This window comes from Halomonas sp. BC2, from assembly GCF_002078115.1.
Taxonomy (GTDB): domain Bacteria; phylum Pseudomonadota; class Gammaproteobacteria; order Pseudomonadales; family Halomonadaceae; genus Vreelandella; species Vreelandella stevensii.
Genome location: NZ_LFGT01000017.1, coordinates 5,019 through 50,786, shown reverse-complemented (window position 1 = coordinate 50,786; position 45,768 = coordinate 5,019). Strand labels below are relative to the sequence as shown.

Below are 45,768 nucleotides of genomic sequence, written 5' to 3'. Positions count from 1 at the left end.
TGCCCGAAGGCAACAAAAGCGGATCAAACTTGGCTCAAGGTTCAAACGAATTCACTGTGATACTCCGAAGAGTATCTTGGTGTTCGCTTGCCTTGATATTGGGTGATGATTCACCCTCATCGGCAAGCGCCCACATGAATTACCTGATCAAATTGTTAAAGAGCCATCTGTCGGCGTTGCCGTTCGATGTGGGGCGTATTCTACCCAATTCTTTTTGATCGTCAAGCTTTTTTCTCATTCACCGTTCAAGCACCTGCGGGTCACCAATGGCCGGAAAGTTGACCTGAGGCAAGCCCTGCCCTTCCCCGCTTTTTTAGACTTGTTGAAGCACCGCTGAAAAGAACGGTGCACACCAGACCGGTCAAACAGGAGGGGGAAACCATGACAACATCACGTATTGCCATCGGACTTGCGAGTGTCGCGCTATTAGGCACGACTTCACTGTGGGCAGACGACGAACTCGGTAGCTACCGCGACAGGTTCGAACCGCTGCCCCACTTACCACCTTTACCTGCCCACAATTCACAGACCGATGAAAAGGTGATGCTGGGCAACATGCTGTTTTTCGAGCCCAGGATCTCCGCCAGCGGTGTCATCAGCTGTGCCACTTGCCATAACCCGGCGCTCGGCTGGTCAGATCGCATTCCTAGAGCCGTGGGCCATAACGGTCAGGTTGGCGAACGCAACACACCCACCGTGCTCAACAGTGGTTTCCTGGGATCGCAATTCTGGGATGGACGGGAGCCGGATTTGGAGGGTCAAGCACTGGGCCCCATCGAAGCCGATGTCGAGATGGCCATGCAGTTGGAACACGCCCTGGACAGGTTGACAGAGTTCGAGCTCTACCAGGAGCGCTTCACGGAAGCGTACCCCGACCAGGATGACCCTATCAATGCCGAGAACCTGGCCAAGGCACTGGCCGCCTTCCAGAGAACGCTCAACACGCCCAACGCACCTTTCGATCGTTATTTGCGGGGTGATATGGACGCCATCAGCGATCAGGCAAAAGAGGGCATGGTAGCTTTTGTTGATAATGGCTGCATTGCCTGCCATCGCGGCGCCAACTTTACCGATAGCCAGTTCCACGCCATTCAGGTGCCGGGGTCGACAGATTTGGGTCGCTACGTGGTGACCGGCGAAGAAAGAGACAAGTACCGCTTCCGCACCCCCACCTTGCGTAATGTCGGCGTCACTTACCCGTACATGAACAATGGTGCCACCGAAACGCTCGAAGAAGCCGTGGCCATTATGGGCCAGGAAATGCTGGGACGTGAGTTTGACGAACCCACCATTGATAACATCACGGCATTTCTGCACTCCCTGACAGGTGAAATGCCCGATTTCGAGGTGCCCGCTCTACCCTGATGCACTATGCCGCCGCCCATAGGGGCGGCGGCAGGCTGTATCAAGCTGCCTCCAGGCGCTTCAGCAGTTCGGCGCGCCGCGCGTCGCTGACGAAGGCTTCTTCCATGGCATTGCGATTCAGCCATTTGAAGGTATCTTCTCCCCAGCCAAAGGCATCGGCACAGGCGATATGATTTTCGAGCAGCCCACCACCAAAATAGGCAGGATCATCAGAGCTTATAGTGACCTTCAGACCCGCTTCCAACAACGCCGGTAGCGGATGCTGATCCAATTGATCGACCACTTTCAAGCTGACATTGGAGAGCGGGCACACGGTCAGTACCGTTTGAGACGCCTTGAGGCGCTGCACGACGTCTTCGCTTTCGAGACAGCGCACGCCGTGGTCGATGCGCTGAACGTCCAACAGGTCCAGGGCTTGCGTAATGTAAGCGGCAGGCCCCTCCTCGCCCGCATGGGCCACACGCACCAGCCCAAGCTCCTTGGCGCGCGCAAACAGGGCCTGAAACTTCTCGGGCGGGTTGCCACGCTCGGCGCTGTCCAGGCCAATGGCATCCAGTATTTTCCAGTAGGGTGCCGCCTGCTCGAGAACGTGTAGCGCCTCGTCGACTGGACGATCCCTCAGGAAGGCCATGATCATACCCACTGAAAGGTCCAGCTGGCTCTCGGCCTCCTGTTTGGCCCTGAGCAGTCCCGCCATGACCACCTCCAAAGGTACACCACGCTGCAGATGCGCCTGGGGGTCGAAGTGCATATCGATATGCAGCACGCCTTCCGAACGGGCACGCTTGAAATAATCCATGGCCAGGTCATAGAAGTCCCGTTCGCTGCGCAAGACGTTCATGCCCTGGTAATAAAGATTCAGAAACCCTTGCAGGTCTTTGAAATCATATGCTGCCTTGGCCTCTTCGACCGTGGCATAGGGGAGTTCGATGCCGTTACGTTCCGCCAGTTGGAACATCAGTTCCGGCTCGAGAGAACCTTCGATATGCAAGTGAAGCTCAGCCTTGGGAAGGTGTCGTAAAAAGTCGTTCATGGTCGCCGCCTACTTGCCGATTCGGTGAATATCAAAATGAAGTATCGTGAATTAACTTACCGCCATCAAGCCGCCATTGATGAGCCAAACCCGGCACCAGAGCCGCATCATCCACTTGATGAACAAAGAAAATCGCCGTACGGCCTACCAACCATGCGTCCAGCGAGGCCGCCACGTGCCGGGCGGTTGCCGCATCCACTCCCGCGAAGGGCTCATCCAGCAATACCACCGAGGGCGAGCGTAAGAACAGCCTCGCCAACGCCACTCTGCGCGCCTGCCCGCCTGAAAGCTGCTGCCCTCTTTCTCCCACCTGAGTCGCCAACTGACGAGGCTGGCGTTTCGCCCAGTCCGAGAGAGCGACCTGGGCAAGCACCTGCCAAAGCTCTTCGTCTGTCGCGTCAGGCTTGGCGATCCGCAGGTTATCGGCCAGCGAGCCATCGAACAGGTCTATTTGCTGGGGGAGGTACCCCATATGTGCTGCACTACTTTCGAGGGTAACGGCAGAGGGTGCATGCTCGGCCACCCACACATCCCCTTCAGTGGGAGAGATACGGCCCATGATCAAATTGGCCAGCGTCGATTTGCCCGAACCCGAAATACCCATGATGGCACCACGTTGACCGGCAGGCAGCGTCAGAGAAACCTGACATATCGCCCAGCTCGCCGCATCAGGATAACGGAACATGACCTCACGCAGTTGCAGGGCATGGCCACCCTCGTCATCCGGAAACGAGCCCACACGCGTTTGCCCTTGTGTCGCCTGCAGGGCATTCAGCCGCTGAGCCGCCCCGTGGCTGGCGCCAAACCGCACAAAAGCGGCAGGCAGGCTGGCCAACACTTCATTGATACCAAACACGGCTATGACGGCCATGACCATGATGGGGCCCACCACGCGCTGCTCGGCCAGTGCCAGACTCCCCAGCCAAAGCACACCAATGATCAACAGTCCCGTTACCGCCATCAGTAGCGCATTTCCCAGCGCGGCCTTCACGGCCAACTGACGCTGGTTATCCAGCGCTTGCTGTTCGTGAGATCGTATTTTCCTGCGATAGCAGTCACTGGTTCGGTAGCTCATCAGCTCAGCGGACGCCTGTACCTGATCCAACACCAGCCGCCGAAGCTCCTCCTGATCATCCACTTGACGATGGCTGTTGGTGAAACCCAGCCTGGCAAAGCCCAGGGTGATGACCAGCCACAGCAGCGTCAATACACAGGCCACGACGGCTCCCACCAGCGGCAACCAGATAGCGATGAAACCTGCGACGATCCAGACACTCAACAAGGCCACTACTGGCGGCACCAGCAGGCGTAGATACAGGCTATCCAGGGCATCGATATCCGACGTCAGGCGACTCAACCACTCACCGACTCGCCGACGCCGCAACGATGCGTCATCCAGGCGCGTCAAGTCACCAAAGACGCGATAGCGTAAATCCGCCAGCAGCGTCAGCACGGTGTTGTGGTTGTAGAGCCGCTCGGTATATCGAGCGACGGTGCGCAGCAAGGCAAAAAAACGAATACCGCCGCCGGGCACATAAATATCCAGTGATGACGGCAACCCGGCAGCCAACGCAATGCCCGCCAGGGCACACGCCGCAATGAACCAGCCGGACAAACCCAGCAGCGCAAGGCCCGCCAGCAACGTTACCCATACCAGCAGCGCCCCCATGAGGAAGCGCTGCCTGCGCCTTAACATGAGCGCCAGCCATGGGCTCAGGTCATTGTGCAGAAACTTCATGGCGCCACCTCGTGAAGCTGGCCGTCTCGACATACCCAGTGGCGAGTGGCAACGGCCATCACCGCAGAGTGATGTGTTGCCATGACTAACGTTCGCCCTTCTGCCGACCAGGCCAGCAGTGCGTCGATCACGCTCTTTTCCGTCGCCGAATCAAGGCTCGCCGTGGGCTCATCCAACAACACCAGCGGTGCCTGGCTGAGAAATACCCGAGCCAGGGTCAAACGCTGCGCCTGACCTCCCGACAAGCCGACCCCGCGCTCCCCAACCACCGTCTCCAGGCCATGGGGCAAGGCAGCCAACAATTCACCCAGACCTGCGTTTTCCAGGGCCTCCTGCATCGCAGCCGGTGTCGCATCAGGCGCCGCCAGGCGCAGATTATCGGCCAACGAGCCATGAATGATGCAGGGTGATTGATCCAGCCACGCCACTTGCTCGCCCTGGCGGACTCGGCAAGCGCCACGCAGAGGCGCCATGAAACCGGCCATCAGCGCTAGCAAGGAAGACTTGCCACTACCTGACTCTCCGGTAATGACCACTACATCCGCCTGACGTATCGTGGCCGAGACGCCCGTCAAGACAGCAGAGTGCTGACCATAGCCCACCTCGGCATCCACCAACTCAATCAATGCATCTGGTTCGACGGGGGTGTCAAACCGGGTCGGCACCACGTCGGGCTCATTGAGGATGGTCACGATACTCTCTGCCGCCCCCAGCGCGGCAGCACGGTCGTGATAATGCTGCGAGAGGGTGCGCAAGGGCTGGAAGAACTCCGGAGCCAGTAGCAACACCGCCAGACCACTGAACAGGGTCAGCGAGGGGGAAGGACCGTAATCGATATAGCCCAACAGACCAAACCCCACGTACATGGCGACGACGGCGATGGCCACCGAGGCAAAAAACTCCAATACCGCAGACGAGAGAAATGCCAGCCTAAGCGTGCGCATGCTCAGACGGCGATACTGGTCGGTGGCATACCAGACGTCCTGCTGGGCAGCACGCGTATGACCAAATAGCTGCAACGTCGTCATACCGCGTACGCGGTCGACGAAATGCGCCGAGAGCCTGGCAACGGAAGCAAACTGCTCCTTGTTGAGACGCTCTGCCCCCATGCCGACCAGCGCCATGAACAGCGGAATCAATGGCGCAGAGAGCAACAAGAAGATGGCCACCAGATAATCGAGCCACCCCACCACCGCGGCAATCAGCAGTGGCAGCAATAGCACGATGCGCATTTGGGGTAGAAAGCGCGCAAAATAGCCATCGAGGGCTTCGATGTGCTCAACCGACTGGGTCGCCAAGGCTCCGCTCTGCTGCCGCGTCATCCAGACCGGGCCTAGCGCGGCAACCTTGTTCAAGACCTGCTCCCGAGCGTACTGACGGATGCGCAAGCTGGCAGTTGCACTCAACGACTCTTGCAGGGCAAGAAACAGTGAGCGCAACGCCACGGCCACCACCAGGCCGAGCAGCACGGGTACCAGCGTGACAGGTGAGCGGCCATGCACGACCAGTTGCTCAATCGACCACGCCAACCCGACCACCAGCAGGATCGTCTGAGCACCAGACAGCACGCCGAAGCACGCTGCCAGCGCTAGCCGAGCACGCTCACGACGAGCCAGCGTGCTCAGCCAACGGCGCGGCGTCAACGAATTCGACTGGGCCGCAGGAGAGGCCATGAATCAGTGATACCCTTCGCCAACGCGCACCTTGCCGCGGAAGACCCAGTAGGTCCAGGCGGTGTAGGTCAGGATGATCGGAATGACGAACAGCACACCGATCAGCAGGAACAGCTGAGACTCAGGGGCGGAGGCGGCATCCCACAGCGTGTAGTTCGGTGGCACGATGATGGGCCACTTGCTGACGATCAGCCCCAGGTAAGTGAACACGTAGATGCCGATGGTGGCCACGAAGGGAATGCCCTCGTTACGACGCTTCACGGAGCGATACACCATGAAGGCCGACAGCAGCGCCAGTGCCGGGAATATCCAGATCAGCTGCAAATGACCGAACCAGCGCTCCCAAACCACCGGATTCACGAACGGTGTCCAGATGCTAATGATACCGAAGACGCCCAGCACCAGCGCCAACAGCAGCGGCGTCACCTTGTAAGCCCACTCCTGAATATGCCCCTCGGATTTCAAGATCAGCCAGGTGGCTCCCAGCAACGCATAACCTGCCATCAGGCCGAAGCCGGTCAGTACCGAGAAAGGCGTAAGCCAATCGAAAGCGCCACCTGCAAAGGCAAAGTTTTCGACATGAAACCCCTGAATGTAAGCACCGACCACCGCCCCTTGAGCGAAAGCGGCCACGCCGGAGCCCCAGCAGAAGGCGCGGTTCCACCAGCGACGATTGCGCCGGGATTTGAAGCGGAACTCGAAGGCCACCCCCCGGAAAATAAGCCCCGCCAGCATCAAGAACACGCCAATATAGAGTGCGGGCAGGAAGACCGAATAGACCAGCGGGAAAGCCCCGAGCAAACCGGCACCCGCCAGCACCAGCCACGTCTCGTTGCCGTCCCAGACCGGCGCCACGGAGTTCATCATCACATCCCGGGCGTCTTCGTCCGGGGCGAAGGGATACAGAATCCCAAGCCCCAGATCGAAACCGTCCATCAACACGTACATCATCAACCCGAACCCGATGATGCCTGCCCAGATTATCGTCAGATCAAACATTTCCATGTCTCAGTTCCTCACCGGGTCGACATCGTCATCAAAGGGAGTTTCCGTGGCCGATAGCGGGCGCATGGGGCGTCTGAAGTTGTCACCTGCCGTTTCACGCTCTTCCTTGGGCAGCATGCCGTTACGCACCACGCGGGTCAGGTAGTAGATACCGGCATAGAACACCACCGCATACACCAGCACGTAGCCCACCAGCGTAAACAGCGCCATGGGGCCGGTCAGCGAAGGCGTAACGCCTTCTGCGTGGGTCATCATGCCGTATACCAGCCATGGGGCTCGTCCAGATTCGGTGACTACCCAGCCAGCCAACACGGCGACGAACGGCATGGGGATCATGTACACCAGCGTCTTGAGGAACCCGGTATGCTGATGGAACTTGCCTTTACGACGCAGGAACAGTCCTGCCAAGGCGGTGGCAATCATCAATAGTCCAATCCCCACCATCACGCGGAACGCCCAGAAGACGATCCAGACCGGTGGCTGCTCTTCAGGAGCAAATTCGTTCAGCCCCTGAATAACCCCATCCGTAGAGTGGGTCAGGATGAGGCTGGCAAGATTGGGAATGCCGATTTCAAAGCGATTGGTTTGTGCTTCCTGATCCGGGATGGCGAACAGCAGCAGCGGAACGTTGCCAGAGGTCTCCCAATGCCCTTCCATGGCCGCCACTTTGGCCGGCTGGTGCTCCAGAGTATTCAAACCATGGAAGTCCCCCACGACCGCCTGGGCTGGCGCCAAAAACAGCAGCAACCAAAGGCACATGGAAAGCGCTCGACGGTTGGCTTCCGGGTCGCGACCACGCAGCAGGAACCAGGCACTCACACCGGCCACCACGAAGCCACCGGTCAGAAAGGATGCCATAGCCATATGCGCAAAGCGGTAAGGAAAGGAGGGATTGAATATCGCTTCGGTCCAGGAAACCACGTGGAACCGATAGTCGATGAGCTCTACCCCTGCCGGCGTATGCATCCAGCTGTTGGCAGAAAGAATCCAGAACGACGAAATGAAAGTACCGGTCGCCACCATGATGGCAGCAAACAAGTGCACCCCTTGTGGCACCTTGCCTCGGCCAAAGAGCAGGACACCGAGGAATGCCGCTTCAAGGAAGAAAGCGGTAACGACCTCGTAGCTGAGCACCGGTCCGAGGAAGTTGGACGCTGCCTGGGAGAAGTTGCTCCAGTTGGTGCCAAACTGGAAGGACATGACGATCCCGGAGACTACGCCCATGCCGAAAACCACGGCAAACACCTTGGTCCAGAACAGTGCCAGGCGGTCCCAGGCGGGGTTGTTGGTCTTGAAAAACAGCCCATGAAGCAGCGCTATGTAAGACGCCAGCCCGATGGTAAAGACCGGAAAGATCGCATGAAACGATACAACGAAAGCGAACTGTATTCGCGATAGTACAAGGGGGTCGAGTTCCATCACACGCTCCTAAGACCTGGATCAATATCCCATCAATGGGTTACACAAGCTTAGTTGAGCCTTAATGGCACTGCATTTTAGTTATAAGCACTAAGCTTATTCTTTAGCTGTGTTGCATTTTAACGCTTCGACACCTGTTATACAGCGCAAGTTTGCCCAAAAAGCTGTGTCGCATTGACGCATGCCATTCAGGCAAACTGCTCATTTTCAATTAAAAAAAGTCATGTCATCACCACCAGACTGACCATGTAGCCGGTGTAGACGACAAACAGGGAAAACAGCACGCCCCCCTCCAGACGGTTGATTCGCCGCGGACGCCCGCGCCATGAGAATGCAAACAGCACCATCAGCAGCGTCATGAAAGTCATCACGCTCCAGTCACGCACCAGCACCTCACGACCCGCCTCGATTGGCGCGATCACACCCGCCAACCCGACGACGGCCAGACTATTGAACAGATTGGAACCGACCACGTTGCCCAGCACCATATCGTGCTCTTTGCGCTTCAAGGCACTAATGGAAGAGGCCAGTTCAGGAAGCGACGTGCCCACGGCCACCACCGTCAAACCGATGATCAGGTCACTGACACCAAAGCCCACGGCAATTTCTACCGCGCCCCATACCAACAAACGCGAGCTGGCTACCAATAGCACCAGCCCCACCAGCGTCCACATCAGCGCCTTGCCACGAGAAAGCGGCTTGCTGTCCAGGCTCTCCGTCACTTCATCGGTCAGTGCATCCGCCTGATCACGCCGAGAACGAATGATACTGACCGTAATGAATATCCCCAGCGCGGCCAGCAGCAACACTGCCTCACCGCGGGAAATCCAGCCATCCATCAGCATGTAGCCAGTCAGCAGCATGACCGCTACCAGCAGCGGCATCTCCTTGCGAATGACGCTGGAGTGCACCGCCAGCGGCGCTATAAGCGCCACAAAACCCAGCACCAGCCCTATGTTGGCAATATTGGATCCGTAAGCATTGCCTAGCGCCAGCCCGGGATTACCCTGCATGGCCGCCAGTACGGAGACCATCATTTCAGGGGCCGACGTTCCGAATCCGATCACCAGCATACCGATCAGCAGCGGCGACAACCCCAACCACCGCGAGGTAGCAGCAGCGCCATCGATAAATTTTTCAGCACTCCAGATCAGCAGGACGAGCCCTACCACCACTGCTACAAAGGCAAGCAACATTTCGGTTCCTTAATGTCATCGTATCAGGCACTATCGCGGCTGCATCCTTGTCGAACCGGGAGGCGGGGTCAAGCACCGAGTTCAAGAGAAGCGTGGTGACCCTGATTTGACACTCACGTCTCGGCTCTATATTGATTTAAAATGCGCCAACTATCGAGAGTTTGCTATTGCCTGATGTCTCTTTCATGAAACGACCCACCCTTTCCATGCATACGCCCGCCGTGGACTGCATGCCCCCCGAGGCACGCGTCCAGCGCAGGCGGCTGCGCGCCTGCCATGAGTGCGACTGGGTCTCGGCCCTGCCCCCTTTGGGCTCAGGTGAGAAGGCCTCCTGCCCACGATGCTCCCATGTGCTGGTCAAGCGCCACCGCTACCCCGCGCAACGTAGCATGGCACTGGCCATTGCCTCACTGGTGGCCCTTATCGTGGCCGTTTCGTTTCCCTTCGTCAGCTTCAGCGTAGGCGGTATCGGCAACCGCATCGAGCTGACCCAAACGGCCACGGCGCTGATCAATTTTCACCAACCCATCGTAGCCATTGCGGTGATCATGACCATCGTGGTACTGCCGGCGGTCTACCTGACGGGGGTCATCTGGCTGCAGTTCGGGCTACTGCGCGCCCGCCCACTGCCATTGAGCCGAGATATCGCTCGCTCGCTGGCCCACCTGACGCCCTGGATGATGGCCGATGTGTTCATCATCGGCGCGCTGGTCAGTCTGATCAAAGTGGCCGGCATGGCACAGATCGAGCTGGGCATCTCCTTTTGGGCCTTCTGTGTGTTCGCCATCCTGCTGCTGATGACCACACAATCTATCGATGCAGATTGGATGTGGTTTTCACTGGAGGGCGAGCCACTGGCCCCGGAAGGCACCTTGACGGGCGCTACGGCGGCCAGCCAACAGGTGACCGGCTGCCCCACCTGCGGGCTAGTCAACCGTTTCGACAAGGATCACCGCCGCTGCATTCGCTGCCATGAGAAGCTGCACACTCGCCTCCCGCATAGCCTGCAGCGCACCTGGGCGCTGCTCTTTGCTGCGGCGATCATGTATATTCCTGCCAATGTTTATCCCATCATGACCACCACTAGCCTGGGCCATACGGCACCTTCGACCATCATTGGCGGTGTCGTGCAGCTCCTGCAAATGGGCTCATGGCCCGTGGCTGCGGTGATCTTCATTGCCAGTGTCATCGTGCCTGTCGGCAAACTGGTCGCGCTGGTATGGTTATGCCTGATGATCAATCGCAGCGACGAGCTCAATGCCAACAGCCGCACGCGGCTTTACCGCATCACCGAGTTCATTGGCCGCTGGTCCATGGTGGATGTATTCGTGGTAGCGATTCTCGTTGCCCTGATCCGTGCCGGTTCGCTGATGTCGATCACCCCCGGCCCCGCAGCACTCGCTTTTGGCGCCGTGGTCGTGCTGACCATGCTGGCCGCCATGACGTTCGACTCTCGCTTGATTTGGGACTCGCACACTCCACGCCCTGCCCGCCGCACGACGGCCACCAAGGACGCTATTGATGGCTAATGATGTCACCCCCAACACCCCCGATACTGACAACGAACTCCACCGGGCCAAAGCCTCTCGGCAGACACGCCTGTCGCCTATCTGGATCGTGCCCCTCGTGGCCGTCGTTATCGGCCTGTGGCTGGTGTATGACAACTACACCAGCCGTGGCACCTTGATCACGCTGACCATGAGCAACGCCGAAGGCATCGAGGCAGGCAGCACATTGATACGCAGCCGCAACGTCGAGATTGGTCGCGTACAAAGCGTGCGCCTGTCGGATGACCTCTCACAAGCCGTGATGACCGCCCGAATCCAGCCTGAAGCAGAAGCCATGCTCAGAGAAGACAGCCGCTTCTGGGTCGTCAAGCCGCGCATCGGCCGCGAGGGCATCAGCGGGTTGGGAACCGTTTTGTCGGGTGCCTATCTTCAGTTGGAACCCGGCCAGTCGGACGAACCGAGAAGAGAGTTCGCCGTCAGCGACGTGCCACCCGTGGCCACGGCAGGACAGGCCGGACTTCAAATCAGTCTGGTCAGCCAACTGGGCAATTCCCTGCGCGTCGGCGACCCGGTTTCCTATCAGGGCTACACGGTTGGTCGCGTCGAAGACACCCGCTTCGAGGCGGATTCGCGCACCATGTATCACCAGGTTTTCATCGAAGAACCTTATTCCCAATTGGTGACCGACAGCACCCGGTTCTGGACGGCCAGCGGCGTTGATTTTCGCCTGGATGCCAATGGCTTTCGGGTCAATGTCGAATCGCTGGAAGCGTTACTGGGCGGCGGCGTGACCTTTGGCGTGCCCGAAGACCTGCCCATGGGGCGCCCTGTGGAGCATAATGCCCGCTTCAACCTCTACGCTGACGAAGACGATGCCCGGGAAGGCACCTTCAATCGCTACCTGGAGTACGTGCTGCTGGTCGACGACACGGTGCGGGGGCTTTCTCGCGGGGCACCGGTGGAGTTCCGCGGCGTACGCATCGGTACTGTGGCGGCGGTGCCCTGGAATTTTACCGCGCCTCAGCCTGATTCCAGAGCACGGTTTGCGATCCCCGTACTGATTCGCATCGAGCCCCAGCGGCTGGGCATCGAGAATTCAGATATCGATCTGGGAGATTGGGACAATCGCTTCACCAGGATGTTTAGTCTGGGCCTACGTGCGTCGCTGAAGAACGGCAGCCTGCTCACCGGAGCGTTGTTCGTCGATCTGAACTTCCAGCGCGACCTGGCCGATGAGTACGTAGCGGAAACTTTCTCAGAGCGGACGGTATTCCCCACCGTGGCAGGTGGCTTCGCCCAGATTCAGGCACAGATTACCGACCTGCTGGATAAGCTCAACGCACTGGAGGTCGAACCGCTTCTGGCGGGCATGGACCGCAACCTGCAAGCCTCCGAGCAGGTGCTCAACGAAGTGCGTGACATCAGCCGTTCGGTCAACGAACTGCTCAGCGACCCTGAAACTCGCGCGATTGGCGGCAACCTGAACAGCACGCTGGAAGAGCTGCGCAGTACGCTACAGGGTGTCTCGCCGTCGTCACCGGCCTATCAGGAGCTGACCACGGCCATCGAGCGGCTGGACCGCCTGATGCGAGACCTGCAGCCGCTTACGCGTACGCTGAATGAAAATCCTCGCGCCCTGCTGTTCGATAACCTCGACACCCAGGACCCGACGCCCCGCGCCCCGCGCTGACAGGAGAGATCATGATGCAACCTTTTACACGACTGCTGATCATTGCCGCTGCCTGCATGGCCCTGACCGCGTGCGCAAGCAGCGTCACTCCCCCAGCTCGCTACATGCTGCCCAGCCCCGCGGCCAGCAGCGCCCCTAGCCAACCCACGGGCACGCTGGCCATCCGCGCTCCACGCTTGGCGCACTATCTGGACGTGGATGGCATCGTCATGCAGTTGGACGACATCACGTTGAACCAGGCTCGTGAACACCAGTGGGCCGAGGGCATTGGCCGTCAGCTGGAACGTAGCCTGCGAGCGCAGTTGGCCCAGCAGCTTCCCCAGCTGCAGGTGGTGCGTTCAGAGGGCGCCCAGCCAGACGCCTTGACGCTATCCGTCGAGGTGGATCAGTTCCAGGGACGCCACGATGGCATGGCAGTGGCCAGCGGCCAGTGGCAGCTACGGCGCGAGGACAATAGCCTGGTCACACTGCAAAGCTTTACCACGGAAACGCCCCTGGAAGAGGACGGCTACCCGGCCCTGGTACGTGCACTGGGTGAAAGCTGGAACCTGCTAGGCGTGCAAATCGCCGAGCAGATTCAGCGCAATGACTATTTCACGGGCCGCTAATTCAAGACTGCATGAACGGCGCTGAGTGCGACTTTCGTGTTACACTAGGCGACAGCGCCTTTCGCAAGCGCCACCCCATCACTTCCACGCAGCCCTGCGGGCAATGGCTGCGTGGCTTTAAAACGCCCGTCGTGGCTGCCCGATCTGATTCTTAGATGCGCCTTCATGGCGCAATGACATCCTCGTATCTTGAACATGACGCCAACCCCTCACTCAGAGAGTGAGGGGTTGGCGACTGCGGAGAATGCATGAGCTTTTCTGACCTTGGTCTGCACCCTGATCTACTCAGCGCCGTTGGCGCACAGGGCTATCATCAGCCCACCCCGATTCAACGCCAGGCCATTCCCGTCGTTCTGGAAGGACGAGACCTGCTGGCCAGCGCACAGACGGGCACCGGCAAAACCGCTGGCTTTACCCTGCCCATGCTGCAACGCCTGGTGCAAGGCAAACGCCCGGGCAAACGCCAGGTACGTGCGCTGGTCCTGACCCCTACCCGCGAGCTGGCCGCCCAGGTGGGTGAAAGCGTCACCGCTTATGGGCAGCACTTGTCACTGCGCTCGCACATCATTTTTGGCGGCGTTGGCCAGCAACCCCAGGTAGATGCCCTGAAAGCTGGTCTGGACGTGCTGGTGGCCACGCCGGGACGCCTGCTGGACCTTCACCAGCAGGGGCACGTAGACCTGTCTGCCGTGGAAATACTGGTACTCGATGAAGCCGACCGCATGCTCGACATGGGCTTCATCCACGACATCAAACGTCTGCTGCGCCTGGTACCCAAACAGCGTCAGAACCTGCTGTTCTCGGCCACCTTCTCCAACGAGATCCAGGCCCTGGCCCAGCAGCTGCTGAACAATCCGGCGATGATCGAAGTGGCGCCGCGCAACACCACGGCCGAAAAAATCGAGCAGGCCATCTACCGCGTGGATCGCGACAAGAAACGCGACCTGCTGGCCCATTTGATTCAGCGCCATGGCTGGTTCCAGGTGCTGGTCTTCACGCGCACCAAGCACGGCGCCAATCGCCTGGCGGAGCAGCTGACCAAGCAGGACATTCCGGCCATGGCGATCCATGGCAACAAGAGCCAAGGAGCGCGCACTCGAGCACTTGGAGCCTTCAAGAGCGGTGACTTGCAGGTCCTGGTTGCCACCGATATCGCCGCACGCGGTCTGGATATCAGCGAACTTCCCCACGTGGTCAACTTCGACCTGCCCAACGTCGCCGAAGATTACGTCCACCGCATCGGGCGCACAGGCCGTGCGGGCAGCAATGGTGAAGCGGTGTCACTGGTGTGCGTCGATGAGCATGGCCTGCTCAAGAACATCGAGCGGCTGATCAATCAAACGTTGCCCAAGCACGTTGAGCCCGGCTTCGAACCTGACCCCAACGCCAAGCCCGAACCTATCGAAAACGGCCGCCGCAGCCAGCGTCAACCGCGTGCCCGCCGCTCCTCCGAGAGCACTCAAGCGAATAACGGTGGCGAACGTCGCCGCCGCGCTCGCCGCTAGCCCAAAGGACCGGAATGTGCGAAGGTATCGCCTCGCATATTCCGGCGTTTCGCTGAACCAATTCATGGAGTGACTATGGCGTCTTCACAACTGATGGCGGACTATCGCCAGTGGCTGACTTTTCAGCGTCAGGAGCAGCTGAGCCGCGAACATCAGGGTATTTCACAGCGTCTGGAAGATGCCCGCGCCTCCTCTGGCCAGGTCGTGCAGGCTTACCGCAGCATGGCCGAAAAAGCATCCCAGGAAGGCGCCTGCTATCGGACGCTGTTCCTACGCGAGTGCGATGACAACGCCTCCTTGCCTTGTGAAGGCTGGCTGTTCGTGCGCCGCGTGCTGAGTGAAGGCAACAGTACGCGCATCAGAGCCACCCTGCTGGAAACCTTCAATTTAGCCGAGGGCGCCATTGCGTTAGGCGACAAACCGGCACGCAAGCTGACCCTGGAAATCTACGACAAGCTGGACATCAACAAGGGCATGCGAACCCAGGTACGTGTGGACGCCATCGACACCCCACAGGACTATCACTTCATCACCCTGCTGGATGCCGTACGCGGCGACCTGCGCCCTTACATGCAATAAGTTCGCGTCATGGTGACACGCCGCGCCGTCAGCTTCATCCTGTTGATGTTCGTGGTTGGGCTCAATCTGCGCCCGGCCATGTCCTCGGTGGCCCCTCTACTGCACAGACTACAGGAAAGCGCGGGGCTGTCGGCCACTGCTGCCGGCCTTTTGACCACCTTACCCGTACTGTGCCTGGGCCTTGCCGCACCGCTGGCCCCCTGGCTCAGCAAACGCCTGGGCAGTGAGCGGGCGTTGAGTGCCGCACTGCTGCTGTTGGCGACCGGCCTGCTGGTACGGGGAGCTCCCTGGCCAGGGTTGCTGTACCTGGGGTCGGCCATGGCAGGTGGTGCTATCGGGATAGCGGGCACACTGCTTCCCGCCCTGGTCAAACGCGAACTGCCGCACAGCGCCGACCTGCTGACCGGGCTGTACACCATGGCACTCTGCTTTGGTGGCGCCCTGGGGGCAGGGCTGAGCGTCCCACTACTGGTTTGGCTGGGCAGTTGGCAGCTTAGCCTGATGAGCTGGTCACTGCTGGCCCTGGCAGCCTGGCTGCTATGGTCGGGCTTTGCGCCACGCCCCGTCGCAGCACCATCGCTTCAGCCCACCTTCCGAGTGCCGCTTGCCGCTTTGCTACGCCAACCCTTGACCTGGCATGTGATGCTCTTCATGGGCATTCAATCCTCCATGGCTTACATCGTGTTTGGCTGGCTGCCCACCCTGCTCATCGACCGGGGCTACAGCGAAGCAGACGCTGGCTGGACCATGGCGGTCTCCATCATGAGCCAACTGGCCTCGGCACTGGCCGCCCCATGGGTTGCCCGCTTGCATAAGGACCAGCGGCCTGCTCTCCTCATGGTACTGGCCGCCACGGCCATCGGCCTGGCGCTACTGTTGATTGCCCCATTGGCTTGGCGATGGCCTGGCGCCACCCTGCTGGGCCTCGGTCAGGGCGGTAGTTTCAGCCTGGCGTTGGCCCTGCTGGTGCTGCGCACGGCCAACGCCCCCTTGGCTGGACAGCTTTCCGGGCTGGTGCAGGGAGGCGGCTACACCCTGGCCGCGCTGGGCCCCTTCGGCGTGGGTGTGATGCTGCAAATGGGCGCCTCGACCGCGCATATTGCCTGGCTGCTCATCGGCTTGATACTGGTGTGCTGCGGTTTTGCCTGCCTTGCGGGCCGCAATCGGCAGCTGGATGACCAAAGCGGCCAGCTACGCGTCACCCTTCCATAATCCTTCCTTGTCTTTACCAGGACATGACCATGCGTAACGCTCCTCGTCTGACAGAGACCACCTGCTCACATGAGCGGATACTGATCATCTACACCGGTGGCACGATCGGCATGCAGCCAACCGCCACCGGACTGATGCCAGCAGGCAACTTTGCCGACAGATTACACAATGCTCTACAGCAGTTGCCTATCCCGCAACAGCAGGCACTACCCGCCTACGACATCATCAGCCATGACCCACTGATCGACTCCAGCGCCGCCACGCCTGCCACGTGGCAAACGCTGGCAGGCGATATCGCCGCCCGTTTTTCCGCCTACCGGGGCTTTGTCATCCTGCACGGCACCGATACGCTCAGTTGGAGCGCCTCGAGCCTGGCCTATCAGCTACAAGGACTGGACAAGGCGGTCGTATTGACGGGGGCCATGCAACCGCTGGAGGCAGCCAATAGCGATGCTCTGGACAACGTATGCGGCGCCCTGCAATTCGCCGCCATGAGCGCCCTTCAGGAAGTGGCGATCTACTTTGCGGGACGCCTGATGCGGGGTGTCAGGGCGGTGAAGCAGCACTGTGAAGCGATGACCGCGTTTGCCTCCCCCAACTACCCCCTGCTGGGCGAACGGGTAGGCGATGACTGCGTACTTTACCCCAGCCGGGGGCTGGCGCTTCACCAGCGTGGCGCGCCCCGCTTCGAACTCCCGGACTATGGGTGCCTTGCTCAGGGGCAAGTGGTGCGCATCGCGCTGTGGCCAGGCATAGCCGCCTGGCAACTTTCCAGTTGGCTGGCTAATGACAGCGTCAAGGGGGCACTGCTGGAGCTCTGGGGAGCGGGCAACTTGCCTGACGACCCGGACCTGTTAGCCGTACTGGCGCGTGCCAGCGGAGAAGGAAAGCTGGTGGCCGCGGTCAGCCAGTGCCCGCAAGGCACCCTTCACCTGGGCGCTTATTCCGCTGGCCACGGCCTGACGGATGCTGGCGTGCTGTCCGGGGGCTCCATGACCCCCGAGGCAGCTTACACCAAGCTGGTGCATTTGCTGGCGCAGCCGCTTACCCACGACGACCGAGCAACGCGCTTCGTCACTCCGTTAGTGGGCGAGCGGTAGCCAGACTGGCATCCCGGAGCAGACAGGCTATGGTTAAACAGGACACATGGAGTGCAACATAACCTTCTGAAAACAGGTGAAAACGTATGGATCAACCAGTGCATCATTTTAGTGAACTGTTTGAACAGCTGGGGCTGCGCTCGGACGCGGCTTCTATCGAACGCTTTATTGAGCGACATTCACCGTTACCCAAGGAGATGCCGCTGGCCGACGCCCCCTGCTGGAACGAGGGCCAGGCGGATTTTCTACGCGAAGCAGTGGAAGAAGATGCCGACTGGGCCGAGGTGGTCGATCATCTGGATGCCTCGATGCACAAGGCGGAATGATCGCCTGAATTCAAGTCTGATCCCGCGCCGCTTCCAGGCGGCGCCGGTACCAGGCCCCTGCCAGCAGCAGGGCCGTCAGGGCCAACAGGGGCAGCAGCACGTCCATCTGTAGCGGGTCCTCTTCCTCGATGGCTTCCAGCGCCCCGTAAATGGCGCTGCTGTAGACGGCCCATTTCACCGCCAGTCCCAGCGTGGCAGCCAATAGATAGCGCCCCAGCGCAATATGCCCCAGGCCTGCCGCAAAATTGATCACTGAGTGTGGAAACCCCGGCAGCACTCGCATGGCACATTGGGTCAGCAGGTCACTTCGCGCTTTCAGGGTATCCATGACCTTGAGCGTCAGCCCCTTGGGCTGCCACCGCTGCCCGACTCGCGCCGCCAGCAAATAAGCCCCCCAGGCGCCCGCCACACTGCTGACGGTCAACATGAGCGTTGCGATCAAAGGCGGATAAAAAGGCGCGATCAACCACAGCCCAATACTGCCGGGCAGGCCAATCGCAAGTGTCACCGCCATGGTCAGCATGACGGTCACCACGACTACCGGATGGTGCGACATGGTGGCGGCCCAGCGCTTCACCGCCATCAGGTCCGGGGAGTACCAAAGCCATACGTAGGCCAGCATGGCAGCCACCGCAAACGCGGCCGCCCATCGCCAGGAGTAGAGAGATAATTTACGCATGGAGGCGTGCTTCAACCCGCTCGAGAATTTGTCGACTGACCTTTCCGACCAATGGTCTGGCCGCCTTGTTCACCGCTTTTTCCATTAGACGATTGTGAATGTCATAACTCAGGGTCAGTGACACCTCCGTCCCTTCCGGTACGGCGCGCAGCTGGTAGCGCCCCTGATTCTTGACGCCATCCAGAGATTCCCAAGCCAATACCTCCGGGGGCTCGATCTCGGTCACCTCCACGTCAAACGACCAGTCCATGCCCACTGCCCGCACGTGCCAGCGGTAGCGGTTTTCGCCAAGACGATCGATCGAGCGTATCAAGTCCGAATACTCCGCAAAATCTTCCACTCGGCGTAACAAGTCAAATACGCGCTCCGGGGAGGCTCGAACGATTTCACTATGTTCTATGGTGGCCATGCGTCCATCTCTAGCGGCTTTAGAGGGGTAGCTTATCACGCCAATTCCATTGACACACCGGATGCCGCCACCCGTGGCACTGGTCAGCAAGAGCGGCATTGCGTAAACTGCCCGCCTTCCGGACCGGACCCCGGAACACCGCCCTGCGGTTCAGGCAGGCACGACATAAATTCTCCGACCATGAGTACCCAGCATGTCATCCACTGCATCACCCGGCGCCCAGGCGCCATCCACCGTCGTCATCTATTCCGGCGGCATGGACTCTTATACCGTCCTGCATCGTGCGCTGCGCGAAGGCCTCACTGTCCATGCGCTGTCCTTCGACTACGGCCAACGCCACCGTCGTGAACTGGACGTTGCGCGCCAGGTCTGTGAGTCCTTGGCCATCCCTCATCAGGTCGTCGATATTCGCGCCATTCACGGGCTGATCGACAACTCGGCATTGACCAACTCGGCCTTGGCCATGCCTCAGGGGGAGTACGATGCCGACTCGCTCCACAGTACCGTGGTGCCCAACCGCAATATGATCCTGCTGTCGCTGGCCATTGCCAAGGCGGTCAATATTGGCGCCAGCCGTGTCGACTATGGCGCACACGGCGGCGATCACGTGCTTTACCCCGACTGCCGCCCGGCCTTCGTCGAGGCCATGAACGACGTGGCGCAGATTGCCAACTTCGAGCCCGTCACCGTCCACGCCCCTTATCTGGCCTCCAGTAAAGCCGACATCCTGCGCGATGGGCTCGCCATGGGCCTCGATTACCGGCATACCTGGACCTGCTACGAAGGCCAGCAACTCGCCTGTGGGCAGTGCGGCAGCTGCCGTGAACGGCTGGCGGCCTTTGCCGCCAACCAGGCCACCGATCCGCTCGCGTATGCTCCCCTTGCCGAGCGAGACTGCTGATGTACCACGTCAAAGAAGCGTTCTACACGCTGCAGGGCGAGGGTGCCCAGGCGGGGCGCGCCAGCGTTTTCTGTCGCTTTACAGGCTGTAATCTCTGGTCGGGGCGTGACGCCGACCGAGCCACGGCCAAGTGCACCTTCTGCGATACCGATTTCATTGGCACCGATGGGATCAACGGCGGCCGCTTCGAGAGTGCGCAGCAGCTGGCACGGCATATCAAACAGCTGTGGCCAGCCAGCGCAGGTAGCGCGGTGCCCTACGTGGTGTTTACCGGGGGAGAGCCGTTACTGCAGCTCGATACCCCGCTCATCGCCATGCTGCACAGCGAAGGATTCGAGGTCGCCGTGGAAACCAACGGCACGCTGCCTGCACCCGCCGGAATCGACTGGCTATGCGTCAGCCCCAAGGGCAGCAACCCGCTGGCCATTCACCAAGGGGATGAGCTGAAGCTGGTATACCCGCAGCACGACGCCCCGCCCGAGCAGTTTGCCGCGCTGCACTTTCGACACTTTTACCTGCAGCCTATGGATCACGTCGCCCAGCATGCCGACACGATCCATACCACTGTCGCTGAGCACAATGCCGCCACGGTGGCCGCCACGACGGCCTATTGCATGGCCCACCCCCAGTGGCGCTTGTCGCTGCAAACCCACAAGATCGCAGGATTCGATTGATGGCTTTATTCGTTCACCACCTGACCCATATCGATGTCTCCCTCTGGTGCCCTGAGCGCGGCTTGACCGGCTGCAGTTGGCAGGTCGACGCCCATCTGGATGGCGAACTGGGTGAAGACGGCATGCTGTTCGATTTTGGCGAAGTGAAACCCTGGATCAAGCGCACGCTGGACAACGGGCTGGATCATACGCTGCTGGTGCCCACCAAGGCGCCTGGCGTAGAGGTCAGCGAGTGCGCAGAAGGCCTGTGCATTCGCACCACCACGCCCTATCCGATGGAAGTACGCGGGCCTGCGCAGGCGTTCACCCTGCTCCCCTGGGAACACATCTCGGTGGCAAGGGTGACCCAGCTCCTGAGCGAAGAGCTGACACGCGCTCGGCCTCGCAACGTCACCCGTGTCACCCTGAACCTGCAGGAAGAGCGTATCGAAGGCGCATCCTATGGCTACAGCCACGGCCTGAAACGCCATCTGGGCAACTGCCAGCGTATCGCCCATGGCCACCGCTCACGGCTGCATGTCTATCAACACCAGCAGCGCCAGCCCGCTCTTGAGGCACAATGGAGTGAATGGCTGGACAACCGTTACCTGCTGGAGCAGGCCGATGTGGCGGAGCAGACGAATACCACTCTGACCTGCCGCTACACAGCCGAACAGGGAGCGTTCTCGATCACCCTGCCCGCTCACCGCTGCAGCGTATTGCCAGCGCCCACCACCGTGGAAAATATCGCCCGTTGGCTGGCCAACAGTATCGCCCAGCAAACTCAGCAGGAAACCTACGTGGAAGCCTTCGAAGGTATCAACAAGGGGGCTACCGCGCAGGCAGCGCCATGACGATTCTGATTACCAGCGATCAGCAGGCGTCTTGCCGCATGGGGTGTGGCGCCTGCTGCATAGCGCCGTCCATCAGCTCGCCCATTCCCGGCATGCCAAGCGGCAAGCCTTCGGGCATTCGCTGCGTGCAGTTGAATGAGCAAAACCTCTGCATGCTCTTTGGTGATGCCCGTCGCCCTGCCGTATGCAGCCAGTTCGACTTCGACAAGGAGGTGTGTGGCGAGGACCGAGAAGAGGCCCTCGCCACACTCTACGGGTGGGAAACCGCCACAGCCGGTTAGACCTCGCCGCCCAGGCTCACCGGGTGCGGCAAGCGACGGTCCAGCAGGCTGATCCAGCGCACCAGCACCGGCGCATCGCTATGGCTTACCTCGCCCAACAGTCGACGAAACACCTCTTTCGCCTGCTGGTCATTGGGCGCTATACGCGTAAGCCATAGCTCCAGCGCCGCCAACTCCTGATGGCGGTTGCCATGCTCGCGGGATTGCTGAATGGCCATTTCCGTCAACGCCTTGACCTCGTGGGCAGGGTGGCCCAGCAGGTCACGCACGCGGGCCAGTTGGGTAGCCAGCTCGGGCAGGAAAAGAGTCGTGCGCTCACGGGCAATCACCAGGCACTGGTCGAGATACTCTTCGGCTGCGTGCAGCTCACCCAGCTCGATACAGGCATCGGAGTACCACAACACGGGCCGCTGGAAGCGGTCTCGGCCGTTCAATTCGGCCATCTGATCCAGGCTGTCGTGCATTTGCACCAGCCCGCCCTGATCCCCCGCCAACGCCCGCTGCCAACCCAGCACCCCCTGCGCGGAAATCTGCCAAAGCTGCAGGTCTGGCGTACCGGTCATGGCCGCGGCTCGCTCGGCATGCCGGGCCGCCAAGTGCACATGGCCCAACTGACGATACAATGCCGCCGCAAACATCAGCGCCATGGCCAGGGTACCCGGGTGGCCGATCTGCTCCGCCAGCCGAATGGCCGCCGCGACATGCCACTCTGCGCGATGGTAATCACCTCGCAGACAAAGCGCCCAACCCTGAAAACAGGCCGCCGTCACCTGGGGATGATCCGAGAACGGCAGCCACTCGATCATCATGGGAGCATTCAGCGGATCGATTTCGTCCAGGTGGTCGTGGGCCTGTTGAATACGCCCCGCCCAGTATTCACAGTGTGCCCGCGCATAATCCGCCAATCGGCGGTAGCGCGGGCCTTCCAGGCGAGCGGCGATATCCGCCAGGGTCGATGCCAGCGCAAAGGCGTCGGCATGGGCATAGCGCTGGCTGCGCCCCACCCATAGCCCCCACTTCACCAGGAAAATCTGCTCGAGGTCTGCCGGGTCGTCAGGCGTGTCGCTCCCGGTTTGGCGCAGCAGCTCACGGGCCTTCACAAAACTTTCATGGGCCGTGGGCGAACCGTGGCCTTCCAGGGCGAACGCAGCCTGACCACGCACCGTCAGCAGGCTGACTTCACGCTCTACCTCATGGGCTACGTGGCGCAGGCTGGCCAAGCCGAGGTCGGCCATGCGCAGCGCCGTGCGGTTGGCACTCACCTTGAGCGCTTCCCGCGCGGAGAGCTCGAAGTAGCGCGCCCCACGTGCATAGTGGCCGCTGCGCCGCAGATGCGTGGCAAAGTCTCCCGGATGGCGACTGATCCATACCGGAAAACGCTCCTCAATCAAGGTCACGACCTGCTGATGCAGCTTGACCCTGACGTCACGGGGACAGGAGAGGTAGGCCGCCTCTTGAAGCAACTGGTGACTGAACTGGTACTCATGATCACCGCCCTCCTTGTCGATGGGCTCGATGATCTCCAGCGCCCGCATGTGCTCTAGCGCTTGGCACAACCTGGGCTTTTCCCAACCGCTGCATTCGGCCAGCAAGTCCAGTCGAAAACGCTTGCCCAGCACCGCTGCAATATGGGCAATATCCCGGTCGCTTTCCAACTGATCGATTCGACTGGCCAGTAGCCCCAGCAGCCCCTTGGGCAGCTCATCCAGCTGTACGCTGCGCCCCTCCCGTCGATCCATGTCGAGGCGACGACAGATCTCCTGCATATACAGCGGAACACCATCACAGCGCTCGATGATCTGGTTGCGCAGCCGTGGGCTCAGATGAATACGATAACGACGAGAAAGTTGCGACAGCAGCCGCGAAGACTGCAGTGCATCCAGCTTGCCCAGGGTGATCTGCTGATCCCAGTGCAGTTTGACCGGTAGCGGTTCGCGGCCGTGGTGGCTGGCCACCATCATGAAGGCCGTGTTGATCGACAGACGTGCCTGTAGCCCCGCCAACACTTTGAAAGAGGGTTCATCCAGCCACTGCAGGTCATCGATCATCAGCACCAGAGTTTGCGACACGGCACGATGGTCGATCAGCCGATGCAAGAGCTTCACCACCAGCTCCACGGCTTCGCCATTTTGAGTCAGCTGGCTGATTTCCTGAACTTCGCGAACCCCCAACGCCTCTTCCAGCAGCTGCTGACGCGCGCTATCCGAGGTATCGAGGCCCAGCGTTGCCTGCAGCGCATGCACGGCATCGAGCGTTGGCGGATGTTCGAAGTACCAGGCCAGCAACGACCGGGCTACACCGTATGGGTCCAGTACCGAGAGCCGAGTAGTCGGAAGCCAGCAGATCGCCGCATCGCGGCTCAGCTCCAACTGCCGAAACCCCACCATCAACGCCGACTTGCCCATGCCCGAGGCGCCCCGCACCAACACGCTTTGCCGCAAACCAATGCCAGCCCGTGCCAGCGCATCGCGCAAGGTGCGTAGCGAGGTTTCCCTTCCCACCAGGCTCGGTGGCAAGGCATCACGCCCGCCTTCGTTCTGGCCCAGCACCAGCGCACGTAAACGCACGCGGCCATCGCTGGCCACCAAACGCGATACCAGCCTGGGCTGCAAGTCCAGCGCCGGGGGCATGTGCTGGCTGGCTGCCTGAGAGATGACCAGCTCGCTTCCCTCAGCGGCACTCATCAACTCCAGAGACTCTTGCGTCACCTGGCCCAGCGGGTCGGCCAGCTGGCGCTCGGGCAAGTAGACCACGCGCCCGCTGTGCAATCCGGCCGCCAGTTCGAATACCGGCGGTTCGGCGTCCCCGGCCCAGTGGCGACGGCTCTCCTGAGGTAGCGCCTGACGGCAGTGTTCGTAAAGCGCCACCAGCTCCGCCAGCTGATGGGCGGGACCATGGGTACCGAAGCAGGCCAGACCCAAGCCCCCCGTTGCCCCCGGCAGCCAGAAACCGCCCAGATGGTGGCACTGCTGCTCCAACCATCTCAGCAGCTCCAGCTGCAAGGCCAGGCAGTTGCGGGTAGCCGCGCGATCCGGCCAGTCACCCTTCAAGCGCAAGCGGATGGCCATCACCGAAAGCTGACGCAGCTCGATCTCATCTTCGCGCAGCGGCTTGCTGTCCGCCGCCAACGCCCGCGAAAAGGCGCCTTGGGGCGACATCGCCCGGGGGTCGTGGTGACCATCCGACCAGAAACTGGCCAATTGCACGAAACTGGGCTCAGGCTGTTGCCCGGAGAGTGCCAGCAGTTGCAGGTAGCTGTTGTACTGTTCGTGAGCCGCGGCCATCTGGTTCTGCTCGGCTAGCTGCCGCACCCAGCGCTCGTGGAACGGGCCGTAGCCTGAAAAGCGGCTGACCAGTCCTTCCAGCATGGCATCCGGCACTTCGGCATGTGCTTCCAGCACCTGTTCGGCAAAACGGATGACTCGTTGGCGCCACTCATTGCGCACTTGCACCAGCCAGCGCTGGAACTCGCTGCAGTTGCTGAGCTGCAGCTCCTCGATCAGATCCCCCTGGTAGCACTCCATCAGCGCTTCCAGCGTCTCCAGATCCTTGGGCCCTTCCAGCAGTTGCTGCAGCTCATGCAAATCCACCTGCCAATGGGACGGCAAATGAAAGGCAATGGTCTGGCGCGACACGTTGAGGACGTGATCGGCATGCTCGCCCATGGATTGGCGCAGGCAGTGCAGCGCATGGCGCAGGTTGGTTCTGCCTGAGGAGAGGCCCTGGTCTGGCCACAGCAGCTCCGCCAGGGCGGCACGATTGACGGGCTGACGATGGAGCAGCAGATATACCAGCAGCGCCTTGACCTTGTCGTAGCTGAAATGAGTGAGCACGTCCTCCCCTTGGGTCAAGGAGAAGTGACCAAACAGGGTCAACTGATCTGTCTGTTGAGCATCACGCATGTTACACATCCTGCCTTGGCTAGCGGCGCATCACGCGGGCACGCCACTATGAAAACGAAAAGCCGTATCCGGAGACATGATCAGCTCCGCCTCACGAGCAACGAAGAACGCGATGCGCTCGTCGATAGGCGCATCGGTCTGCTGGCGGGCCAGCAATAGATAGTCTTCGAAATGACGCCCTTCGGACTTGACCAGGGTGCGATAGAACCTGGCCAGCTCTTCGTCCAGGTAAGGAATGAGTCGTGCAAAACGCTCACAGCTGCGCGCCTCGATCAGCGCCCCAATGATCAACAGATCGATCAAGCGCTCAGGGTCCTGACTGCGTAAATGCTCTCTGAGGCCTTCGGCGTAGCGTGACGCCGTCAGATGGCGATAAGGAACGCCACGACGCTCCATCAAGCCCACTACTTGCTCGAAATGAAGCAGCTCCTCGCGGGCCAACTGAGACATCTTGCTCAACAGCAGCGGCTGGTCCACATAGCGATACAGCAGGCTCATGGCCGTGGAAGCCGCCTTCTTTTCACACTGCGCATGATCGATCAGCAGCGTTTCAGGGTTGGCCAATGCCCACTGCAACCAGGCATCGGGGGTTGGGCAAGCTAAAAACTCATGCAAACTTTCGGGCAACAGATCATCCGCTTGCAGCGCATGATCCGCTGTTTGCAACGCCATTAATTGTATCGACATAACACCAGCACCAAGCGTTTATCACACTATTGTACAATATATAAACGCCAATGGCGTCCGTTCCCTGATTGGATCGAGGATGAACAAACCTATCTGCCAGCCTCGCTTAAAAATGCGTCAACGCTAATGTATAGCAAGCCTGAATCACGCTCCACACGGGAATCACGCTTGCCGAGGCTACCCAGCTCTAAAGGCCAGCACTCGCTTGGCAGTCATGGTAACGCGGCATCACGATAATCACACCAGCCGTCACCTAAAAACACGCCTATCGGTAAAAATCTTTCATGTTTACGGCACATGAATCAAAAAAACCGTCCTCAGGAAAGCGGCTTTCAACATCTCAACACAAAGTACAAGTAGGCATCCCGCCTGACTTCTTAACATTGTCGACAGTTTCCCGTAGAATCCGAGCCATCCACCAGACGCTGATTCTCAAGCGTATGTCATGTGATCGAAGGATGTCCTTGTTACCGTGCAGGCGTCTTTTGCTACCACTGATGATCACTACCAAGAAGATGAGAGGGCCCCAACGTGCTTGAAGCTTACCGCCAACATGTCGAGGAACGCGCTGCAGAGGGCGTCCCAGCCAAGCCCCTGACCGCCGAACAAGTCGCCGACCTGATCGAGCTGCTGAAGAACCCGCCGGCCGGAGAAGAAGAGTTCATTCTGGACTTGATCACCAACCGGGTACCGCCGGGCGTCGACGAAGCCGCCTATGTCAAAGCGGGCTTCCTGACCGCGTTGGCCAAAGGCGAAGCGTCCTCGCCGCTGATCGACAAGGTCCATGCCGTCAAACTGCTGGGCACCATGCAGGGCGGCTATAACATCGTCTCCATGGTCGAGCTGCTCGATAACGAAGAGCTGGCCCGTGAAGCAGGTGAGCAGCTCAAGCACACCCTGCTGATGTTCGATGCGTTCCACGATGTGGAAGAGCGCGCCAAGAATGGCAACGCCATCGCCAAGGACGTCATGCAGTCCTGGGCCGACGCCGAGTGGTTCCTTTCCAAGCCTGCGCTGGAAGAGAAAATCACCCTGACCGTCTTCAAGGTCCCGGGTGAAACCAACACCGACGACCTGTCGCCCGCGCCGGATGCCTGGTCGCGCCCGGACATCCCGCTGCACGCCAACGCCATGCTCAAGAACGAGCGTGACGGCATCGAGCCCGAAGTGCCCGGCACCACTGGCCCACTCAAGCAAATCGAAGCCGTCAAAGCCAAAGGCTATCCGGTAGCTTACGTGGGCGACGTCGTCGGCACAGGCTCTTCGCGCAAATCCGCCACCAACTCGGTGCTGTGGTTCTTCGGTGACGACATCCCTTACGTGCCCAACAAGCGCGGCGGCGGTTTCTGCTTTGGCGGCAAGATTGCCCCGATCTTCTTCAACACCATGGAAGATTCAGGCGCCCTGCCGGTAGAGATGGATGTTTCCAAGCTGGAAATGGGCGATGTCATCGACATCTACCCCTATGAAGGCAAAGTGTGCAAGCACGGCACCGATGAAGTGCTCTCCACCTTCGAGCTGAAAACACAGCTGATTCTCGATGAAGTCCGTGCAGGCGGTCGTATTCCGCTGATCATCGGCCGTGGCCTGACCGGCAAGGCGCGCGAGTCCCTGGGCTTGGCGCCGTCAGACGTTTTCCGTCTGCCGGACCAACCTGCGGATACCGGCAAAGGCTTCACGCTGGCACAGAAGATGGTCGGCAAGGCCTGCGGCCTGAACGGCGTGCGCCCCGGCATGTACTGCGAGCCGAAGATGTCTACCGTCGGCTCCCAGGACACCACTGGCCCGATGACCCGTGACGAGCTGAAAGACCTGGCCTGCCTGGGCTTCCAGGCCGACCTGGTCATGCAGTCCTTCTGCCACACGGCTGCCTATCCCAAGCCGGTGGACGTGGACACGCACCACACCCTGCCCGACTTCATCATGAACCGCGGCGGTGTTTCACTGCGCCCCGGCGACGGTATCATCCACAGCTGGCTGAACCGCATGCTGCTGCCGGACACGGTCGGCACCGGCGGTGACTCCCACACCCGCTTCCCGCTCGGCATCTCCTTCCCGGCAGGTTCTGGTCTGGTTGCCTTTGCTGCTGCCACTGGCGTCATGCCGCTGGATATGCCCGAGTCCGTTCTGGTGCGTTTCAAGGGTGAGCGTCAGCCCGGCGTCACGCTGCGCGACCTGGTTCACGCCATTCCTCTCTACGCCATCAAGCAGGGTCTGCTGACGGTCGAGAAATCCGGCAAGAAAAATGCCTTCTCCGGCCGCGTGCTGGAAATCGAAGGCCTCGAAGACCTCACCGTCGAGCAAGCCTTCGAACTCTCCGATGCCTCGGCCGAGCGTAGTGCGGCTGGCTGTACCATCACGCTGTCCGAAGAGAGCGTGACCGAGTACCTGAAGTCCAACATCACGCTGCTGAAGTGGATGATTGCCAACGGCTACGGCGACGAGCGTACCATCAGCCGTCGTATCGAAGGGATGGAAGCCTGGCTGGCCAACCCGTCACTGATGCGTGCGGATAAAGATGCCGAGTACGCCGAAGTCATCGAGATCGACCTCAGCGAGATCAAGGAGCCGGTGCTCTGCGCTCCCAACGATCCGGACGACGCTCGCCTGCTCTCCGACGTGGCTGGCGAGAAGATCGACGAAGTGTTTATCGGTTCGTGCATGACCAACATCGGTCACTTCCGTGCCGCCGGTAAACTGCTCGAGAAACAGCCTGCGGGTAGCCTGAAGACCCGCCTGTGGTTGGCGCCGCCAACCAAGATGGATCAGCACCAGCTGACCGAAGAGGGTTACTACGGCATCTACGGCCGTGCAGGCGCCCGCATGGAAATGCCGGGATGTTCACTGTGTATGGGTAACCAGGCGCGTGTGGCTGCCAAGAGCACCGTCGTGTCTACGTCTACACGTAACTTCCCGAACCGCCTGGGGGATGGCGCGAACGTCTACCTCGCCTCGGCGGAGCTGGCAGCGGTCGCCGCGGTGGAAGGCCGCCTGCCGACAGTCGCTGAGTACCAGCGCTACATGGGCGAATTTGACGCCCTGGCCGGCGAAATCTATCGTTACATGAACTTCCACGAAATCGAGGAGTATCAGAAAATCGCCTCGAACGTGATTCCAGTAGCGCAAGAGGCTTAAGCGCCAAGGCTACTGACCCATCGCCGATGCTCGCAACATCGCAGAGACGCTACGCGACTCTGAGCCGATGACCGAACGCCCCTTCCCTTGCAGGTCGGGGCGTTTTTATTACCCACAGTGTCATTCATGGACAGGAGACTCTCATGACGACCACACCTCACGTCGTGACCCCCGATTTGTGCGACCAGTACCCGGACGTCAAAGTACTCGAGCCGATGTTTGCCAACTTTGGCGGCGTCGATAGCTTTTACGGGCCTATTCGTACCGTCAAATGCTTCGAAGACAACTCCATGGTCAAGCAGGCCGTCGCCGAACCCGGCGAAGGCGCCATTCTGGTGGTGGACGCAGGCGGCTCTCATCGCTGCGCCATGTTGGGCGACATGCTGGCTGAACAAGCCGCCAAAAACGGTTGGGCAGGCGTCATCATGTATGGCTGTGTGAGAGACGTAGACATTCTGGCCACCCTGCCACTGGGCGTGCAAGCGCTGGGCAGCCACCCTCGTCGCAGCGAAAAACATGGCGAAGGCCAGCGCGACGTGGCGGTGACCTTTGCAGGCGTCACGCTGCAGGTGGGTCAATGGCTTTACGCCGACAATAACGGCATCATCGTCGCCGAACAGCCGCTCAAGCTCTCTTGAACGCGCCGATCCCCTGCTAACCCGCCAGACTTGTCAGTGGTGGCAGATAGTGCCACCCTGATATTTCATTTTCATGCCACGGACACCATGCAGCCGCTCAAGCCACTGGGCTACGCCCTACTTCGCACCCTTCGTGACCACCTGCGCCCACTGATTGCCTACCACCTGCTATTCACGCTGTTGGCATCGGCCGTGGTGTTGCCACTGGTGGCCTGGGGCTCCCAGCGATTCATGGCCCAGCTCAACCGTACCGTGGTCACCAACGATGCCTTGCTGGCGCTACTGTTCAGCCCCCTCGGGCTGTTCACCCTGCTGGCGGGCCTTGCGGTCACTTTTTTGCTGATCTACTGGCAGCAAGCGGGCATGCTTCAAGTGGCCAGCAGGCCCAAGGACAACCACTACCGCTTGGCCCTGGAGGCCCTGTGGCTCAGCACTCGGCGGCTACCGGCACTGCTGCTGCTGGTGATCCTGCAGGTGGGCGCCCACCTGCTGCTGCTGGCCCCGTTCATGGCAGCCATCGCCTGGCTATACGATCTCTGGCTCAGCGGCCTGGACCCCTACTATCTACAGCGTGTACGCCCACCAGTACTGTGGTACTTCATCGCCTGCGCCTTACCGGTCGTGCTGCTGTGGATGAGCCTGGCGTCGTGGCTATATCTGCGCTGGCTACTGGCGCTGCCGCTGGTGGCGCTGGAGCACTGCCACCCCCTGCAGGCCTTGAAGCGCAGCGTGCACCTCACCCGTGGCTGGCACCGCTCCATTGGCGCAGCGGTGCTGCTGTTACTGCTCGTCATCATTGCCCTACCGATTGCCACCACCTGGCTCTACGATACCCTCGTCACGCCGCTGCTCTGGTGGCTTCCCGAGCACAGTGCCGTGCTGGTACCGGCGATGCTGGCCTACCTGACCGGCTATGTCCTGATCACCCTGACCATCACGTTTCTGGGCATTACCACCCATGCGCTGCTGTCGGCCTGCCTTTACTTGCAGCTTGCCTATCGGGAGGCTCGGCCTGCCGCTCCCGAGAATGCACAGACAGGTCGATTGGCTTGGGCATTGGAAGTGTGTGTCTTGCTAATTGCCGCCCTGCAAGCCTGGTGGATACTCAACAGCTTCGAAATACGCGATGACGTCGCCATCATCGCCCACCGGGGCAGCTCCATGGTGGCGCCTGAAAACACTCTGGCTGCCGTGCGCCAGGCGCTGGAGGATGGTGCCGATGCCGTCGAGCTGGACGTGCGCCTCAGCGCCGACCAGCAGGTCATGCTCTACCACGACCGCACGCTGGCCAGGCTCACGGGGGACCCCAGGGAGTTTGGCGAGCTGACCCGAGCCGAGCTGAGCGAGTTCGATGTGGGTAGCTGGTTTGGCGATGCCTTCCAGAACGAACGAATCGCCGGGCTGGACGAGACCCTGGCACTGGTGAGAGGCCACGCCGCGCTGATGATCGACATGAAGCCGCTACCAGGCCAGGAGGAAGCGTTGGCACAGGCGGTACTGGATGAGCTGGAGGCAGAAAACGATCGCCGCTATCGCTGCTGGGCCACCCAGCATGATGCCTTGGATGGAATGGCTGCCTGCGGCTTCCCGAATACGCTGCTGGAAATGCGCATGGCCACCATGTCCCCCGCGCTGGTCAGCTTCATCAAGCAGCGGGCGCCCGAACTGAGGGTGACACTACTGGCGCAGCTGATACTTCCCGGTACGCTGGACCGCCGTCAATTCGATGCGCTGGGCTTACGGCATAACCGCATTACCCGTCAGGAGGTTCGCCTGGCGGCCCTCTACGGCTATGAAATCCACGCCTGGACGGTCAATGATCGGGCCAGAATGTCGGCGCTGATCGATCTTGGCGTAGACGCCATCATCACCGACTACCCTGACCGCTTGAGAGAATTGCTCGAAGACCGCCACGCCATGAGCGATGGCGGCCTGATGCTGGTGAAACTGCGCAACTGGCTACGTCAGTAGCGCATCGCTGCGGTCGCGGGCTTACTCGCCCATGACCACGCCCTCACGACGCGGGTCGGCGCCACCAAACAGGGTGCCGTCTTCCAGTTTCATGATGGCTTGCAGGCCACTGGTCAATTCCCGCTCACTCACCTGATGGCCGCGCTCACGCAGTGCGTCGGCGGTTTCTTCCGAGAATCGGCCCTCTTCCAGATAGACATCGCCCCCCAGGGTGATGGCATGGGGCAGGTCCAGCGCTTCCTGGGCATCGAGCCCCCAGTCACGCATGGCCACCAGGCTTCTGGCCGTGTAATGAATGATCGCTGCACCACCTGGCGAGCCCAGGCTGGCCACCAGCTCGCCGCTCTCCAGATCGAACACCAGCGTTGGGCTCATGCTCGAACGGGGACGCTTGCCAGGCTCTACCCGGTTGGCCACCGGGCGGCCGTCGCTTTCCGGCTCGAAGGCGAAATCGGTCAGCTCGTTATTGAGCAGATAGCCCCCTGCCAGCCCCGTGCCGCCGTCTGCCAGGATACGTGAGCCGAAGGCTTGTTCGATGGTCGTGGTCATGGCCAGCGCATTGCCATCGCCGTCCACGATGCTGATGTGGCTGGTGCCATACTCGGGCTGTTCGGGCTGGCTGGCAAAGCTCACCTCCAGCTCACCGGGATTGCCAGGCTCGACGCTATCGCCCAGCGACTCCTCGCCCATTAAACGGCTGCGCTGATTGAGATACTCCGGGGCCAGCATCGTAAGCCAGTCGCCTCCCGGTGCCTCGACAAAATCAGGATCGCCGATGTAGCGGCCCCGGTCGGCAAAGGCCAGCCGAGATGCTTCGAGGAACTGATGCAGCCAGCCGCTGCTGGGCACACCGTTATCCAGCGGCGCTTCGATCAACGGCTGCTGATCGAGAATACCGAGGATTTGCATGACGGTGATATGGCCCGACGACGGCGGCGGGAAGCCGCACACTTCCCACTCCTGCCAGGGCGTACAGATCGGCTCGCGCTCCACCGGCTCGTAGCCGCTCAGGTCGTCCAGGCTCATCTCGCCCGGACGCTGCGGATGGGACTGCACTCGGGCCACCAGGTCTTCGGCGATCTCACCTTCATGGAAGGCACTGCTGCCCTCTTCCGCCACTCGCCGCAAAATAGCGGCCAGCGCGGGGTTGGTCAAGGTGTCGCCCACGGCCAGCGGCTCGCCTGCTTCATCGTAGTAGAACGCTCGGGCCAGCGGGTCCTCGCGCAGCGCCGTGTCGTTGGCCAGGCTGGTATGCAGCCGGTGGCTGACGGCAAAGCCCTCTTCCGCCAGCGTAATGGCAGGGGTAAAAAGCTCTCGCCAGGCGAGTTGACCATGTTCGGAGTGGGCCTGCTCCAGCATGCGCAGCACCCCCGGCACCCCCACAGAGAGACCGCTGGCCACCGCGTCCATGAACGGTAGCGGCTCGCCATCTTCCATGAACAGCTCACCGGTGGCCGCCGACGGTGCAGTCTCGCGACCATCGAAGGCCTGCACATTGCTGCCATCGTAGTGCATCAAGAAGGCACCGCCGCCGATCCCACTGGACTGCGGCTCTACCAGGGTCAGCACCATTTGTACGGCCACGGCGGCGTCGATGGCGTTACCGCCGGCCTTGAGCACTTGATACCCCGCGTCAGTGGCCAGCGGGTTCGCCGCAGCAACGGCAAAGGATTCCACGGCCCAACCGGGCTTCTCCTCATACCCTGAGCCTACTTCCGGTGACATCTCGGGGGCCTGGTAGCTAAAGCCCCAGCTCACCATGGGAACGAGTAGTAAGCCCGTCAGGGGGATTGCCCGTTTAGGCAGCATAGTCTTTCTCCTTTTCAGCAGGGTGCAGGCAGATATCGCGTAGGGCCACGGGGGCGGCGTCATCCAGAGCGGTGTCATCCAAAACAAAGCGTAGCCTATAAAACCCGTGCGCCCGGCACAATGGCCGGGCGCAAATCGAACAGCAGGCTAACTAACCCATGGATGTCAGGCGATACTCTCTCCTGCCAGCATGAACCAGGTTTCGAGAACCGCGTCCGGGTTCAGCGATACCGAGTCGATCCCTTGCTCCATGAGCCACTTGGCGAGGTCCGGGTGATCCGAAGGCCCCTGGCCGCAAATCCCCACGTACTTGCCTTGCGCCTTGCACGCCTGAATGGCCATGGCCAGCAGCTTTTTGACCGCTGGGTTACGCTCATCGAACAGGTGGGCCACGATGCCCGAGTCGCGATCCAGCCCCAGGGTCAATTGCGTCAGATCGTTGGAGCCAATCGAGAAACCGTCGAAATACTCGAGAAACTCATCGGCCAGCAGCGCATTGGCAGGCAGCTCGCACATCATGATGATCTTGAGGCCGTCAGGGTCGCTGCTACCGCCGCGCTTCAGGCCGTTGGCGGCCAAGAGCTCGACCACTTCCCGGGCCTCATCGGGGGTACGCACGAAAGGCACCATGATCTCGACGTTGGTGAAGCCCATCTCTTCACGCACGCGCTTCAGCGCCCGACACTCCAGCTCGAAACAGGGGCGGAAGGCGTCGGAAATATAGCGAGAAGCGCCACGGAAGCCCAGCATGGGGTTCTCTTCACCCGGCTCGTACAGCTTGCCGCCAATCAGGTTCTCGTATTCGTTGGATTTGAAATCCGAGAGGCGGACGATCACCCGCTGCGGATGAAACGCCGCCGCCAGGGTGGAAATCCCCTCCACCAGCTTGTCCACGTAGAAACTGACCGGGTCGGCGTACCCTGCCGTACGCAGGTCGATCACCTGCTGAAGGTCAACCGGCAGCGTTTGATAATCCAGCAGCGCCTTGGGGTGCACGCCAATCATGCGGTTGATGATGAACTCCAGGCGCGCCAGCCCCACGCCCGCGTGGGGAAGGCTGGCAAAGCCAAAGGCACGGTCCGGGTTGCCCACGTTCATCATGATCTTGAAAGGAATCTCCGGCATGGCATCGACGCTGGAGACGTTGCAATCGAAGGCCAGCAGGCCTTCATACACATGGCCGGTATCACCCTCGGCACAGGAGACCGTCACGTCGCTGCCTTCCTGCAGCTGCGTGGTGGCATCTCCACAGCCCACCACCGCGGGTATGCCCAGCTCACGGGCAATGATCGCCGCATGACAGGTACGCCCGCCTCGGTTGGTGACGATGGCCGATGCCCGCTTCATGATCGGCTCCCAGTCGGGGTCGGTCATGTCGGTAACCAGGATGTCACCCTCCTGGATCTTGTCCATCTCGTCGGGGCTGAGCACGATCTTGACCGCACCACGGCCAATGCGTTGTCCGATGGCCCGGCCAGTGATCAGCGTGCGGCCCTTCTCGCGCAGTTGGAAGCGCTCCAGCTTGCCGCCCTCCTGCTGGGAAACGACGGTCTCAGGACGCGCCTGCACGATGTACAGCTGGCCGTCATCGCCATCCAGAGCCCACTCGATATCCATGGGCCGCTGGTAATGCTGCTCGATGGTGACCGCCTGACGGGCGAGGTCCATGATCTGCTCGTCGTCGATACAAAACCGCCCGCGATCCTTGTAAGGCACGTCAACGGTTTCCACGGAACGACCTGCGCTGGCATCCTTGCCGTACACCATCTTGATCAGCTTCGACCCCAGGGTACGACGCAGCACGGCGGGGCGCCCAGCGGCCAGCGTGGGCTTGTGCACATAGAACTCGTCAGGGTTGACCGCGCCTTGCACCACGGTCTCGCCCAACCCCCAGGAAGCGGTGACGAACACCGCGTCCCGGTAGCCGGACTCGGTATCCAGGGTAAACATGACCCCAGACGCACCGGTTTCGGAGCGCACCATTTTCTGCACCCCGGCGGACAGGGCGACGTTTTCGTGGGCATAGCCCCGATGGACGCGGTAGGAAATAGCACGATCATTGAACAGCGAAGCAAAGACTTCGTGGACCGCGTGCTTGATGTTGGCCAGGCCTTCGATATTGAGGAAGGTTTCCTGCTGACCGGCAAACGATGCATCCGGCAGGTCTTCCGCCGTTGCCGAGCTGCGCACCGCAACCTTCAGGCCGGGGTGTTTTGCCTGCAACTGCTGGTACGCCTGCTCCAGTGCTGCTTCGAAGGTGGGTGGCAACGGCGTCTCGATGATCCACTGGCGAATACGCTTGCCAGCCTCGGCCAGCGCCTTGACGTCGTCGACGTCCAGCCGTGCCAGGGTGTCGTTGATACGGTCGTTGAGGCCTTCGTGGGAGAGAAACTCGCGATATGCATGGGCCGTAGTGGCGAAACCGCCGGGCACCGTGACACCCACACCGGCCAGGTTGGAGATCATTTCGCCAAGCGAGGCGTTCTTACCACCCACGCGTTCGACGTCCGCCATACCCAGCTGATCGAACCACAGAATGTACTCTTCCACGCAACCCCCTCACTCAGACATTGATGCAACCGTTGGGACGACACCCATTCACGCTGTCACCCTAGCATCGCGGCCCCCTATTCGCCATTGGTCTAACAGCGCAGGGAGTGGAGGATTTTTACAACAACGGCCGGAAACACGGCGTTTATGTAGTCAGGCAGGATGCCGACCTGTTTTCGCGAGCACAATTGCGAGGCCAATCGCAAGTACCCTGCACACGCAAACCCTGCTCACGAAAACCCTGTACTCGAAAACCCTGCACTCGAAAACGTTGTACTGCCATGGCGCACGGCACACAATGAGCGTTCGTAAATCAGTTGGATGAGGGTGGCGGACAGACTATGAAACGAACAGCCTTTTTTATTTCCGATGGCACGGGGATCACGGCAGAAAGCCTGGGGCGCAGCCTGTTGGCGCAGTTCAGCGACGTGGACATCAACATGATCACCAAGCCCTATATCGATACGTTGGAAAAGGCTCAGGCCGTCGCCGAGATCATCGAGTCCACCGCGATGCGCGACGGTGTTCGCCCCATCATCATCGACACCATCGTCGACCAGCAGATCCGCAACGTCATCCGCCAGGCCTCCGGCTTCAAGGTCGATATCTTCTCGACGTTTCTGGAACCGCTGGAACAGGAGCTGGGCACGCACTCTTCCTACAGCGTCGGGCGCACCCACTCCATAGGCAGCGACGATGTCTACATGGATCGTATCCACTCGGTGCATTTCGCACTGGATAACGATGACGGCGCCCGCACCCATCAATACGACAAGGCCGACATCATTCTGGTAGGGGTATCCCGCTGCGGTAAAACGCCGACGTCCTTGTACCTGGCACTTCAATTCGGCATTCGCGCGGCCAACTATCCGCTGACCGAGGACGACCTGGATGAAGATGGTCACTTGAAGCTGCCGAAAGCGCTGGCACCGCACCGGCACAAGCTGTTCGGCCTGACCATCGATGCCCGCCGACTAGCGGCCATTCGCAACGAGCGTCGTCCCAACAGCCGCTACAGCTCCATGGACCAGTGTCTGCAGGAAGTCGAGCAGGCCGAATCGCTCTACCGCAGCATGAACATTCCTTTCATCGACACCACGCGCTTCTCCGTGGAAGAGATCTCCACCCGCATGATTGCCGAAACCGGCCTGGCAAGACGCTTCTCGCCTCGCTAGGCCAGTGCCTTACATGCCCTTGGGTGCAAATATCCCCGGGGCATTTCGCCAGTAGCCCTTGTAGTCCATACCGAAACCAAAGACGTAGCGGTCAGCGACTTCCAGGCTGCAGTAGTCGGCCTTGAGACCGGGCACTGCCTTGCGGTCGTGCTGCTTGTCCACCAGTACGGCGGTGGTCACGCTGGCGGCCTGGGCCTCCTTGCAGTACGCCAGGATGGCCGCCAGGGTGGCGCCTTCATCGAGAATATCGTCGACGATCACCACATGCCGACCCGCCATGGGAATTTCCGGCGAGACCCGCCAGAACAGCTCGCCGCCGCGCAGTTCATTGCGGTAGCGGGTCGCGTGCAGGTAGTCCACTTCCAGGGGAAAGCCCAGCCGCGTCAGCAGATGACCGGTGGTGATCAAACCACCGTTCATGACGCAGTAGAAGACCGGCAACTTATCGCCCAGGTCGCGGGTGATCTCTTCCGCCATGCGGTCAAGGGCACGTTCGACCTGCTCCTGTGAAATCAAACAGTCGGCGTTGTCCATCAACTCGCGCATGGAGTCCAGCGACTCCAGCGCCTCTTTATCCAATTTGGACATCGAGCCTCTCCAAAACAGTCTATGGGTCAATTAGCTGGCGTCAGCCACCAGCGCTTCCAGCCTGGCGTGGGTCTTGCGCCAACGGCCCAGCGCAGCCAGTGCTTCCAGCTGCGGCCGCGCCCGGCCATAACGCAGCTTGGCGGGTCGCTTGTTGAATACGTCATGACAGGCCTGCACCACTTCCAGCGCCGCCTCACGGTCGTTGCAGATCAGCAGCATGTCGCAGCCCGCCGTCAGGGCAGCCCTGGCGCGCTCGGCGGGGCCACCCGCTTCATGGGCGCCGGCCATGCTCAGGTCATCCGAGAAGATGCACCCTTTGAAGCCCAGCGACTCACGCAGCATGCCTAGCCAGCTGGGGGAAAAACCAGCCGGGCGAGAATCGAAGGCAGAGTAGACGATATGGGCGGGCATGACGCCGTTGAGCAGCGTGGCAAGCTGACTGAAGGGCACCAGGTCGCGCTCCTTGATGGCCGAGAGCGGACGTTCATCCACCGGCAGTGCGGTGTGCGAATCAGCCCCCACGCCGCCATGACCGGGAAAGTGCTTACCCACGGCCGCCATTCCCGCTTCGTGCAACCCGTGCACGAAGGCCTGCCCCAGCAAGGCAACGTGCTGTGGGTCTCGGCTGAAGCTGCGGTCACCAATCACGCTGGAAATTCCGCTGTCCACATCCAGCACGGGGGCAAAGCTGATGTCCAGGCCGCAGGCGGCCATCTCCATGCCCAGCAGCCAACCGGCATCCTTGGCCAGCGTCAGCCCCACTGCCTGGTCATCGGCGAAGACATCGCCAATGCGTGCCATCGGCGGCATGCGCGTCACGCCTTGCCGGATACGCTGAACCCGCCCACCTTCCTGATCGATGGCCAACAGCAGGTCACCCCGCACCCCGCGGATGCTGTCGCACAGTTCGCGCACTTGGGTGGCGCTTTCCACATTACGGGCAAACAGAATGACACCGCCGACCGCAGGATTCTTCAGCAGGCGCTTGTCTTCCTTGCTCAGAGTCTGGCCTTCCAGGTCGAGCATGACCGGGCCTAAGGGTTGAGTCATCGTACTGGATCCAGGAAAAAGGGCGTCATTCTAGACCACCCGTGTGAGCTTTCAAAATGAGCAACACCATGTCACTTCAATGCAGCCATACCGGCGTGCCAGGCGGCGCCTGCTGAAACAGCCAGAGCAGGTCGGCATTGCGCAGTCGCACGCAGCCATGGGAAACGGCAACGCCCATGGGCTGGTCAGGGGGAGTACCATGCAGGTAGATGTAGCGACGCTGGGAATCGACACGGCCACCGCGATTGATACCGCGCTCCAGGCCACACAGCCACAGTATGCGGGTCAAGATCCAGTCGCGCTCGGGGAAGTCGGCTGCCAAACCGGCAGAGTAGATTTCTCCGGTCCAGCGACGACCACGAAAGACCGCATCCTCAGGCAGCCCATCGCCAATGGCTGCCCGCACGTAGTGCCAGCCCAGTGGCGTACGGCCACTGCCTTCTTCTTGCCCCACACCGGCCTTGCCCGTGGAAACGGCGCATTCGTGCTTTAGCTCACTCCCCTGCCACCAGCGCAGGCGTTGGGCCTGGGTGTCGATTTCCATCCAGCCACCTTCAACGGGCGGCAGGTCAGCCAATCTGGGCGTTTGCATGAAGCTTCTCATCCACGGTTGCTGCAGGCAACGGCATTGGCGCGCTCATGGCGGCCACCACGACGGGACGCAGACGCCGGATCAAGTCGCGCACCGTTACCTGCTCCTGATAATCCTTGGCAGCAATATCACGCAGCGCATCCAGCCCCGACAGCGTAAAGATCACCGTGCCCAGCATGAAGTGTAGCCGCCAGAAGCGCTCTGCATCCGGCAGCTCGGGGGTCGCCCGGCGCACCAGCTCGGTGAAGCGCGTAAAAACATCGCCATACTGCTGCTGGATGTAGCGCCGCAAGTGCCCTTGCGCCTGGCTGTAGGCCAGCCCCAGCAGCCGCATGAACACTTTCAGGCTGTGGCGCTCGGCAGGCACGGTCAGTACCGTGGTGGCCATGGTTTCCAGCAGCACTTCCAGCGGAATGGGCTGGCCTTCATAGCGCGCTTCCAGCTCATCCAGGGCGGTGTGGAAGCGCTCGGAGAACGGGTCCAGGTAGCGGGCAAACACCGCCTGTATCAGCGCTTTCTTCGACCCGAAGTGATAATTAACGGCGGCAAGGTTGACCCGCGCCTTGCTGGTGATATTGCGCAGTGACGTCTCGGCAAAACCCCGCTCTGCAAAGAGCACTTCTGCCGTATCCAAAATACGTGTGACCGTATCCGACTGGGCCATAGCGCCCTCCCAAAACAGGTGTTTAAAACATGGCGGTTGCGTTGGCGAATAGTATGCCATTCTCCCTGATGGCTCAAACGATAATCCCCTGTGTACCGCAGGTTGCGCTACCTGAGACGTATTGCAACTCATCATGTACTGGACAGAGCAACATACTGTATACTTAAACACATATTGATTTTACGGACATGTAGCGACTGTCTTTTCACTGTTAGGAGTCTGATATGTCACGCCCACTCACTGCACGCCAGCAGCATGTATATGATTTTATCGTGAAGACCATGGGCGAGCTTGGCTACCCCCCTACCCGCGCCGAAATCGCCAAGGCGTTGGGCTTTCGCTCACCCAACGCCGCCGAAGAGCATCTGCGCGCCCTGGAGCGCAAAGGCGCCATCCGCATCATCCGCAATACGTCCCGGGGCATACGCCTGCCCAACCAGGAGCCGCTCGACAACACGCCCCCGGCAGCCGAGCCCACCAGCGCCGCCAACGATGCCACGCCCAATGGGCTGCCGGTGATTGGTGAAGTTGCTGCGGGCAGCCCCATTCTGGCAGCGGAGCATATCGACCGTTACTGCCCGCTGCCGGCAGAGTACTTCACCCCCAAGGCCGACTACCTGCTGCGGGTACGCGGCCTGTCGATGAAAGACGTGGGTATCCTGGAAGGCGACTTGCTGGCCGTGCATCGTACCGACCGCGTGCGTGACGGTCAGATCGTCGTCGCGCGCCTGGAAGACGAGGTCACGGTCAAGCGTTTTAAACGCCAGGGGCATCACGTCACGCTGCTCGCCGAGAACGAAGACTTCGCCCCCATCGAAATCGACCTGAGAACTCAACAGCTGGATATCGAAGGCGTCGGGGTAGGCGTCATCCGAGGCGGCAACGGCCAGGCACTGGGCTAGACCGCCACCCACCTACTGCATATCGATATAGCGATGGTCGTTGAACGTGGCGACCCAGTGCGGGTGGTAGACCAGCAAGATACTCAGCAGCATGCCGGTGATGAAGGCTTCCGAGGGCATCAGCAAGGGTAGAAAGCGGGCATACTCCTGAGCCAGATAGATCGCTTCAGGGTCGGTGCCCGCCACCAGAATCAGCCCGACGGCCGCCAGCCCACCCCCTAGCGTCGCCAGCGCAGCACCGAAAAAACCGCAGGCAAACAGAAACACCATCAGGTTGTCCGGCAAGCGGCGATCCACGATACGCCATACCACCCCCGTGATCACGGCAGGCACCAGCCCCGTCACCAGCACGTTGGCCCCCAACAGTTCCCAGGCATTGCGCCCGATCAGCACCATCGCCACGTTGAGCAGCAGGTTGCTGATCAAGGCCAGGGGCACCTTGAACACCAGCGTCATCAACACCGTAAACACCAGATGCAGAGTCAACCAATCGACCGCCTGAGCCCGCAGCTGCCACATCAGCATCACGGCCAGCGTCGCGGCCATCCAGCGATGCTGCAAACCGGTATCTTCCAGCAGCGGCTGCCAGGGGCGCTGCCACAGCACCCACCCCAGAGCACATGCCGACACCAGCCAGGTAGCCAGCAGTGCCCAAGTGGCCAGCACGCTTTGTGCAAAGGACATGGCGCCCCTCCCCGGTGGGCGAGTTAGCTGAACACGACGGTCTTGTTACCGTGAATCAATACGCGGTCTTCCAGATGCCAGCGCAGGCCGCGGGCCAGCACGGCTTTTTCCACGTCACGGCCAAAGCGCACCAAATCGGTGGGTGTATGGCAGTGGCTGACCCGGTGAATATCCTGCTCGATGATGGGGCCAGCATCCAGCTCTTCGGTCACGTAGTGGCAAGTGGCACCGATCAGCTTGACACCCCGCTCATAGGCCTGGTGATAGGGCTTTGCCCCCGCAAAGGAAGGCAGGAAACTGTGATGAATATTGATGACGCGTCCGGCATAACGCTCGCACAGTGAAGGCGGCAGAATCTGCATGTACCGCGCCAGCACGACACAGTCAGCCCGGGCAGCATCGATCTGTGCCTGCACCTGCTCGAAAGCCGCCTGCTTGTTGGCCGGGTCCACCGGTACATGATGATAGGGAATGCCATACCACTCGGTGAGCGAGCGCATGTCGTCATGATTGGAGATGACGCCCACAATATCGCAATCCAGCTCGCCAGCCTGCCAGCGATACAGCAGGTCCACCAGGCAGTGGGATTCCCGGGAAACCATCAACACCACGCGGCGGCGCTTCTGGGTGTCTACCAGCGACCACTGCATGTCGAACTCGTCGGCGACGGGCTCGAATGCGGTGCGCAGCGCCTCGGCCGACATGCCCAGTGAATCGGCGAGAATTTCATAACGCATGAAAAAGCGCCCTGTTTCCAGATCGGAGTGCTGGCTGGCCTCGGTGATCGAGCCGCCCTGTTGGGCAATGAAGCTGGAAACACGCGCCACAATACCCACCTGATCCGGGCACGACACAACTAAACGGTAATAATGAGACATCAATGAACACTCTTGCGTATGTAACGGCACGTTCGCTGGGTAGGCGCCTGCTCGCGGGCAAGCCTCACCAGGCGCATTAGTGTAACGCAAGCGCCACGGCTAAGCACCGTGGTGCAGTGCCACGATGATTGTTACGTGCCCCTCCCTTCCCGTATAGTTAAGGGACTATATTTCCAGGCTTTTCATGACTGATGCATCCACCACGCGTTCAACTTCGTCCCCGTCGCCGCCCGCCCCTGCACCTGCTTCCGCTAGGTGGATGCGGTGAAATTGGAATGAACCTTACGCTGTATGGATACGACGATCAGTGGATCGCCGTCGATTGCGGCATGATGATCCGTCAGGATCTGCCCAACTCGCCGCTGCAGGTACCCAACACCGACACCCTACAAACCCTCGGTATCACCCCTGCGGCGCTGTTCATCACCCATGGTCATGAAGACCACATCGGCGCCGTGGCCTGGCTATGGCCGCGTTGGGGCTGCCCTATTTTTGCCACCCCGTTGGCCGCAGGCCTGCTGCGACATAAATTTGCCGAACACCAGCTGAGCAGCGCTGCCATCGAAATCATCGAACCCGGCGATGCGGTGGAGCGCGGTCCCTTCACCCTGCGCTACCTGAGTGTCACTCACTCCATTCCTGAAAGCTGCGCCATCATGATGCAGGCGGGCGACTATCGAGTACTGCATACGGGAGACTGGAAACTGGACCCGGAGCCGCTCATCGGCGCCCCGGTGAATGCCGCTCATTTTCGTGCGCTGGCCCCTTTGGACCTGGTGGTGGGCGACTCCACCAACGCCCCCATGCCTGGCCAGTCAGCCAGCGAAGGCGACGTCGCCAAAGCACTGGCCACGACCCTCGAACAGTGCAAGGGCCGCGTGGTGGTATCGTGTTTCGCCAGCAACCTGGCGAGGGTTCTGGCCATCGGGCGCGCCGCTCATGCTTGTGGGCGGCGGGTCAGCCTGATGGGCCGCTCCATGGAGCGCATGGTGAGCGTGGCCAGAGGGCTGGGCTATCTGGACGACTTCCCGCCGCTGGTCCCGTCCCACGACCTGGGATACCTGCCTCCCGAAGAAGTGGTGATCATCGCCACCGGCAGCCAGGGCGAGCCGCGCGCTGCCCTTCAACGGCTGGCGCAGCGCCGTCACCCCTTCGTCGACCTGGAGCCAGGCGATAGCGTGATTTTTTCTGCCAAGGCCATCCCGGGCAATGAGCGCCCCATCGAACAGCTTAAAAAACGTTTGTTACAGCTAGGTGTCGCGCTATTCGATGAAAACAATCACCCCGAGCTCCATGCCACGGGGCACCCAGCCCAGCAGGAGCTGAAAAAGCTCTATCAATGGGTGCGCCCCAAGGCCCTGCTACCCGTGCATGGTGAAGCGCGTCATCAGCAGGCTCATCAGGCACTGGCCGAGCAGCTAGGCATCAGTGCCCCCCTTACGCCCGTCAATGGCGACCTGATCCTGCTGGACAATCAGGGCCTGCGCCTGGAAACGCGCCATCCACAGCCGCCCTGCATCGTCGATCAAAACAGCGTGAGGCCCCACCCCGGGCTCGAGCACCAGACTCCCGGCGCACGGCGCGGAAGCCTGTTTCTGGCACTACCAGTGACCGCCACCGAGACCGGCTGGTGGCGCATTGGACGGATGATGCTGGATACCACGGGGGCCAGCCCGCTGGATGAGGAGAGCTTCAGTGATTGGCTGGACGAGCAGTTGGAAGAGATCGAGGCCGAGACCCTGGCAGACTTGCGCCAGGCACTGCAACCGCGCCTGATGCACTGGCTGGCCAACCACCTTCAACACATGCCTGAGGTGCACCTGCAGATCATGGCCGCCGATATGCCGACCGAGGAAGAACTCGATCGGCAGTAGTTCATGCCGAATTCAGCAGGCCCAAGCGCGGGTCATGACCAGCGCTCGGCATCCTGCTGATCGGTGTTGCGCTCCTTGACCCAATACGTCCCTTGGCGTGCACGCTCCTTTTTCCAGAACGGCGCCTGGGTCTTGAGATAATCCATGACGAAGTCACAGGCCAGGAAGGCATCCCGCCGATGGGCACTGGCCACCAGCACGCGAACGATAGGGTCACCCGGCGCCAAATCTCCCACCCGATGAATGACGTGTACCGCCTGGAGCGACCAGCGCTGCCAGGCCTGTTCGGCAATCTCCATCAGGCTGCGCTCGGTCATTCCGGGGTAATGCTCCAGCGTCAAGCCCAGTACATCGGGCGACTCGTTGAAGTCGCGCACCAGCCCGGTAAAGCTGACCACCGCGCCGATATCCGTGCGCCCCCGCAGCGCCCGCTCGTAGCCATGAGCCATGGAGAAGCTGTCCTCGGTGACCTCGACCACGAGCGCTTTATGCGGATGTTCAAGCAGTGCCATGGCTCAGCCTCCCGTGACCGGTGGGAAGAACGCCACTTCGTCATCGTCGGTAATCCGCGAACTATCGCTGGCCATGACCTGGTTGATCGCACATAACGTACGCTGATCGGACAACAGCGCATAGCGCGCATCCTGAGCGCTGAGCGCCGCCTTCAGGCCCGCGACGTTGCGGCTCGGCAAGCGGTCCAGATCCACCGACACATCGCTTTCCCCGACCCGCTCGCGCAGCTCGGCCAGAAACTTGACCCGCACGCAGGGAGATGAGCAACGCTCCCCAAGGCTTACTTCCCCGGATGCCCCTTCGCCGGTCACGATGGGCGCGGGCATCAGGCGCTGGTAGTCTCCCCGGCTGCCTCCCTGCTTGCTCTCCAACTGCACGGCTTCGATACGCATCTCTTTATCGACGGCCTTGCACATGTCATA

At 60.8% G+C, this 45,768-nt stretch carries 40 protein-coding genes; 20 read left to right on the top strand and 20 right to left on the bottom strand.

Going from position 1 to position 45,768, the window contains the following annotated elements:
* Together B7L71_RS17475 and B7L71_RS11830 are read left to right on the top strand one after the other, a co-directional pair.
* Positions 1 to 218: hypothetical protein (locus B7L71_RS17475; RefSeq protein ID WP_212636758.1), on the top strand; the 218-nt coding region annotated here is incomplete at its 5' end.
* 163 nt (positions 219 to 381) lie between these two features.
* A complete protein-coding gene (locus tag B7L71_RS11830) occupies positions 382 to 1,365 on the top strand; it encodes a cytochrome-c peroxidase (RefSeq protein WP_081138154.1) in 984 nt (327 codons plus the stop codon).
* A 40-nt stretch (positions 1,366 to 1,405) separates the two neighbouring features.
* Here B7L71_RS11830 and B7L71_RS11825 read toward each other — a convergent pair whose 3' ends face one another.
* The 6 genes from B7L71_RS11825 to B7L71_RS11800 all read right to left on the bottom strand — a co-directional run bounded on the left by B7L71_RS11825 (position 1,406) and on the right by B7L71_RS11800 (position 9,429).
* Complete coding sequence (locus tag B7L71_RS11825) at positions 1,406 to 2,398, bottom strand: adenosine deaminase (protein WP_081138152.1); 993 nt, start codon at positions 2,396 to 2,398, stop codon at positions 1,406 to 1,408.
* 31 nt (positions 2,399 to 2,429) lie between these two features.
* Positions 2,430 to 4,136, bottom strand: coding sequence for a thiol reductant ABC exporter subunit CydC (gene cydC, locus B7L71_RS11820; protein ID WP_081138150.1), 1,707 nt, complete (start codon positions 4,134 to 4,136; stop codon positions 2,430 to 2,432).
* Positions 4,133 to 5,809, bottom strand: coding sequence for a thiol reductant ABC exporter subunit CydD (gene cydD / locus B7L71_RS11815; protein ID WP_081138148.1), 1,677 nt, complete (start codon positions 5,807 to 5,809; stop codon positions 4,133 to 4,135). The genes cydC and cydD overlap by 4 nt, the downstream gene beginning before the upstream one ends.
* A 3-nt stretch (positions 5,810 to 5,812) precedes the next feature.
* A complete protein-coding gene (gene cydB / locus B7L71_RS11810; protein ID WP_016913968.1) occupies positions 5,813 to 6,814 on the bottom strand; it encodes a cytochrome d ubiquinol oxidase subunit II in 1,002 nt (333 codons plus the stop codon).
* Between the two features lie 3 nt (positions 6,815 to 6,817).
* Positions 6,818 to 8,233 (bottom strand): cytochrome ubiquinol oxidase subunit I, encoded by a 1,416-nt coding sequence (locus B7L71_RS11805; RefSeq protein WP_081138146.1) that lies wholly within the window; start codon positions 8,231 to 8,233, stop codon positions 6,818 to 6,820.
* Positions 8,234 to 8,454: 221 nt separating this feature from the next.
* Positions 8,455 to 9,429, bottom strand: coding sequence for a calcium/sodium antiporter (locus B7L71_RS11800; protein ID WP_081138144.1), 975 nt, complete (start codon positions 9,427 to 9,429; stop codon positions 8,455 to 8,457).
* 185 nt (positions 9,430 to 9,614) lie between these two features.
* On the opposite strand from B7L71_RS11800, the gene B7L71_RS11795 reads away from it, so the two are divergent.
* From B7L71_RS11795 to B7L71_RS11760, 8 genes are all read left to right on the top strand, one after another.
* The gene (locus tag B7L71_RS11795) at positions 9,615 to 10,958 is read left to right on the top strand and encodes a paraquat-inducible protein A (RefSeq protein WP_170919493.1); all 1,344 of its coding nucleotides are present in this window, start codon (positions 9,615 to 9,617) and stop codon (positions 10,956 to 10,958) included.
* Entirely contained in the window at positions 10,951 to 12,627 is a 1,677-nt protein-coding gene (pqiB, locus tag B7L71_RS11790; protein ID WP_081138140.1) for an intermembrane transport protein PqiB, read from the top strand. The genes B7L71_RS11795 and pqiB overlap by 8 nt, the downstream gene beginning before the upstream one ends.
* An 11-nt stretch (positions 12,628 to 12,638) precedes the next feature.
* Positions 12,639 to 13,235 carry a PqiC family protein gene (locus B7L71_RS11785; RefSeq protein WP_081138138.1) on the top strand — a complete coding sequence of 199 codons (597 nt, stop codon included), beginning with the start codon at positions 12,639 to 12,641 and terminating at the stop codon, positions 13,233 to 13,235.
* Between the two features lie 248 nt (positions 13,236 to 13,483).
* Positions 13,484 to 14,740, top strand: a complete 1,257-nt coding sequence (locus B7L71_RS11780) for a DEAD/DEAH box helicase (protein WP_081138136.1) — start codon at positions 13,484 to 13,486, stop codon at positions 14,738 to 14,740.
* 75 nt (positions 14,741 to 14,815) lie between these two features.
* Entirely contained in the window at positions 14,816 to 15,319 is a 504-nt protein-coding gene (locus tag B7L71_RS11775) for a hypothetical protein (protein WP_016913975.1), read from the top strand.
* 9 nt (positions 15,320 to 15,328) lie between these two features.
* Positions 15,329 to 16,531: an MFS transporter gene (locus tag B7L71_RS11770; protein ID WP_081138134.1), complete on the top strand. Its 1,203-nt coding sequence runs from the start codon at positions 15,329 to 15,331 to the stop codon at positions 16,529 to 16,531.
* Positions 16,532 to 16,560: 29 nt separating this feature from the next.
* Positions 16,561 to 17,631, top strand: coding sequence for an asparaginase (locus B7L71_RS11765; RefSeq protein ID WP_139790127.1), 1,071 nt, complete (start codon positions 16,561 to 16,563; stop codon positions 17,629 to 17,631).
* Positions 17,632 to 17,717: 86 nt separating this feature from the next.
* Complete coding sequence (locus B7L71_RS11760) at positions 17,718 to 17,957, top strand: DUF2789 domain-containing protein (RefSeq protein WP_016913978.1); 240 nt, start codon at positions 17,718 to 17,720, stop codon at positions 17,955 to 17,957.
* Positions 17,958 to 17,967: 10 nt separating this feature from the next.
* Here B7L71_RS11760 and B7L71_RS11755 read toward each other — a convergent pair whose 3' ends face one another.
* Positions 17,968 to 18,636: a TVP38/TMEM64 family protein gene (locus B7L71_RS11755; protein ID WP_016913979.1), complete on the bottom strand. Its 669-nt coding sequence runs from the start codon at positions 18,634 to 18,636 to the stop codon at positions 17,968 to 17,970.
* Positions 18,629 to 19,045, bottom strand: a complete 417-nt coding sequence (locus tag B7L71_RS11750; protein ID WP_081138130.1) for an SRPBCC family protein — start codon at positions 19,043 to 19,045, stop codon at positions 18,629 to 18,631. Before B7L71_RS11750 ends, B7L71_RS11755 begins: the two co-directional genes overlap by 8 nt.
* Before the next feature lie 193 nt (positions 19,046 to 19,238).
* Here B7L71_RS11750 and queC point away from each other — a divergent pair, with 193 nt between their 5' ends.
* The 4 genes from queC to B7L71_RS11730 are packed head-to-tail and all read left to right on the top strand — an operon-like array spanning position 19,239 to position 21,734.
* Entirely contained in the window at positions 19,239 to 19,946 is a 708-nt protein-coding gene (queC, locus tag B7L71_RS11745) for a 7-cyano-7-deazaguanine synthase QueC (RefSeq protein ID WP_081138128.1), read from the top strand.
* Positions 19,946 to 20,620 carry a 7-carboxy-7-deazaguanine synthase gene (gene queE, locus B7L71_RS11740; RefSeq protein WP_081138126.1) on the top strand — a complete coding sequence of 225 codons (675 nt, stop codon included), beginning with the start codon at positions 19,946 to 19,948 and terminating at the stop codon, positions 20,618 to 20,620. The genes queC and queE overlap by 1 nt, the downstream gene beginning before the upstream one ends.
* On the top strand, positions 20,620 to 21,453 hold the full coding sequence (locus B7L71_RS11735; RefSeq protein ID WP_081138124.1) for a 6-carboxytetrahydropterin synthase: 834 nt from the start codon (positions 20,620 to 20,622) through the stop codon (positions 21,451 to 21,453). The genes queE and B7L71_RS11735 overlap by 1 nt, the downstream gene beginning before the upstream one ends.
* Positions 21,450 to 21,734 carry a YkgJ family cysteine cluster protein gene (locus B7L71_RS11730; RefSeq protein WP_081138122.1) on the top strand — a complete coding sequence of 95 codons (285 nt, stop codon included), beginning with the start codon at positions 21,450 to 21,452 and terminating at the stop codon, positions 21,732 to 21,734. The genes B7L71_RS11735 and B7L71_RS11730 overlap by 4 nt, the downstream gene beginning before the upstream one ends.
* Here the strand turns inward: B7L71_RS11730 and B7L71_RS11725 are convergent.
* Both B7L71_RS11725 and miaE read right to left on the bottom strand, forming a co-directional pair.
* Entirely contained in the window at positions 21,731 to 25,636 is a 3,906-nt protein-coding gene (locus tag B7L71_RS11725; RefSeq protein ID WP_081138120.1) for an AAA family ATPase, read from the bottom strand. The genes B7L71_RS11730 and B7L71_RS11725 overlap by 4 nt on opposite strands.
* Before the next feature lie 30 nt (positions 25,637 to 25,666).
* Entirely contained in the window at positions 25,667 to 26,323 is a 657-nt protein-coding gene (gene miaE, locus B7L71_RS11720) for a tRNA-(ms[2]io[6]A)-hydroxylase (RefSeq protein WP_081138118.1), read from the bottom strand.
* Positions 26,324 to 26,854: 531 nt separating this feature from the next.
* Here miaE and acnB point away from each other — a divergent pair.
* From acnB to B7L71_RS11705, 3 genes are all read left to right on the top strand, one after another.
* Entirely contained in the window at positions 26,855 to 29,458 is a 2,604-nt protein-coding gene (gene acnB, locus B7L71_RS11715) for a bifunctional aconitate hydratase 2/2-methylisocitrate dehydratase (protein WP_081138116.1), read from the top strand.
* A gap of 143 nt (positions 29,459 to 29,601) precedes the next feature.
* On the top strand, positions 29,602 to 30,096 hold the full coding sequence (rraA, locus tag B7L71_RS11710) for a ribonuclease E activity regulator RraA (RefSeq protein WP_081138114.1): 495 nt from the start codon (positions 29,602 to 29,604) through the stop codon (positions 30,094 to 30,096).
* Between the two features lie 87 nt (positions 30,097 to 30,183).
* Positions 30,184 to 32,067: a glycerophosphodiester phosphodiesterase family protein gene (locus B7L71_RS11705; RefSeq protein ID WP_081138156.1), complete on the top strand. Its 1,884-nt coding sequence runs from the start codon at positions 30,184 to 30,186 to the stop codon at positions 32,065 to 32,067.
* Between the two features lie 21 nt (positions 32,068 to 32,088).
* Here B7L71_RS11705 and ggt read toward each other — a convergent pair whose 3' ends face one another.
* Both ggt and ppsA read right to left on the bottom strand, forming a co-directional pair.
* Positions 32,089 to 33,876, bottom strand: coding sequence for a gamma-glutamyltransferase (gene ggt / locus B7L71_RS11700; protein WP_081138112.1), 1,788 nt, complete (start codon positions 33,874 to 33,876; stop codon positions 32,089 to 32,091).
* Positions 33,877 to 34,041: 165 nt separating this feature from the next.
* Positions 34,042 to 36,426 carry a phosphoenolpyruvate synthase gene (ppsA, locus tag B7L71_RS11695; RefSeq protein ID WP_081138110.1) on the bottom strand — a complete coding sequence of 795 codons (2,385 nt, stop codon included), beginning with the start codon at positions 36,424 to 36,426 and terminating at the stop codon, positions 34,042 to 34,044.
* A 341-nt stretch (positions 36,427 to 36,767) separates the two neighbouring features.
* Here ppsA and ppsR point away from each other — a divergent pair, with 341 nt between their 5' ends.
* The gene (gene ppsR, locus B7L71_RS11690; RefSeq protein WP_016913992.1) at positions 36,768 to 37,601 is read left to right on the top strand and encodes a posphoenolpyruvate synthetase regulatory kinase/phosphorylase PpsR; all 834 of its coding nucleotides are present in this window, start codon (positions 36,768 to 36,770) and stop codon (positions 37,599 to 37,601) included.
* A 9-nt stretch (positions 37,602 to 37,610) separates the two neighbouring features.
* On the opposite strand, the gene B7L71_RS11685 is transcribed toward ppsR, so the two are convergent.
* From B7L71_RS11685 to B7L71_RS11670, 4 genes are all read right to left on the bottom strand, one after another.
* Positions 37,611 to 38,189 (bottom strand): hypoxanthine-guanine phosphoribosyltransferase, encoded by a 579-nt coding sequence (locus B7L71_RS11685; protein WP_016913993.1) that lies wholly within the window; start codon positions 38,187 to 38,189, stop codon positions 37,611 to 37,613.
* A 30-nt stretch (positions 38,190 to 38,219) separates the two neighbouring features.
* A complete protein-coding gene (gene nagZ / locus B7L71_RS11680; protein WP_016913994.1) occupies positions 38,220 to 39,239 on the bottom strand; it encodes a beta-N-acetylhexosaminidase in 1,020 nt (339 codons plus the stop codon).
* A 76-nt stretch (positions 39,240 to 39,315) separates the two neighbouring features.
* Positions 39,316 to 39,831 (bottom strand): L,D-transpeptidase, encoded by a 516-nt coding sequence (locus B7L71_RS11675; RefSeq protein ID WP_026001706.1) that lies wholly within the window; start codon positions 39,829 to 39,831, stop codon positions 39,316 to 39,318.
* Entirely contained in the window at positions 39,809 to 40,495 is a 687-nt protein-coding gene (locus tag B7L71_RS11670) for a TetR/AcrR family transcriptional regulator (RefSeq protein WP_016913996.1), read from the bottom strand. Before B7L71_RS11670 ends, B7L71_RS11675 begins: the two co-directional genes overlap by 23 nt.
* 224 nt (positions 40,496 to 40,719) lie before the next feature.
* Between B7L71_RS11670 and lexA the strand changes: the two genes are divergently transcribed.
* Positions 40,720 to 41,397 (top strand): transcriptional repressor LexA, encoded by a 678-nt coding sequence (gene lexA / locus B7L71_RS11665; protein WP_016913997.1) that lies wholly within the window; start codon positions 40,720 to 40,722, stop codon positions 41,395 to 41,397.
* A 12-nt stretch (positions 41,398 to 41,409) separates the two neighbouring features.
* Here the strand turns inward: lexA and B7L71_RS11660 are convergent, their stop codons facing one another.
* Both B7L71_RS11660 and purU read right to left on the bottom strand, forming a co-directional pair.
* Complete coding sequence (locus B7L71_RS11660; RefSeq protein ID WP_016913998.1) at positions 41,410 to 42,081, bottom strand: energy-coupling factor ABC transporter permease; 672 nt, start codon at positions 42,079 to 42,081, stop codon at positions 41,410 to 41,412.
* 23 nt (positions 42,082 to 42,104) lie between these two features.
* Positions 42,105 to 42,959: a formyltetrahydrofolate deformylase gene (gene purU / locus B7L71_RS11655; protein WP_016913999.1), complete on the bottom strand. Its 855-nt coding sequence runs from the start codon at positions 42,957 to 42,959 to the stop codon at positions 42,105 to 42,107.
* Between the two features lie 275 nt (positions 42,960 to 43,234).
* Here purU and B7L71_RS11650 point away from each other — a divergent pair, with 275 nt between their 5' ends.
* On the top strand, positions 43,235 to 44,833 hold the full coding sequence (locus tag B7L71_RS11650) for a ribonuclease J (RefSeq protein WP_081138108.1): 1,599 nt from the start codon (positions 43,235 to 43,237) through the stop codon (positions 44,831 to 44,833).
* Between the two features lie 32 nt (positions 44,834 to 44,865).
* Here B7L71_RS11650 and moaE read toward each other — a convergent pair whose 3' ends face one another.
* Together moaE and B7L71_RS11640 are read right to left on the bottom strand one after the other, a co-directional pair.
* Complete coding sequence (gene moaE, locus B7L71_RS11645; RefSeq protein WP_081138106.1) at positions 44,866 to 45,345, bottom strand: molybdopterin synthase catalytic subunit MoaE; 480 nt, start codon at positions 45,343 to 45,345, stop codon at positions 44,866 to 44,868.
* Positions 45,346 to 45,348: 3 nt separating this feature from the next.
* Positions 45,349 to 45,768: MoaD/ThiS family protein (locus B7L71_RS11640; protein ID WP_170919492.1), on the bottom strand; the 420-nt coding region annotated here is incomplete at its 5' end.

Bases quoted from the DNA above. Each gene is read 5' to 3' on its own strand.
- B7L71_RS11830 (WP_081138154.1), top strand. From the start codon at position 382: ATGACAACATCACGTATTGCCATCGGACTTGCGAGTGTCGCGCTATTA.
- B7L71_RS11825 (WP_081138152.1), bottom strand. From the start codon at position 2,398: ATGAACGACTTTTTACGACACCTTCCCAAGGCTGAGCTTCACTTGCAT.
- cydC (WP_081138150.1), bottom strand. From the start codon at position 4,136: ATGAAGTTTCTGCACAATGACCTGAGCCCATGGCTGGCGCTCATGTTA.
- cydD (WP_081138148.1), bottom strand. From the start codon at position 5,809: ATGGCCTCTCCTGCGGCCCAGTCGAATTCGTTGACGCCGCGCCGTTGG.
- cydB (WP_016913968.1), bottom strand. From the start codon at position 6,814: ATGGAAATGTTTGATCTGACGATAATCTGGGCAGGCATCATCGGGTTC.
- B7L71_RS11805 (WP_081138146.1), bottom strand. From the start codon at position 8,233: ATGGAACTCGACCCCCTTGTACTATCGCGAATACAGTTCGCTTTCGTT.
- B7L71_RS11800 (WP_081138144.1), bottom strand. From the start codon at position 9,429: ATGTTGCTTGCCTTTGTAGCAGTGGTGGTAGGGCTCGTCCTGCTGATC.
- B7L71_RS11795 (WP_170919493.1), top strand. From the start codon at position 9,615: ATGAAACGACCCACCCTTTCCATGCATACGCCCGCCGTGGACTGCATG.
- pqiB (WP_081138140.1), top strand. From the start codon at position 10,951: ATGGCTAATGATGTCACCCCCAACACCCCCGATACTGACAACGAACTC.
- B7L71_RS11785 (WP_081138138.1), top strand. From the start codon at position 12,639: ATGATGCAACCTTTTACACGACTGCTGATCATTGCCGCTGCCTGCATG.
- B7L71_RS11780 (WP_081138136.1), top strand. From the start codon at position 13,484: ATGAGCTTTTCTGACCTTGGTCTGCACCCTGATCTACTCAGCGCCGTT.
- B7L71_RS11775 (WP_016913975.1), top strand. From the start codon at position 14,816: ATGGCGTCTTCACAACTGATGGCGGACTATCGCCAGTGGCTGACTTTT.
- B7L71_RS11770 (WP_081138134.1), top strand. From the start codon at position 15,329: ATGGTGACACGCCGCGCCGTCAGCTTCATCCTGTTGATGTTCGTGGTT.
- B7L71_RS11765 (WP_139790127.1), top strand. From the start codon at position 16,561: ATGCGTAACGCTCCTCGTCTGACAGAGACCACCTGCTCACATGAGCGG.
- B7L71_RS11760 (WP_016913978.1), top strand. From the start codon at position 17,718: ATGGATCAACCAGTGCATCATTTTAGTGAACTGTTTGAACAGCTGGGG.
- B7L71_RS11755 (WP_016913979.1), bottom strand. From the start codon at position 18,636: ATGCGTAAATTATCTCTCTACTCCTGGCGATGGGCGGCCGCGTTTGCG.
- B7L71_RS11750 (WP_081138130.1), bottom strand. From the start codon at position 19,045: ATGGCCACCATAGAACATAGTGAAATCGTTCGAGCCTCCCCGGAGCGC.
- queC (WP_081138128.1), top strand. From the start codon at position 19,239: ATGTCATCCACTGCATCACCCGGCGCCCAGGCGCCATCCACCGTCGTC.
- queE (WP_081138126.1), top strand. From the start codon at position 19,946: ATGTACCACGTCAAAGAAGCGTTCTACACGCTGCAGGGCGAGGGTGCC.
- B7L71_RS11735 (WP_081138124.1), top strand. From the start codon at position 20,620: ATGGCTTTATTCGTTCACCACCTGACCCATATCGATGTCTCCCTCTGG.
- B7L71_RS11730 (WP_081138122.1), top strand. From the start codon at position 21,450: ATGACGATTCTGATTACCAGCGATCAGCAGGCGTCTTGCCGCATGGGG.
- B7L71_RS11725 (WP_081138120.1), bottom strand. From the start codon at position 25,636: ATGCGTGATGCTCAACAGACAGATCAGTTGACCCTGTTTGGTCACTTC.
- miaE (WP_081138118.1), bottom strand. From the start codon at position 26,323: ATGTCGATACAATTAATGGCGTTGCAAACAGCGGATCATGCGCTGCAA.
- rraA (WP_081138114.1), top strand. From the start codon at position 29,602: ATGACGACCACACCTCACGTCGTGACCCCCGATTTGTGCGACCAGTAC.
- B7L71_RS11705 (WP_081138156.1), top strand. From the start codon at position 30,184: ATGCAGCCGCTCAAGCCACTGGGCTACGCCCTACTTCGCACCCTTCGT.
- ggt (WP_081138112.1), bottom strand. From the start codon at position 33,876: ATGCTGCCTAAACGGGCAATCCCCCTGACGGGCTTACTACTCGTTCCC.
- ppsR (WP_016913992.1), top strand. From the start codon at position 36,768: ATGAAACGAACAGCCTTTTTTATTTCCGATGGCACGGGGATCACGGCA.
- B7L71_RS11685 (WP_016913993.1), bottom strand. From the start codon at position 38,189: ATGTCCAAATTGGATAAAGAGGCGCTGGAGTCGCTGGACTCCATGCGC.
- nagZ (WP_016913994.1), bottom strand. From the start codon at position 39,239: ATGACTCAACCCTTAGGCCCGGTCATGCTCGACCTGGAAGGCCAGACT.
- B7L71_RS11675 (WP_026001706.1), bottom strand. From the start codon at position 39,831: ATGCAAACGCCCAGATTGGCTGACCTGCCGCCCGTTGAAGGTGGCTGG.
- B7L71_RS11670 (WP_016913996.1), bottom strand. From the start codon at position 40,495: ATGGCCCAGTCGGATACGGTCACACGTATTTTGGATACGGCAGAAGTG.
- lexA (WP_016913997.1), top strand. From the start codon at position 40,720: ATGTCACGCCCACTCACTGCACGCCAGCAGCATGTATATGATTTTATC.
- B7L71_RS11660 (WP_016913998.1), bottom strand. From the start codon at position 42,081: ATGTCCTTTGCACAAAGCGTGCTGGCCACTTGGGCACTGCTGGCTACC.
- purU (WP_016913999.1), bottom strand. From the start codon at position 42,959: ATGTCTCATTATTACCGTTTAGTTGTGTCGTGCCCGGATCAGGTGGGT.
- B7L71_RS11650 (WP_081138108.1), top strand. From the start codon at position 43,235: ATGAACCTTACGCTGTATGGATACGACGATCAGTGGATCGCCGTCGAT.
- moaE (WP_081138106.1), bottom strand. From the start codon at position 45,345: ATGGCACTGCTTGAACATCCGCATAAAGCGCTCGTGGTCGAGGTCACC.